The organism is Pseudomonas sp. GW822-FHT04H02, assembly GCF_058800645.1.
In genome coordinates, this window is sequence record NZ_JBXAMM010000003.1 from 401,791 (window position 1) to 456,649 (window position 54,859).

Consider the following 54,859-nt stretch of genomic DNA (forward strand, 5'->3'; position numbering starts at 1 on the left):
GCACTCGACAGGATTCGAACCTGTGACCGCTCGGTTCGTAGCCGAGTACTCTATCCAGCTGAGCTACGAGTGCATTTTGTGTTTTTAGACCAGACCACAACTGGTTGAAGCCAAGTTAACTACATAACTGTAACTAACTCTTAAATGGTGCACTCGACAGGATTCGAACCTGTGACCGCTCGGTTCGTAGCCGAGTACTCTATCCAGCTGAGCTACGAGTGCATTTGTTGCCGCGCATTATAGGCCGTTAAATCTTTTTGTAAAGCACTTTTTCTAGTAATTTCAACAACTTACAGAAGAAGCCAGATTACAACGTACTAAGCAAATAATGGCGGAGAACGGGGGATTCGAACCCCCGACACCCTTTTGAGGTGTACTCCCTTAGCAGGGGAGCGCCTTCGGCCACTCGGCCAGCTCTCCGCAACACGGGGCGTATATTAACCAGCTTTCTCCCCGTTTGCAAACAAAAAAAACGATAAAAATTAATGGCTTGGTTCTTCGTCCTTCTCTTTCTTAATCCGCAGGTAAATTTCCTCACGGTGAACCGCCACTTCTTTGGGGGCGTTGACACCAATACGCACTTGATTACCTTTGACGCCGAGCACGGTCACAGTGATCTCGCCATCACCAATGATCAGGCTTTCTGCGCACCGACGAGTCAGAATCAGCATACCTTTCTCCTCACGCATTACATTTTCAGGGACTACAGTCTGCAAAAAAAAGGGTGTTGGCCTACAACCGGGTCGGCTGCAGTCCTACACGCCTAAGTATTGACTAGCACGGGCAAAAGAACAGTTTTCTCCCGTGCCGATCAAAAACACAAAGGGCGCGGTCAGACCGCGCCCTTTCAAACACGCATCACTCGCCCTGTCGGGCCGGAGCGTCGAGCTCGAAAGCGGTGTGCAGCGCACGTACCGCCAACTCCAGGTACTTCTCCTCGATCACCACCGAAACCTTGATTTCAGAAGTGGAGATCATCTGGATGTTGATGCTCTCTTTAGCCAGGGCCTCGAACATGCGGCTGGCAACGCCCGCGTGGGAGCGCATGCCAACACCAACGATCGATACCTTGGCAATGTCTGTGTCGCCTACCACTTCGCGGGCACCGATTTCACGTGCGGTGTTTTCCAGCACGGTCTGGGCCGCCAGGTAGTCATTGCGGTGCACGGTGAAGGTGAAGTCGGTGGTGTTATCGTGCGAAACGTTCTGCACGATCATGTCGACTTCAATGTTCGCCGCGCTGATCGGGCCAAGGATCTTGAAGGCCACGCCAGGATTGTCTGGCACGCCACGGATAGTCAGCTTGGCTTCATCGCGGTTGAAAGCGATGCCGGAAATGATCGGCTGTTCCATGGATTCCTCTTCATCAATAGTAATGAGGGTGCCCGGACCCTCCTGAAAGCTGTGCAGAACGCGCAGCGGAACGTTGTACTTGCCAGCAAACTCGACCGCACGGATCTGCAGCACCTTGGAACCGAGACTGGCCATTTCCAGCATCTCTTCGAAGGTGATCTTGTCCAGGCGCTGAGCCTTGGGCACAACCCGCGGATCGGTGGTGTAGACGCCGTCGACATCGGTATAGATCTGGCACTCATCGGCCTTCAGAGCTGCCGCCAGCGCCACACCGGTGGTGTCGGAACCACCACGACCCAGGGTGGTGATGTTGCCGTGCTCGTCAACGCCCTGGAAACCAGCAACCACTACAACACGACCGGCTTTCAGATCGCCACGAATCTTCTGATCATCAATCTGCAGGATTCGCGCTTTATTGTGAGCGCTGTCGGTGAGGATTCGCACCTGGTTACCGGTATAGGACACCGCCGGAACACCGCGCTTGATCAACGCCATGGCCAGCAACGCGATAGTCACTTGCTCGCCGGTGGAGACGATCACATCCAGCTCACGGGGAACCGGTTTGGCTTCGCCACTGATCTGCTTGGCCAGATCGATCAGGCGGTTGGTTTCGCCACTCATCGCCGACAGCACGATCACCAGGTCATCGCCGGCTTCGCGGAACTTCTTCACCTTGTCGGCGACCTGCTCGATCCGCTCGACAGAGCCGACCGAAGTGCCTCCAAATTTCTGTACGATCAAAGCCATTTTCTAAGCCGCCTCAGCCCGTAAAGGGGCGCCCGTTAAACAATCAAACTGCACAGCGCAAGGACCCGCCACTAGACGACGGGCCCGGCTCGGCGCCTTAAATACCCTGCTCGACAAATGGCACGGTCAGGGCCAGCGCGGCATCCAGTGCAGCGGCATCAACACCGCCGCCCTGCGCCATGTCTGGACGACCACCGCCCTTCCCGCCCACTGCCGCAGCGGCTTGCTTCATCAAATCACCGGCTTTGAGTTGGCCAGTCAGGTCCTTGGTTACACCGGCAACCAGTACGACCTTTTCCTCATGGACACTGCCGAGCAGGATCACTGCGCGGCCGAGTTTGTTTTTCAACTGATCCACCAGCGCCAGCAGCGCCTTGCCGTCCTGGCCGTCAAGACGCGCAGCCAGCACTTTCACGCCCTTGACGTCTGCCGCCTGAGCGGACAGATCATCGCCCGCGGCGCTTGCAGCCTTGGCCTGCAACTGCTCGAGTTGCTTCTCCAGCAAGCGGTTGCGTTCCAGCACTGCCGACAGCTTGTCGATCAGGTTGTCGCGGCTGCCCTTGACCAGGGTCGCCGCTTCCTTGAGTTGTTCTTCCGCCGCATTCAGGTACGCCAGGGCCGCAGCACCAGTCACTGCCTCGATACGACGCACGCCGGAAGCCACACCGCCTTCGCTGGTGATTTTCAGCAAGCCGATATCGCCGGTACGGTTGGCGTGGATACCGCCACACAGTTCTACCGAGAAGTCGCCGCCCATGCTCAGTACGCGCACGCTGTCGCCGTACTTCTCGCCGAACAGCGCCATGGCGCCCTTCTTCTTGGCGGTATCGATATCAGTTTCTTCGGTTTCCACCGGGGTGTTCTTGCGAATCTCGGCGTTGACGATGTCCTCCAGCGCCTTGATCTGCTCGGGCTTGATCGCCTCGAAGTGGCTGAAGTCGAAACGCAGGCGCTGGCTGTCCACCAGCGAGCCCTTCTGCTGTACGTGTTCGCCCAATACCTGGCGCAGCGCAGCGTGCAGCAAGTGGGTGGCCGAGTGGTTCAGCGAGGTCGCGTGGCGCACTTGCGCGTCGACCTGGGTTTCAACCGGCGCACCAACAGTCAGGCTACCCTTGGCCAGCACGCCATGGTGCAGGAAGGCGCCGCCGGTCTTGGTGGTGTCGCGCACGTCGAAACGCGCGTTGCCAGCCTGAAGATAACCGCAGTCACCGATCTGGCCGCCGGATTCGGCATAGAACGGGGTCTGGTCAAGAACCACCACACCCTCTTCGCCTTCGCTCAGCACGTCGACCGATTGCCCTTCCTTATAAAGAGCAACCACTTTCGCCGAACCGCTGGTGGCGTGGTAACCGGTGAACTCGGTGGCCACGTCGACCTTGACCAGGCTGTTGTAGTCCATGCCGAAAGAACTGGCGGAGCGGGCACGCACACGCTGGGCTTCCATTTCGCGCTCGAAGCCTTCCTCGTCGAGAGTCAGGTTGCGCTCGCGGGCGATATCGCCAGTCAGGTCCATCGGGAAACCGTAGGTGTCGTACAGCTTGAACACCACGTCGCCCGGCACCACCGAGCCCTTGAGCTCGGCCAGGTCCTGCTCGAGGATCTTCAAGCCCTGCTCCAGGGTCTTGGCGAACTGCTCTTCTTCGGCTTTGAGCACACGCTCGATGTGCGCCTGCTGGGACTTCAGCTCCGGGAAGGCTTCGCCCATCTCGGCAACCAGGGCGGCAACGATCTGATAGAAGAAGCTGCCCTTGGCGCCCAGTTTGTTGCCGTGACGGCAAGCGCGGCGAATGATCCGGCGCAGCACATAGCCACGGCCTTCGTTGGACGGCAGTACGCCGTCGGCAATCAGGAAGCCGCAGGAACGAATATGGTCCGCCACCACTTTTAGCGAAGCCTGGGCATCGTTGGTGCAGCCGATGGCCTTGGCTGCCGCATCCAGCAAGCTCTGGAACAGGTCGATCTCATAGTTCGAGTGCACGTGCTGCAGCACCGCGCTGATCCGCTCCAGGCCCATGCCGGTGTCCACCGACGGCGCGGGCAGCGGGTGCAACACGCCATCGGCGGTGCGGTTGAACTGCATGAACACGTTGTTCCAGATTTCGATGTAACGGTCGCCGTCCTCTTCCGGCGAGCCGGGCGGGCCGCCCCAGATATCGGCGCCGTGATCGTAGAAAATCTCGGTGCAAGGGCCGCACGGGCCGGTATCGCCCATGGTCCAGAAGTTGTCGGACGCGTAAGGCGCACCCTTGTTGTCGCCGATACGCACCATGCGCTCGGCGGGTACGCCGACTTCCTTGGTCCAGATGTCGTAGGCCTCGTCGTCGGTGGCATACACCGTGACCCAGAGCTTTTCCTTGGGCAGGTTGAGCCACTTGTCGGAGGTCAGGAAGGTCCAGGCGAAGGTGATCGCATCACGCTTGAAGTAGTCACCGAAGCTGAAGTTGCCCAGCATTTCGAAGAAGGTGTGGTGACGAGCGGTGTAACCGACGTTTTCCAGGTCGTTGTGCTTGCCGCCGGCGCGGACGCACTTCTGGCTGCTGACAGCGCGGGTATAGGCGCGCTTTTCCTGCCCCAGGAAGCAATCCTTGAACTGGTTCATCCCCGCGTTGGTGAACAGCAGGGTGGGGTCGTTGCCTGGGATCAAGGAGCTGGAGGCTACACGGGTGTGGCCTTGCTCTTCGAAGAAGCGGAGGAAGGCTTCACGGATTTCTGCGCTTTTCATTAGGTTCTTCCACGGAGACTGCGGCCAAAGGCCTGTGCGCAACGTCAACAGACGAAACGACGGCAAAGGGCCGCATTATATCGGCGTTAATCACTAGGTACAGCGTGTTTGTACGATACAAACAGTCAATTGGACGGAGAACACTGTCAGTTACGGGAAAACTCGGCAAAAGTGCTCAGCACGTGCTCGATTTGCCCGGCGCTGACGTCCAGATGAGTGACCAGACGCAACCGTGATGCGGCGCTGAGCTTGATCCCGCGCTCGGCGGCGAACGCCTTGAGCGCCTCGGCCCGATCCCCCATCTCTACATACACCATGTTGGTCTGCACCGGCTCGACACTGTAGCCCACCCGCCGCAAGCCATCGGCCAGCAATTGTGCATGGGCGTGGTCGTCGGCCAGACGCTGTACCTGATGGTCCAGGGCATACAGCCCCGCTGCCGCCAAACCGCCTGCCTGGCGCATGCCGCCACCGACCATCTTGCGCAGGCGCCGGGCCTTGGCGATCAGTTCCACCGAGCCACACAGCACCGAGCCCACCGGCGCACCTAGACCTTTGGACAGGCACACCGACACCGAATCGAAATGCTCGGCAATCACCCGTGCATCCACCCCCAGCTTGACCGCTGCGTTGTACAGCCGCGCGCCATCCAGATGCAGGGCCAGCCCGTGTTCCCGGGTAAAGGCCCGCGCCTGGGCCAGGTAGGCCAAGGGCAGCACCTTGCCCTGCATGGTGTTTTCCAGGGCCAGCAGGCGGGTGCGGGCAAAATGAAAGTCATCGGGCTTGATGGCCGCAGCCACCTGGACAAGGTCCAGCGAACCGTCAGCCTGCAATTCCAGTGGCTGGGGCTGGATAGAGCCGAGTACCGCCGCGCCCCCGCCTTCATATTTATAGGTATGGGCCTGTTGCCCGACGATGTACTCGTCGCCCCGCTCACAGTGAGCCATCAAGGCCAGCAGGTTGCTCATGGTGCCCGAGGGCACGAACAGCGCCGCAGCAAAACCCAGGCGCCGCGCCAATTCACCTTCCAACCGATTGACTGTCGGATCTTCGCCGTACACATCATCCCCGGTGGGCGCACTGGCCATGGCATCGAGCATGCCAGGGGTCGGCTGGGTCACGGTGTCACTACGAAGATCGATCACGCTCATCACATCTGGCCTCGGCTGTGGGACCTGCAAGGTCCGCTCTTGAACAGGGGGAACTCCCTTTCGAAACGAAACTGCGGCCATGGCCGGCAATAATCAAGCAACAACTGTAGAAAAGCCTGAGTCTGGCGTTGAAAAATCCGATGAGAATTATCCAAAAGGTGCGATGCGTCTCGCGAGGATCTGTGTTAAAAACTCACCGCCCGCGAAAAATTGCGGGCAAACGTTCTCAGGGCGGGGTGCAATTCCCCACCGGCGGTAATTGCGTGCAATGCGCATAGCCCGCGAGCGCTTGGCGAGACTGGTGGCTTGGCCACAGGTGACGACAAGGTCAGCAGACCCGGTGTGATTCCGGGGCCGACGGTCATAGTCCGGATGAAGAGAGAACGGGATTGGCGCCAAAGGGCCGTTGCCGGGCAGTTCGTGGGAAATCCACGACCGTTCTGCGCGCACCCTTAAATCCCATTCGATTCATATATGCCCTGTTTTTCACACAAACAGGAGTCAGAACAGATGCAACCCACTGCAATCGATAGCAAAAGCAAACACCACCCCAACGAGCGCGTCGCCTTTATCCAGGCCTGCTGGCACAAGGAAATCGTCGATCAGAGCCGTCAGGGCTTCGTCACTGAAATGCTCGCCCAGGGCTATCAGGAATCCGATATCGACTTCTTCGAAGTCGGCGGCGCCTTCGAAATCCCGCTGCACGCCAAACTGCTGGCCAAATCCGGTCGTTATACCGGGATCGTTGCTGCCGGCCTGGTGGTGGACGGTGGCATCTACCGTCACGAGTTCGTCGCCCAGTCGGTCATCAGCGGCCTGATGCAGGTGCAACTGGAAACCGAAGTACCGGTCTTCTCGGTGGTGCTGACCCCGCATCATTTCCATGCGGGTGAAGAGCATCAGAAGTTCTTCTTCGAGCACTTCGTGCACAAAGGCCAGGAAGCGGCGAGAACCTGTGCCGACACCCTGCAGAAGGTCCGCGCCCTGCGCCGTAACGAGCAGCGTGCGGTAGCGGTTTAAGCGGTAGCGGTATCGCCGGCAAGCCGGCTCCTGCGGGGGCCCGGCTTGCCGGCGAACCTCAGGCCAGGCCGTCGGCCGTGGCCGGCACAATCAGAATCCCTGCGCGCAAGCCGTTCTTCACCTTGGGATTGGGAAAAATGATCCGTGCCCCCGTCTCCTCGATGACCCAGCGGGTCTGGGCGATATCCTCGGCCAGCAGGTAACCCACTTCCAGTTCGGAAAAGTTCTCGATGTCTGCCGGCAGATGCAGGTGGAAGCTGTCGCTGTGCTTGATGACTTCCCGAGCCACGCTGAACAACTGCAACCCGTCGAGGCTGTCCTGCTCCGCAGGTGGTTCGCTACCGTCGATGATCTGCTTGAGCCGGGTTTCCAGGCGTTCGACATTGACCCCCTGGTTCTGCCCGAATGGCCGTGCCTTGCCCAACTCCAGGGTGAAGGACTCGGCCCCCAGCTGATCGTAGGTGTAGGCACTGAAGACGATGGAGGGCTTGTTCTGCAACAGCACCGCTTCCATACCGGCAGCCCGCAGGCGGGCCAGCTCACGGCGTGAATGCTGACGCCCGTCCTTCCATGGGTACAGGGCAAACTGCTCGATCTTCGAGCCGCGGATTGCCGTGTGCAGGTCGTAGTGCAGGCGCTGGCGATCGGGCTGGCTGAAGAAGCTCGCCGCCAGTCGCTCCAGTTCACAAGCGCGCAGGGCTTCGAAACCACTGCTCGATTCATGCCGGCCATTGAACAGCCGGTTGACGTCCTGTTCGACAAAACGCTCGCCGCGGCGCATGGCCTCGGGGTTGCCGAACAGGAACAGGATACGTGCGCGGGGCTTCAGATCGCCCCGGGCGATGTCATGCAACAAGCGGTCGAGCAGCTCGATGGGAGCCGTCTCGTTGCCATGGATTCCCGCTGACAGCAGCAGGTCCAGGCCGTTATCGCGAGCCTCGGGCGGCCGCACTTCCAGAGCCCCCTCGCTCAGCCAGCGCATGCGCACGCCGTCGACAGTCAGTTGAGTCTTCTCCGCCGGTTCACGGCCGGCGAGGGTCAGTTCAAGCAGTTTGCCGAGGGCGAGCATAGAGCGGACTTCCTTAGTGAGCGTGGCCGCAGTCAGGGCCGTGCACGTGATCATCGTCACCGGCGTCGGCCGGCTCCATTTCCAGTTGCAGGCTGACCAGGTTGGTCGCCAGTGGGCGCAGCAGCAGGCTGGCGTATTCCGCATCGCCTTCTTCCACATCCACGCCGATCAGCAGCTGGCCGCGGCCGTCCTGCTGGATCCACACTTCCTTGCCCTGCCACAGCACGGCGAAACGGGTGCAGGACGTTTCCAGCTGAGTGCCGTCGGTGTCTTCAAGGATCAGCTGCAGGGTATCGCTCATGGGTCAGTTCTCATCTGGGGTAAAGCTGCGCGCCCGGGATCGCCGGGCGCTGGCTTTCAATTGATCTGGAAGGGATAAACCGCGCCCAGTTTAAGGATTTGCGTCAGTTCATCCAGTGCCGTCCGGCACTCAAGCAGCAGTTGCGGGTCCGCCAGGTCGCTTTCGCTCAGGCGGTCGCGATAGTGCTTGCCGACCCATTGGGTCAGGGTGTCGTACAACGGCGCGGTCATGATAACCCCAGGATTGACCGCCGCCAGCTCGGTTTCCTTGAGCGCTACGCGCAAGCGCAGGCACGCCGGGCCACCGCCGTTCTGCATGCTCTGCTTGAGGTCGAAGACCTTCACTTCACGAATCAGCCCGCCAGAGCTGGTGAGGCTTTGCAGGTACTGCCAGACTCGCTCGTTGCCGCGGCATTCCTCGGGCACGATCAGCAGCATCGAGCCGTCGGCGCGTGACAGCAACTGGCTGTTGAACAGGTAGGAGCGCACGGCATCTTCCACCGTCACCTGCGAACGCGGCACGCAGATCGACTGGAAGTTGCCGCCGCGCTTGCCCAGCTTGCCCTGCAACTCGGCGAGCATCTTATCGGTCTCGAGGAAGGCGTCCTCGTGATAGAACAACACCTCGCCATTGCCCACCGCGATCACGTCGTTGTGGAACACGCCCTGGTCGATCACCGAAGGGTTCTGCTGGGCATAGACCACCCCTTCCTCGCTCAGGCCATGCAACCTGGCGACGGCCTGGGAAGCTTCCAGGGTCTGGCGCGCCGGGTACTTCTGCGGTGCCGGGTAGCGAGTATCGAAAGCACTGCGACCGAAGACGAAGAACTCCACGCCGGCCTGCCCATAGTCACGGCAGAAGCGCGTGTGGTTGGCGGCGCCTTCGTCGCCGAACTGCGCTACCGCCGGCAGGGCCGCGTGATGGGCGAAGTGCTTCTGGTCGGCGAACATGGCCCCCAGCACGCGGCTGGTGGTGGGGTGCTCGATGCTGCGGTGGTATTTGCAGTTGAGGTTGGCGGCAGTGAAGTGCACACGGCCATCGGCGGTGTCGGCACTGGGGCTGACCGTGGCGGCGTTGGCCACCCACATGCTCGATGCCGAGCAACTGGCGACCAGCAATGGCATCGCCTGCTTGGCGGCCTGCTGGATGACTTGGGCGTCTGTTCCGGCAAAACCCAGGTTGCGCAGGGCGGCCACATCCGGGCGCTCTTGCGGGGCGAGCACGCCTTGCTGAAAGCCCATTTCCATCAGCGCTTTCATTTTCGCCAGGCCTTGCAGCGCCGCTTCCCTGGGATTGGAGCCCTGCTGGCTGTTGCTCTGGGAGGCAACGTTGCCGTAGGACAGGCCGCCGTAGTTATGGGTCGGCCCCACTAGCCCGTCAAAATTGACTTCATAGGATTTCATCAGCGAGGCTCCACGAATCTGTTTGTTATAGGCAATCGATATCTACACATGGCGAACGCGGTGCGCTCGTTCGCCGGCTCCTACACAGATCTGCAGGAGCCGGCTTGCCGGCGAAAAGGCCACGCCAATCAGGACAGGCGCACACCCGGCGTCAACGCGCTCGGCAGCACCAGGCTCGGGGTTTCCAGGGAAGCCACCGGGTACGCGCAGTAGTCCGCCGCGTAATAGGCACTGGCCCGATGGTTGCCCGAGGCCCCCACGCCACCGAATGGCGCGCTGCTGGCGGCGCCGGTCAACTGCTTGTTCCAGTTGACGATACCTGCTCGACTTTCCAGCCAGAACTGCTGGTAGCGCTCGGCGGAGTCCGACAACAGACCGGCCGCCAGGCCGTACTGAGTGTTGTTGGCCTCGGCGATCGCGTCATCGAAATCAGCGTAGCGGATCACTTGCAGCAACGGCCCGAACAGCTCCTCATCAGGGCGCTCGGCCACGGCGCTAACGTCCAGGATGCCCGGGGTCAGCAAGGCGGCCTGGGCCTGGGGCTGGGTCATTTCCAGCAAGGCTACGGCGCCGTTGGCCAACAGCTGCTGCTGCGCATCCATCAGTGCGCGGGCGGCGCCCAGGGAGATCACCGAGCCCATGAACGGCGCAGGCTGCTGGTCAAACGCGCCGACCTCGATGGTTGCGCTGACCGCCACCAGGCGCGCCAGCAACGTGTCACCCCAGGCGCCTTGCGGCACCAGCAAGCGCCGCGCGCAGGTGCAACGCTGGCCAGCCGAGATAAAGGCCGACTGGATGATGGTGTACACCGCAGCGTCCAGGTCGGCGACCTGCTCCACCACCAGGGGGTTGTTGCCGCCCATTTCCAGGGCCAGGATCTTGTCCGGGCGCCCGGCGAACTGCTGGTGCAGGTGATTGCCGGTACGGCTGGAACCGGTGAAGAACAACCCATCGATACCCGGATTGGCCGCCAGGGCGATGCCGGTTTCCCGAGCGCCTTGCAGCAGGTTCAGCACACCGGCCGGCAGGCCGGCTTCGATCCAGCACTGCACCGTCAGCTCGGCGACTTTCGGCGTCAGCTCGCTGGGTTTGAACAGCACGCTGTTACCGGCCAGCAAAGCGGGAACGATGTGCCCGTTAGGCAGGTGGCCAGGGAAGTTGTAGGGGCCGAACACCGCCACCACACCGTGGGGCTTGTGCCGCAGCACGGCGGTGGCGTCGCCCAGCGGGCCGCTCTTCTCGCCGGTACGTTCGCGGTAGCTCTGCACCGAGATGGCGATCTTGTTGACCATGCTGGTGACTTCGGTGGCAGCTTCCCACAGCGGCTTGCCGGTTTCCTCGCCAATGCAGCGGGCCAGTTCGTCGGCACGGCTCTTCAGGCTGGCGGCAAAGGCTTCGAGCACGCTGATGCGCTCTTCCAGGGAACGCTTGGCCCAGGCCGGAAACGCCTGGCGGGCAGCCTGCACGGCGCTCTCCACTTGTGCGGCAGTGGCACCGTTACCCGACCAGATGACCGCCTGGGTCACCGGATTGACCGAGGTGAAGGCCTCGCCCTGACCGGCCAGCCATTGGCCGGCAATGTACAGCGTGCTCATTATTTCGACTCCCGAGAAGCAGACAGCGGAACCGCGCGGACCTGGTCGCCGGCGTTGAGTTGCAGGCGCTTGGCGGTCAGGGGATCGACCACCAGGGTGCCGGCGGCAAAGCGCGCCGGTGCCGCGGTGATGCGGCAGTCCTCGCGCTTGCGGTTGTGGATCAGGAACGGCGTGGCGTCGTCGCCCGGGGTGCCGATGGCCAGCACCAGCGCCTGGCTGTCACGCACTGCGCGGATCTTGCTGGTCTCGCACTCCACCGCCGGGCCGGCGTCGAAGATGTCGACATAGCCCTGGTAGCTGAAGCCTTCGCTCTTGAGCATGGCCAGCGCCGGCTCGGTGTCGGTGTGGACCTTGGCGATGACGTTGCGCGCATCTTCGGACAGGAAACAGGTATAGAGCGGGAACTTGGGCATCAGCTCGGCGATGAAAGCCTTGTTGCCGACACCGGTCAGGTAGTCGGCCTGACTGAACTCCATCTTGAAGAAGTGCCGGCCCAGGCTTTCCCAGAACGGCGAGCGGCCATTCTCGTCGGACATGCCCCTCATCTCGGCAATGATCTTGTTGCCGAACAGCTGCGGGAACTCGGCGATGAACAGCATCCGCGCCTTGGCCAGCATGCGGCCGTTGAGGCCGGTGCGGTAATCGGCATGCAGGAACAGCGAGCACAGCTCGGAGTTGCCGGTCAGGTCATTGGCCAGGAACAGCGTGGGGATCTCGCGGTAGATGTTCAGCTCCTGGGAGGCGCTGACCGTCAGGCCGACCCGGAAGTTGTACCAGGGCTCGCGCAGGCCGACGGCGCCGGCGATGGCGGAAATGCCCACCACCCGGCCGTTGTCGTCTTCCAGCACGAACAGGTAGTCCGCATCGCCGCGCTCGGCTTCACCGCGAAAGGTCTTTTCCGCCCAGCCGACCCGGTGGGTCAGGCGCTCTTCGTTGGCCGGCAAAGTGGTGAGGCCAGTGCCGGTGCTGCGGGCCAGGTCGATCAGCGCGGGTAAATCGCTGCTGCGTACGGGACGAACGATCATGCTATCTCCTCAGACGCAGGCCGCTGGCGGCCTGCGCGAAACTCGCTGCTTCTAGGCTTGCTTTCCAGGTAGTGAAAGCAGGCGTTAAACCGCCACCAGGCGCACGCTGGCGCCTTCGCCGACGCCCAGGGCTTCGGCGGCTTGCAGGTCCAGGGTCACCGGTTTGCCCGGGGCGTAATCCAGCTCCAGCAACACCGCCCGGTAATCCTGCAACTGGCCGTTGGAGACCAGGTACTGACGGCCGCCGCCCTTGGTTGCTTCACCGATCTTCACCGGCACCACGCGGCTCTGGGCAATCGAGCGGATACCCGAGACCCGCGCATGCAAGGTCGGGCCACCGTCGAAGATGTCGATGTAGTGATCGGTTTCAAAACCTTCGCGCATCAGGATGTCGAAGGTGATCTGTGCCCGCGGGTGCACCTGGCCCATGGCTTCCTGGGCCGCATCCGGCAGCAGCGGCACGTAGATCGGGTAATGGGGCATCAGCTCGGCGAGGAAGGTCCGGCTTTTCAGGCCGCACAGGCGCTCGGCCTCGGCGTAGTTGAGGTCGAAGAAGTTGCGCCCGATGGCATCCCAGAACGGCGAGTCGCCATGCTCATCGCTGTAGCCGACGATCTCGGTCACCACCGAATCGGCGAAGCGCTCCGGGTGGCTGGCGACGAACAACAGGCGGCCGCGGGAGTTGAGCTCCGACCAGGCCGAGCCCACCAGCTCCGGGACCACGTAGAAACTGGTCAGCAGGCTGTTGCCGGTGAGGTCGTGGCACTGGGACAGGACGTGGATCTTGTTGTGGATCTTCAGCTCGCGGGAAGCGTGGACGAAGGTTTCGTTGCGAAAGCTGTAGAACGGCTCGGAGTAGCCGGCCGAGGCGACAATCGCCGAGCAGCCCACCAGCTTGCCGCTGTCGGTGTCTTCCAGGACGAAAAAGTAGCTCTCTTCACCGTTGAAGCTCACTTCAGCGGCGAACGAAGCCTCGCTTGCGGCGATCTTGTCGCTCAGGCGATCCACATCATCCGGCAAGGAGGTGACACCAATCGGGCTGTCTGCAGCCAGACGCTGTACCTCGCCCAGATCAGCCATTTGCGCGGGGCGCATCACCAGCATGGTGTCACTCCTTACTCTAAAACAGGTCGGAAACCGTCCGACTCAGGGAAAAAAATGCCGGGATAGCCCGGCACAGGAATTAGGCTCGACGCCGGCCGCAAAGGCCGGCGCCGAGAAGCACCGCCGCCCTGAATCAGGCTTGAGTCAATTTCGCCACGGCGCGCTCGAAGCGGTCCAGGCCCTGGTCGATATCGGCATCCTCGACCACTAGGCTCGGCGCGAAGCGCACCACGTCAGGGCCGGCTTGCAGGATCATCAGGCCTTCTTTCTCGGCCGCGTTGAACACGTCCTTGGCCTTGCCCTTCCAGGCATCGCTGAGCACGCAGCCGAGCAACAGGCCCAGGCCGCGGACTTCAGTGAACAGGCCGTACTTCTCACCGATCTGCAACAGACGGGTCTTGAAGCGGTCGTGCTTGGCTTTCACACCATTGAGCACCTGTGGGGTGTTGATCACGTCGATCACCGCCTCGGCCACCGCACATGCCAGCGGATTGCCGCCGTAGGTGGTGCCGTGGGTGCCGACTACCAGGTGCTTGGCCAGCGCTTCGGTGGTCAGCATCGCCGCGATCGGGAAACCGCCACCCAGGCTCTTGGCGCTGGTGAGGATGTCCGGGGTCACGCCGTAATGCTGATAGGCGAACAGCTCGCCGCTGCGGCCCATGCCGGTCTGCACTTCGTCGAACACCAGCAGCGCGTTGTGCTGGTCGCACAGCTCGCGGGCGCCTTGCAGGTAGGCCAGCTCGGCCGGCAGCACGCCGCCCTCGCCCTGGATCGGCTCCAGCACCACGGCGCAGGTCTTGTCGGAAACCGCGGCTTTCAGGGCGGCCAGATCGTTGTACGGCACATGGGTGATGCCGGTGATCTTCGGACCGAAGCCATCGGAGTACTTGGACTGGCCACCCACGTTCACGGTGAACAGGGTACGGCCGTGGAAGCTGTTCAGGGCCGCGATGATTTCGTACTTCTCGGCGCCGAAACGATCGTGAGCCACGCGACGGGCCAGCTTGAAGGCGGCCTCGTTGGCTTCTGCGCCGGAGTTGCAGAAGAACACGCGCTCGGCGAAGGTGGCGTCGATCAGCTTGTGGGCCAGGCGCAGGGCCGGCTCGTTGGTGAAGACGTTGGACACATGCCACAGCTTGCCCGCTTGCTCGGTCAGTGCGCCTACCAGGGCCGGATGGGCGTGGCCCAGTACGTTGACCGCGATGCCGCCGGCGAAGTCGATCAGTTCCCGACCCGACTGATCCCATACTCGGGACCCCGCGCCACGCACAGGAATGAAGGCCGCAGGTGCGTAGTTGGGAACCATCACCTGGTCGAAATCGGCGCGTTGCACCGGAGCTTGCTCAACGGACATCGGAGTCTCCTGAAGAGGAACACCCGCCTGAAACTGGCGAGCGATGGAGGGATTGTAAGGACAGTTTTGTGCCCGGCCTTGTCGCCAAGCGACAACTTCTTATAGCGCCAACCCAGGTTTTAAGCGGGTTTATGGCAATGCGACAAATAGCGTCGCAAAGGCGCAGTTTAAACTGCGCACAGCCTCAGCGGCAGATTTGCCGGGCAATTTGCCCAAGGTAATTACCCAGGTAGTTATGTGGCGGGCAGCCCCAAATCTCGAAAAGGTTATCGACGTTACGACAAGAGGACGTCGAACGGGATTTTGCGGGCGAGCGGGTTGCCTGTGGGATTCGCCGGCAAGCCGGCTCCTACAATACGGGGTCAGCCACGCTCGGAAGGCACGGAGGAGAGTTCGAACGGGCTGCTGCTGCGCCGCTGATTGCGATCTTCACGCGGGGTGGCGCCAAAGAAGTTGCGGTAAGCGCTGGAGAAGTGCGGGCCGGAAGAGAAACCACAGGACAGGCCGATCTGAATGATCGACTTGCTGGTCTGCATCAGCATCTGCCGGGCCTTGTTCAGGCGCAGCTCCAGGTAATACTGGCTGGGCACGCGGTTCAGGTACTGCTTGAAGATCCGCTCCAACTGACGACGGGAAACACAGACGTGCTGGGCAATCTCGTCGGTGGTCAGCGGCTCCTCGATATTGGCCTCCATCAGCAGCACTGCCTGGGTCAGCTTCGGGTGGCTGGAGCCCAGGCGATTTTGCAGCGGGATACGCTGGCGCTCGCCGCCTTCACGAATGCGCTCCACCACCAGTTCCTCGGACACCGCACCGGCCAGCTCGGCGCCATGATCCCGGGCCAGCACCGCCAGCAGCAGGTCCAGCACCGACATGCCACCGCACGCGGTCAGGCGATCACGGTCCCAGTCGAACAGATGGCTGGTGGCGATGACCTTGGGAAAACGCTCGGCGAAATCATCCTGCCAGCGCCAGTGCACCGCTGCCCGATAACCATCGAGCAACCCCAGTTGTGCCAAGGGGTAAACCCCGGCTGACAGCCCACCAATCACACAGCCGGCACGCACCAGCTGCTTGAGGGCACTGCTCAAGCCGGAACTCATCGGCGCCGGCGGCTCGTCCGCCAGCAGGAACAGTTTCTGACAACCTTCCAGCTTGCCCGCCCAAGGCTCGCCCGGCAGCTGCCAGGCGCCTTCGGCCGGAGCTTCAGCCTGCAGGAAAGCCAGCTCATAGACCACTTCCGGGTGCACCCGCTGGGCAACACGCAAGGCCTCCTCAGCCAGCGCCAGCGTCAAGGCTTTAGTGCTGGGCCAAATCAGGAAACCAATTCGATGGGCAGTCATGGCGGGCAATCCGAAACGAAAACAAGGTGAGAAGCCAAGGGCGGCAGCACCAAGTTAGACCATCTGGCGCGCGGTGCGCAGCATGACCTAATTTGGTGCACAACGGCAGCTATTACTTGAGGCTGCCCGAGAGGAATTGTTGCAAACGTTCTGATTGCGGGTTCACCAGCACTTCACGCGGGTTGCCGCTCTCTTCCACCACACCCTTGTGCAGGAACACCAGCTGGTTGGACACCTCACGGGCAAAGCCCATTTCGTGGGTCACCACCACCATAGTCCGGCCTTCCTGGGCCAGGGCCTGCATGACCTTCAGGACGTCGCCCACCAGTTCCGGGTCCAGGGCCGAGGTCGGCTCGTCGAACAGCATGACTTCCGGTTCCATCGCCAGGGCCCGGGCAATTGCCACCCGTTGCTGCTCGCCACCGGACATGTGCCCCGGATAGGCATCCTTGCGGTGCGCCACACCGACCTTGGCCAGGTAGTGCTCGGCCTTCTCGCGAGCCTCGGCCTTGGACACACCCAGCACATGCACCGGCGCTTCCATGATGTTTTCAATCGCGGTCATGTGCGACCACAGGTTGAAATGCTGGAACACCATCGACAGGCGCGAGCGCATGCGCTGCAGCTGCTTGGGATCGGCGGCCTTCAAGGCGCCGTCCTTGTTGGCTACCAACTTCAGCTCTTCGTTGTTCAGCAGGATCTTGCCCGCATGGGGCTGCTCCAGCAGGTTGATGCAGCGCAGGAATGTACTCTTGCCCGAGCCACTGGAGCCGATGATGCTGATTACATCGCCAGCTGCGGCCTTCAGGGACACGCCCTTGAGCACTTCGTGACTGCCATAGCGCTTATGCAGGTCTTGGACTTCAAGTTTGTACATGCGGTCGGTTCTCACAAAAACAGTCAGTCGTTGAGCAAGCGCCCGTGACGCAGCGCTTCGCGCCCCGCCACCTTGGCCAGCCAGAAACCGGGTTGGGCATAACGCAGCCGCTCAACGGCGAACAGCACGCCGCTGGTGCCAGCACACACCGTGCTGACCCGATCGGATAGGGGATCAATCACTTCAAAAACCGGCTCGCCCGCCTCCACCCAGCTACCGGCCGGACGCAGAAAGCTCACCACGCCGGGGTGCGGCGCATACAGCAGCTGGGTGCCTTCGAAAGGCATGGCCTCGCAGGCTTCGCGCCCGGGGGCCGGCCAGTCACCGGCAATCAACCCCTGCTCGGCAAGAAACGCCAGGATGCCTTCGGCGTGCGCTTGGGCCTGAGGCCGCCCGGTGTCGGCCTGGCCGCCCAGCTCAAGGGTGGTTGCCAGGCAAGCCAAGGGGATCTGCGCTTCAGGGAACTGCCGCGACAGGCGCAACCAGGGCAACGAACAGGCTTCGTCGAACGAACTGCCACCGGAATCTTCCGCCAGCAGGCCGACCTTCACATCCAGGTGCGCGGCCAGGGAGCGCCACTGCGGCCAATGCTGCGGCAATGCATACATGTGCAGCGCCGCCTCGGCATCGCAATGCAGGTCCAGCACCACATCAGCGCTGCAGGCATGGCTCAGGAGCACCCGCTGCATGCCCTGCAACTGGCTGGACGCCGGCGGTAGCTCAGCCAGCACCCCGGCCATGGCCTGGCGAATCAGGCGCACATTGGCGTGCGGATCATCCCCCAGGCGCCCTTGCAGGCGCTGGCCGACCGGCTCGCTCAACTCGACGAAATCACGGTTGAAGTTCTTGCCGCTGCCGGCCTCGAAACGCCCCTGGTGATTGCCTTGCAGCAACTGGCCCAGGCCCAGTGGGTTGGCCACCGGCACCAGCTCGATGACGCCGTTGAGAGCCCCCTGGGCTTCCAGTTCGCCGAGGCGCTTCTTCAGCTCCCAGGCAGTACGCATGCCCGGCAACTCGTCAGCATGCAGGCTGGCCTGGATATAGGCCTTGCGCTCGCCGCTGCCGAAACGGAACACCGAGATATGCCGCTCGCTACCCAGGTGATTCCAGGGCAATGGATGATCGATGCGTTCCATATCAGTGCTTCCGCGGCGCCAGGTAGCGCAGCCAGCGGCCTTCGGCCAGCTTGAACAGGCGCACCAGGATAAAGGTCAGGCACAGGTAGAACACGCCGGCGGTGATGTAGGCCTCGAACGGCAGGTAGTACTGCGCGTTGACCGTCCGCGCCGCGCCGGTGATGTCGATCAGGGTCACGATGGACGCCAGACTGGTGGTCTGCAGCATCATGATCACTTCGTTGCTGTACTGCGGCAGCGCGCGGCGCAGAGCCGATGGCAAGAGAATGCGGCGATACATCTTGTAGCGCGACATGCCCATCGCCTTGGCCGCCTCGATCTCGCCATTGGGCGTGGCCTTGAGGCTGCCGGCGATGATTTCCGCGGTGTAGGCGCTGGTGTTGATGGCAAAGGCCAGGCAGGCGCAGAAGGTCGCGCTGGACAGCCAGGGCCAGAGGAAACTCTCGCGCACCGCTTCGAACTGAGCCAGGCCGTAGTAGATCAGGAACAGCTGCACCAGCATCGGCGTGCCGCGGATCACATAGGTGTAGAGCCAGGCTGTCATGTTCACCAGCGGCTGCTTGGACACCCGCATCAGCCCCAGGGGCAGCGCCACCAGCAAACCGAAGAACAGCGACAGCGCCAGCAGTTTCAGGGTGGTCAGCAGGCCGCCGAAGTACAGCGGCAGGGCCTCATAGATGACGTTGTAGTCGAAGATCATAGATCAGCCGCCCTTACGCCTACCGAGTAGCGCTTCTCAAGGTAACGCAGTGCCAGCAACGAGACACTGGTGATCACCAGGTACATCGCCGCCACTGCAAGGAAGAAGGTGAATGGCTCGCGAGTGGCATCCGCCGCCTGCTTGGCCTTGAACATCATGTCTTGCAGGCCCACCACGGAAATCAGCGCGGTCGCCTTGGTCAGTACCAGCCAGTTGTTGGTGAAGCCGGGAATCGCCAGGCGAATCATCTGCGGCACCATCACCCGGAAGAACACCTGGAAGCTGCTCATGCCGTAGGCCATGCCGGCTTCCGCCTGCCCCTTGGGGATCGCCATGAAGGCGCCACGGAAGGTTTCGGAGAGGTAGGCACCGAAGATGAAGCCCAGGGTGCCGATACCGGCCGCCAGCGGATTGAGGTCGATGTAATCGTCATAACCCAGCAGCGGCGCCACCCGGTTGAGCAGATCCTGGCCGCCGTAGAAGATCAGCAGGATCAGCACCAGGTCGGGAATACCGCGGATTACCGTGGAGTACAGGTCGCCCAGCCAGGCCAGCCAGCGCACCGGCGAGAGGCGCAGCGCAACCCCGATCAGACCCAGAACAATGGCCAGGGCCATGGACGACAAGGCGAGCTGAAGCGTCAGCCAAGCGCCATCGAGGATGACAGCCCCGTAGCCTTTCAACATGATTCAGGTCCTCGAAAATTGGGATGAAAAAATGGCGCAAACTTCAGAGATTCTGCTGCTTGCGCCATCTCGGACTGACTGATTCGACGGTCTTACTTGCCGTAGATGTCGAAGTCGAAGTACTTGTCCTGGATTTGCTTGTACTTGCCGTTCTCACGAATGGCAGCGATGGCGGCGTTGATCTTGTCCAGATCGGCCTTGTCGCCCTTGCGCACGGCGATCCCTACGCCGTCGCCGAAGTATTTGACGTCGGTGAAGGCCGGACCGACGAAGGCGAAGCCCTTGCCAGCGTCGGTCTTCAGGAAGCCGTCATTCAACAGGGTAGCGTCCGCCACGGTACCGTCGAGGCGACCGGCGGCCACATCCAGGTAGATTTCGTTCTGCGAGCCGTAAGGCTTGATCTGCGCACCCAGGGGAGCCAGCACTTCACGGGCGAAACGCTCGTGGATCGAACCGCGCTGCACGCCGATGTTCTTGCCCTTGAGCTCGGCCAGGCCGTCGCTGATCTGGGTACCGGCCTTCATCACCAGACGCGCCGGGGTGTTGTAGTACTTGTTGGTGAAGTCCACGGATTTCTTGCGATCGTCAGTGATCGACATGGACGAGAGGATGGCGTCGATCTTGCGAACCTTCAGTGCCGGGATCAGGCCGTCGAACTCTTGCTCGACCCAGACACACTTGACCTTCATCTCTTCGCACAGGGCGTTGCCGATGTCGTAGTCGAAACCGACGATGCTGCCGTCCGGCGCCTTGGAGGCAAACGGAGGGTAAGCCGCTTCGATACCAATTTTCAGGGGCTTTTCATCGGCAAAAGTCGGCAGGGAGAGCACGGACAGTGCCAGGGCGCCAAGAAGCACGAGTTTCTTCATCTTAGAACTCCATCGGTAAAGGGCGAAAACGGCAGAGTGAGCGACAGCCCAATATGCGAATGGGTGAAACAGCAAATAGCGGCGCTGCGGCCCGGGCAGCCCGCAAGGGGCTCACACACAGGCAACGACGAGCGAGTGACCGGCATTCTAACGACAGGCTGGAAGCCGATATTTCCTCAATGCGACAACAAATTACAGAAGCATCGAGAATGCCTGGCCAGCGCATTGACAGCTCTTCAATTCTATGCAAGAGCGAAAGACGGGGAACCGATCTATGCTGCAAATTGCGGGCCTATTATTGGCAAAGCCTTCTATTCCGGCAAGCGCAGCGTGATGACTTATTTTTTATAAGGGTATAAAAGGCCCCGAAATGGGGCCCGGCGTTTCCCATTGCCCCGAAAGTAGGCGCGAGGTTACATCTTCGGCCGTACCGGTAACATTCGGATACACCGAAGGGATAAATCCGATATTTATTCGCCCCTTCCTCGCGGGCAAGCCGGCACCTGCAACAGCCACGCAGAGGGCTTTGCGGCCCATCGCCACCGCACAAAAAAGCCCCGCCCGGCACAGGGCCGGGCGGGGCTGGGTGACTCGAAAACCGCCTCAGGCGACGTTCATGGTCTTGTGGGTATCGATCAGGTGCTGCACCACACTCGGGTCAGCCAGGGTCGAGATATCGCCCAGACCGTCGTACTCCGCCGTGGCGATCTTGCGCAGAATCCGCCGCATGATCTTCCCAGAACGAGTTTTCGGCAGGCCCGGCGCCCATTGGATGACGTCCGGCGAGGCGATCGGCCCGATTTCCTTGCGCACCCAGTTCTTCAATTCCAGGCGCAGGGCTTCGTTCGGCTCTTCGCCACCATTGAGGGTCACATAGACGTAGATGCCCTGTCCCTTGATGTCGTGAGGCACACCCACCACCGCCGCTTCGGCGACCTTCGGGTGCGCAACCATGGCACTTTCGATTTCAGCGGTACCCATGCGGTGCCCGGAGACGTTGAGCACATCGTCCACCCGACCGGTGATCCAGTAGTAGCCATCTTCGTCGCGACGGGCGCCGTCACCGGTGAAGTACATGCCACGGAACGTCTTGAAGTAGGTATCGACGAAACGATCGTGGTCGCGGTACAGGGTCCGTGCCTGGCCTGGCCACGAATCGAGAATCACCAGGTTGCCCTCGGCCGCGCCCTCGATGATGTTGCCCAGGTTATCCACCAGGGCCGGCACCACGCCGAAGAACGGACGCGCTGCGGAACCCGGCTTCAAGGCATGCGCCCCCGGCAGCGGGCTCATGAGGGTGGCGCCGGTTTCGGTCTGCCACCAGGTGTCGACGATCGGGCAGCGGGACTGACCGACGTTCTTGTAGTACCAGTCCCAGGCTTCCGGGTTGATCGGCTCGCCCACCGAGCCCAGCAGGCGCAGGCTGCTGCCATCGGCCCCTTCGCAGGCAGCGGTGCCCGAAGCCATCATGGCGCGGATTGCGGTCGGTGCCGTGTAGAGGATGTTGACCTTGTGCTTGTCGACGATCTTCGCCACCCGAGTGACATCCGGGTAGTTCGGCACACCCTCGAACAGCACGGTGGTGGCGCCGTTGGCCAGCGGGCCGTAGACAATATAGGTGTGGCCGGTGACCCAGCCGACGTCGGCGGTGCACCAGTAGACTTCGCCCGGGCGGTAGTCGAACACCCGCTCATGGGTCAGCGACGCATACAGCAGGTAGCCGCCGGTGGTGTGCTGCACGCCCTTGGGCTTGCCGGTGGAACCGGAGGTATAGAGGATGAACAGCGCTTCTTCGGCGCCCATCTCTTTCGGCGCGCAGACGCTGCCGGCGACTTTCATCAAGTCTTCGTACCAGATGTCGCGGTGCTGGTTCCACTTGATGTTGCCACCGGTGCGCTTGCACACGATGACCTTCTGAATGCTGCTGGTTTCCGGATTGGTCAGGGCATCGTCGACATTGGCCTTGAGCGGCACTTTCTTGCCGGCACGGATACCTTCGTCGGCAGTGATCACCACCTTGGAGCGGCAGTCGATGATGCGCCCGGCCAAGGCTTCAGGGGAGAAGCCGCCGAACACCACCGAGTGGATCGCGCCAATGCGGGTACAGGCCAGCATGGCCACCACCGCCTCGGGAATCATCGGCATATAGATAGTCACCACGTCGCCGCGGTGCACGTCCTGGCCACGCAGGGCGTTGGCGAACTTGCAGACTTCCTCATGCAGTTCGCGGTAGGTGATGTTGCGGCTTTCGGAAGGATCGTCGCCTTCCCAGATGATCGCGATCTGATCACCGCGCTCGGCGAGATGGCGATCCAGGCAGTTGTAGGAGACGTTCAGGGTGCCGTCGGCGAACCACTTGATATCGACATGGTGATCGTCGAAGGAGGTCTGCTTCACCGTGGTAAAAGGCTTGATCCAGTCGAGACGCTTGGCCTGTTCGCGCCAGAAACCGTCCGGGTTCACGACCGACTGCTGGTACATGGCCTTGTAGGTCGCTTCGTCAGTCAGCGTATTGGCCAAAACCTCGGGACGAACGGGATACAGAGAAGCCGCACTCATCTTTCTTACCTCGGTGACATAGTTGTTTTTGTATGACCCCGTTGTAGCCGGGGGACGTCTATAGAACCATTCGACGATGGTAGTAACAACCCCCTGCGAAATACCCCTTCATTTGCCAAACCCCTTCAAGAATGCGCCTTACAGCGATATCCACCCTACCCAAAAAAGTTCCAGCCAGCTGCCAAACAGCCCTTTTTCGGCGATTGTTACAAAAACTGTCAAAGGTGTTTATCAAAAGTACGCCTATATGACTGCGGCCCCCGCGCCTAAAATCTGCCTCGCCCAACAGGCAATCTGATTAACCAAGTTGCAGCCCCCACGAAGGCAGTTAATCAAACTTCTACTCAAGTTCCACACGCAGCCCCATAAAGGCTGCGTGACCTCACACGACCTTAGAAAGGTAAAACGCAAATGAAAGCTTTATTAGTTCTGGCCCTCAGCAGTCTGTGCGTAACCGCGATGGCTGATGAGATCCCGACTGATGTCGCCAACCAGCAAGTACCGGTAGAGGAATACACTTACTCGACTGATCTGGATATCGCCAAAGTTATCTCCATGAGCGAAGTTCCAGAAGTATGCGAAGTTGTACCAGCGCGCATGGAATATGAAGACTCCCACGGCCAGCGGCATATTCTTCAATATCGCGTAATGGGCAACGGTTGCTCTAACGGCTAATAGCAAAGTTCATTGCACATACCTTGATGACTGCCGGCCGCAAGAAATCCCTCTTGCGGCACAGATGCCTGGTGACTACCCACCCATGGGCAGTAAAAGGCCTCAGCCTGACGACGTGCGAGCCCGGCAATCGCACGCACCTTTCCTCCTGAGGTTGATGGCCTCCTCATGGCACCGCCCACGACCTTGCGAGCAACTCCAGCGACGGCTTCGACGGAGGAAATCCGGCCACCCCCTGAAGACCTGCTCCAGGAGATTTCCCAAGGCAAGAACGAGCGATTCGAGTTGTGTTCAAAACCTCAAAAAGTCTTGCAAAAACACAACATCTAGTAAAATTGGCTATTTTTTGGCCATTTCCAGCTATTTTTTTCAAGCGTGAAAAAAAATCTTCAACCGCCAAAGCCTTGTAAACCCGCGCTCTGCTCCAAGTCCCCCCCCTTCTCGGGCTCGCCTGCGCCCATCGGTCGCCCCACGCCCCCGAAAATATCCTTATAATGCGTCCTCAAAACGGGCCTGCAACATTCCCTTACCGGATGAAAACGACCTGCTGAATCCTGCGCAGGAGCTGGCACACCAAGCTCCGCCCGACAGCGGTCACCAGGCACCCGGACACGTATTTCTGTTTATTGCCTGCGTTCACTGCTGCAACAAACGATTTCCAATGATTTAACGCGGCCAGCGTGCCGTGTGAAAAACCACCCCTTTTGTTTTCACACGGGCATCTGGCCCTCGAGCAGGAGACGACACGTCATGCTGAGCTGGGACGAATTCGACAAAGAAGAAGGTGAAGTTGCGGTCAAAGGCGCCAACGCCGGCCACGCTACTGAAGCCAACATGGACCGCCTCGACAGCGCCGGTGGCGCCGCCGCTCTCGAAGCCCGTGCCGTGACCGCCAGCGACTCCGCTGCCGTAGCCCGCGCCAAGGCGTCTCTGGATCAGCTCGACATCGCCGAAGGCCTGGCTGAACTGGAAGGTTCTTCCGCCCGTGTCGCGGTTGACGAGAAGCGCATGATCAACTGCCGCGCCGACCTCAACCAGCTGGTGCCGTTCAAGTATGACTGGGCCTGGCAGAAGTACCTCGACGGCTGCGCCAACCACTGGATGCCGCAAGAGGTCAACATGACCGCCGACATCGCCCTGTGGAAAAACCCGGAAGGCCTGACCGACGACGAGCGTCGCATCGTCATGCGCAACCTGGGCTTCTTCTCCACCGCCGACTCCCTGGTTGCCAACAACCTGGTACTGGCCGTGTACCGCCTGATCACCAACCCGGAATGCCGCCAGTACATCCTGCGCCAGGCGTTCGAAGAGGCGATCCACACCCACGCCTACCAGTACTGCATCGAATCGCTGGCCATGGATGAAGGCGAGATCTTCAACATGTACCACGAGATTCCATCGGTTGCGAAGAAAGCCGCCTGGGGCCTGAAGTACACCCGTTCGATCTCCGATCCGAAGTTCGAAACCGGCACCGTCGACACCGACAAGGAACTGCTGCGCAACCTGATCGCCTACTACTGCGTTCTGGAAGGCATCTTCTTCTACTGCGGCTTCACCCAGATCCTGTCCATGGGCCGTCGCAACAAAATGACCGGTGTCGCCGAGCAGTTCCAGTACATCCTGCGCGACGAATCCATGCACCTGAACTTCGGCATCGACGTGATCAACCAGATCAAGATCGAAAACCCGCACCTGTGGGATGCCGAGATGAAGGAAGAAGCGACCCAGATGATCCTCCAGGGCACCCAACTGGAGATCGAATACGCTCGCGATACCATGCCGCGCGGTGTACTGGGCATGAACGCCGCGATGATGGAGGACTACCTCAAGTTCATCGCCAACCGTCGCCTGTCGCAGATCGGCCTGAAGGAAGAGTACCCAGGTACCACCAACCCGTTCCCATGGATGAGCGAGATCATGGACTTGAAGAAAGAGAAGAACTTCTTCGAGACCCGCGTGATCGAGTATCAGACTGGCGGCGCCTTGAGCTGGGATTGATTCCCGGATCAATGACACAAACAAGAAGCCCTGACCTGGTCAGGGCTTTTTTATTGGCCGCATCAATCTACACAGGGACTGGCTCATCAAAGTACGTGCAGGCTGCATGACCTGCCGCTATAAAGAACCCTCTTCCGCTTAAGGATCAAAGCGCCCATGAAATTCGATACCGCGTACTGCATCAGCCTCGACGACAAGTTGTCGATCTATGACGTGCGTGATCTGAATTTCGATGAAACCCTGGTCTTCGATTCGGCCAGGGAAAGTTTCCAGTGCCCCAACGATGAATGCCGCGCAGCGTTCGATAGCACTAATCAACTGGGCACTTTCAACGCCAAGAACGTCAACTACATCCGCACGCCGCATTTCAAGAACCTGCCCGCCACGCTTCATATGGAAGGATGCCCTTATGGGGTCAGCAAAAGCGCCGGTAGCGTGGAAGGCACCGCGACCGAAGAGGAACGCGAGGAGCATTTCCCCTCGGAGCTGCTCTTAAGCCGCCGTGAATACGTGCGCAAGCCGGCCAGCCCCCAAGCGGCAGTGGATGCCCCACGGGACACTCCGCCAGCCGCTACGGCCAGTTCGCACAAGCCCCACCCCGGGCGCGACACTACCCCGGACAAGACCAGCGTCTTCGCCCACCCGGTGGAGTGCTTTGTGTCGAACATCGACGACAAGGAACTGCTCAAGCGCATGCCGCTGAAGGTCGGCGAACACACGGCCAGCTACGCCTCGTTCTTCAAGAAGATCGAGTACCTGCTGGACAACAAGGGGCTTATCTACTGGGGCAAGATCAAGGAGATCAAGGACTACACCCAAAGCTTTCGCATCGATTTCGAGCAGAAAGTCTGGTTCAAGGCAGAGGGCGAAACCAAGAAGAAGCCCTACTCGGTCAATGTCTACCTGAGCAAGAAGCTGATCGACAGCTACCGCAAGCGCAAAGCCTTCCTCGAGGAGATCAAGGGCGCCGCCGACAGCCAGCGGGAGCTGTACTGTTTCTTCTATGGCGTGACGCCGGCGCTCAAGCAAGTGCCGAGCAAGAAAGACCCCGAGTCGACCTTCGGGGTCTTCAGCGCCAATATCGAGAACCTGGATCACTTCGTGATCCGTGAGGCGCCGGGGCTGGAAGCAAAATAACCTCCTTCGGTTTCAATGCTTGGGCAGCTCCAGAGCGACGGCCCCGGGGTGCTTCCTGACCAACGCATACGGCAGCACCGACCACTCAGGCCCGTCACAGGCCCGCGCTACCCGAGGAAAGTAGGCCTTGAGGAACAGCCCCTTGGGAGTGAAGTACCAACTGTTATCGCCCCAGACGCTCTCGTCGCTGTAGTTGCAGCCCTCGTCGGGGTCGGTCGGCTCGCGCATCTTGTCGGGGTACAAGGCGCGAAACTGCTGGACCAGCCAGGGTGCCAGTTTTTCCTGGGTGTATTCGTAGAGGCCTGTGCGCTCAGCTTCGGTGAGACGAGTGTCCCCTTTGCCATTGCGGTCGCTGTGCAATAGCGGTTTGCCTTGCCCCACCCAGAGCACATCGGACAGTGACAACGGGTGGCCACTGTTCACGTCGATATTCATGGGGGAGTCGCCAAAGTCCGGGTGAGCACCGCCGCAGGAATAGCTGGTGGAGATATTCACGCTCAGTACCGCCGGTGAGAAGAACTGTGGTTTTACCGTCTGCATGAATTCGCCCTCCTGGGAGCCGGCTCCCAGCAGGCACTCGTGGTAGGCGCTCACCTCGCGCCACAGACGCTCCATCAACAACTGATTGAGACGCTGTTGCTGAGCTTCCGGGTAACCGCCGACCACCTTGAACATCGACAGCTTCGACCCTGGCTCGCTCCACCATTGCAGGGTGTAACCCATGAAGCTCTGCTGCTTGCCCTGCTTGAGGGCCAGGCCCTGCAGGCGCAGGTATTCGTACAGATCATTCGGATAAAGCTGCGCCAGATAGGGCAACGCATCCGGCTTGGGCGCCTCAGCCTTGGCCGTGGACAACTGCACATCGAGAGTCTTGCCCTTGGAGTCCTGCCACTGTCCCTGCCAGCCATCGGCAGTTTGCTGCAACTTGAAGGTGGGCAGGGCCGCCTGCTCATCGTCAGGGCGGCCTCCTCCCTCCCGCAGCTCCAGCGCCTGCCCGACAAGCGTGCCGTTGAGTGCCAGATCATGGTGATACTTCTGATAGAAATATCGCCCTGTGACGTCCTTGGGATCGCCGGTATTGATTTCCAGCACAATCGGCATCTTGCCCAGAGTGCCGCTGAGAACCTGTCGAGAGGGCGAGGCCTGCAGACCCTGAAGGTAGATACACAGCAACAGGGCACCGAGGATCTGGCGCATCAATCCGTTGAACATGGAAACTCCCTTGCATGAAAAGGCCGCCAGCGTCGTCAGCAGCGCCTGGGCCTGTGGTAAGCGACGAGCAATTATGGACCGGCGCCCCAGGACAATCGAGCGGCCAAGCGTGACGCTTCTATCACTTCAGGCACATGCTCAGCAGCACCAGAAACAACAGACCGATGTAAACCCTCGCATGTACCCGGTCAGGGATCCTGCCGATCCAGGGCGCGGCCAGACGAATACCCAGCAACGAACCCAGGGTGAGGACAAAAAACGCCAGCAGGTCGACATAACCGACAAACCAGGGGCCCAGATCGAAACGGCTATAGCCTGCCAGCGCCATATAGGTCGCAGTACCCGCCAGCGCCACGGGGACACTCAGCGGATTGGCCATGGAGGTGGCCTGGGTCATGCTCAGGCCGCAGCGACGTAGCAGGGGAACAGTCATGACACTGCCGCCCACTCCGAGGAAGGTAGCAATGACGCCTATTCCTACACCGCCAAAGAGCGTTTCGCCTGATCCCAGGTCACGGGTTTTCTGCCCTACCGACTGTTCAAGAAACCCCCGGCGCAGCAGGCAGTCGGCAATGGTCAGGCCCAGGTAGGCAATAAAGGCATAGCGGATCACCTCGCCACTCACCCACATGGCCCCCGCCGCGCCAACTATCGCCCCCAGCCCGATATAGCCACCCAGGGGCCACAGATAGCGGCGGACAAGATTGCCTGCGCGCTGGTGCCTGCCGGTGGCAACCAGGGCGTTGACGATCATCACACAGGTCGAAGTGGCTACCGCGACATGCATCGCCGCCTGCCCCACCGCCGAATCGGCGCCCTGGCTGCCGAGCAACATCCAGTACAGCAGCGGTACCACCACAAACCCGCCACCAAAGCCGAACAGCACGGCGCTGATGCCCGTCATGCAACCAAAAAGTGCCAACAGTAGATAGAACATCAAGGCGTTTCCATTCAGGTAGACGCCCTGGAAGATAGAACCCCAGCGCTTGGCCGGCTTCAGCAAATTGGCCAATAATGTTTGCGTTTACGCCAAATACAGGACTGTGTCGGCATGCGCAATATCTCCATCGACCAACTGGATCAGACCCCGCGTCCCGTGCTCGCCATTGGCACCGACTACCCAGACGGGCAACACCTGCCGCGCCATCGGCATCGGCGGGCGCAACTGCTCTATGGCGCCACCGGAGTGATGCAGGTCAGTACCGATCAGGGCAACTGGGTGGTGCCACCGCAGCGGGCGGTGTGGATTCCACCGGGGGTGGAACATGAGGTGCTGATGCTTGGGGTCAGCACTCGCAGCCTGTATATCGAGCCGGCCGCGGCGCCACTGGACAGCAGCGGCTGCCGGGTCATCGGCATCTCGCCACTGCTGCGCCAGCTACTGCTGGAAGCAGTGGACATGCCCCTGGAATACGACCTGGACGGGCGCGACGGGCTGCTGATCAACCTGCTGCTGCACGAAATCCAGCGTTGCCCTGGCCTGCCGCTGCACATTCCCTTGCCGGCCGGCGGCCCACTGCTGGAGCTGTGCCGGGCTTTTCTCGCCCGGCCCGATGTCCATCAATCCCCCCTGCACTGGGCAGACCGACTGCATGTCAGCCTGCGTACCTTCAATCGCTGGTTTCGCCAGGAGACCGATATGAGCTTCGTGCAGTGGCGGCAACGGGCCTGCGTGATCCAGGCCCTGGCCCGGCTGGCGGCCGCGGAGCCGGTAACCCGAATCGCCCTGGACCTGGGTTATGACAGCCCTGGCGCGTTCTCCACCATGTTCCGTCGGGTGCTGGGGCAATCCCCCAGCACCTACCTGAATCAAGAGCATCCAGCCCCTGGAAAAGCCTTGTGACCAAAGGCTGGCGCAGTGGCAGAAATTGAGTTTGATCCGGACGCAAAACAACTGTACAAATATCCAGTACAACGCCAACGCACTGCCTAACCTCCCGGAGAAAACCATGGCCTCTCTCGCGATGAAAATCACCCTGGAACGTATCGCTCTCTATCAATTCACTCCACAACACTGCGCCCAGGCCCGGGACATGCTGGGCTGGGACATGGATCAGCTGTCCCGCGAGTCCGCGGTCTCGGTGCAAGCCATCCAGCGCTTCGAAGCGGGCTACGAGGTCCGTGACGTAACCCGCCTGGCCCTGGCGTTCTGCCTTGAGGCCCAGGGCCTGGTGTTCTTCCCGGGCTTCACCCCTGGCCGCGGCATGAACATCAAGGGAGCCACTCCCAACCCGATGGAGCGGCCCGACTACGCCCTGATCGAATGATCCAGCCGCCTGGGCAAGTGCTCGTACAAGGCCGGTACTGGCAGAGGGGTCGAGCCCGGACGAACCGGCGGGCAGGCCAGGTTTTTTTTCCGGGCCTCATGGCGCCGCAAACGGCGGATGCCATGGTCACCATCCTCATAACCCGCCGCGCGGGCGAAGAAGGCCTGGGTCAGGCGGATTCGACGCCCGCCTGCTCCAGTGCACCTTCCACCTCCAGCCACCAGGCGGCTCCCCGCTGCGGCTGCGCCAGGTTGAAGGCTTCGCCCATTTGCGGCGTGGTGATGTTGGTACTGCGCTCCCAGGCCAGGGCCAGGATGCGGTCGAAGGGTTCGTGCCAGGCGTGCATCGCCAGGTCGAAGGTGCCGTTGTGGATCGGTAGCAGCCAACGACCTTGCAGGTCGATGTGGGCCTGCAGAGTCTGCTCGGGCTGCATGTGCACATGGGGCCATTCGACGTTGTAGGCCCCGGTTTCCATCAGTGTCAGGTCGAATGGGCCGTACTGCTGGCCAATACGCTTGAAACCGTCGAAATAACCGGTATCGCCGCTGAAGAAGATCCGCGTGGGGCCATCGATCATCACCCAGGAGGCCCACAAGGTCCGGTTGCCATCGAACAGACCACGTCCGGAAAAGTGCTGCGATGGGGTGGCAACGAAACGGACGCCAGCGACCTCACAGCCCTGCCACCAATCCAGTTGCCGGACCTTGGCCGCCGGCACGCCCCACTTGATCAGGGTATCGCCCACCCCCAGCGGGGTGAGGAAATGCCGAGTCTTGTCCGCCAGGACCAGCACGGTCTTGTGATCAAGGTGATCGTAATGATCATGAGACAGGATCACCGCCTCGATATCGGGCAATTGCTCCAGGCTGATCGGCGGCTGGTGAAAGCGCTTCGGCCCGGCCCATTGCACGGGTGACGCGCGCTCGGCAAACACCGGATCGGTGATCCAGAACTTGCCGCGCATCTTCAGCAGCACGGTGGAATGCCCCAGGCGGTACACGCTGTGATCGGGCGCCGCCAGCAACTGCTCGCGGGTCAGCGGCTGCACCGGAATGGCTCCGGCCGGGCGGGTATTGCGCGGCTTGTGGAACAACATGTTCCAGAAGATCTGCAGGGTCTTGCCAAAGCCGGCACGACGCACCGGCGCATGGTTGCGAAAAGCCCCCTGCTCCTGGCGTGAGGTTTCCTCGCGGGGAGCACGGGTGATGCTTGACGAGACAGTGGCCATGATTGAAATGACTCCATGGAACGCAGCAAGGTTGCGACGTGGTATTGCGGGACGATCTACTGGCCAAGGCACGCAAGCATCAGCCGCCAATCATCGTTTCAAAGATGAACTACACTACACAGTGTAGTTTCTACATTGCAACAGGAAACAGACGAAGTAGACTGCCGAGTGTTTTTACCGACCATCCTGACCGAACCCAACTTATGACAGCCCCGAAGCGCCTCACCGACCTCAAACGCAGTGCCATCGTCCAGGCGGCGATCAGTGAATTTCGCACCAGCGGTTTCGAGATCACCAGCATGGACAAGATTGCCGCTACGGCTGGGGTGTCCAAGCGCACGGTGTACAACCACTTCCCCAGCAAGGAGGAACTGTTCGCCGAGATCCTGCACCAGCTCTGGGCCAGCATCAGCGCGCAATCGGAAATCATCTACCGCAGCGACCTGCCCCTGCGCGAGCAGTTGGAAAAGGTCGTGCGGGCCAAGCTGCAACTGCTGGCGGACGACAACTTTCTCGATCTGGCCCGGGTGGCCATCGCCGCAGCCATTCACTCGCCGGAACGGGCGCAGAACATGGTGGCGCGGCTTGGCGAACGGGAAGAAGGCCTGACCCTGTGGATTCGCGGCGCTCTGGCCGACGGTCGCCTCAAGCCGGTAGACCCGGAATTCGCCGCGACCCAGATGCACGGCCTGCTCAAGAGCTTCGCCTTCTGGCCGCAGATCACCATGGGCCAGGCGCCACTGGCAACAGGCATGCAAAATCAGGTCGTCGAGTCGGCGCTGGACATGTTCCTGGGCCGCTACCAGGCCTGAGTTCCCGGGGCACCTGTGCGCGCCGAACCGCAGCCGGCGGTCGCCACCACTGTGAAATGGCTTGGAAGGACACTGATTATTCTCACTGGAATAAATGACAATATTCACCAGACTGATCCGATAAACGGCTAAGCCGAAAAAACACCACAAGGTGTTTCAGTACAGAACCTGGTGCAGGAATTTATGGAAAACCAACGCGGCAAGGGGCTGTCATTTGCCCGGCGCATCTATCGGCCAAGGATCATCGGCCTGGGTATCGGCGGTATCAGTGTATTCGCCACCCTCTACCCCCTTGCACTGCCCAGTTGGATCTGGGCCCTGCTCCTGTTCCACGGCCTGCTCTGGCCTCACCTGGCCTATCAACTCTCCACCCGTTCTGCCTTTCCCTACCAGGCAGAACGTCGCAACCTGCTGTACGACTCGATGCTGGGCGGTTTCTGGGCTGCCACCATGCAGTTCAATCCCCTGCCCGCCGTCACCATCCTGTCGATGATGGCCATGAACAATGTGGCCGCCGGGGGGGTGCGTCTGTTCATCCGTGGCGCTCTGGCCCAGGGCATCGGGGTCCTGTTGTCCTGGTCGCTGTTCGGCGCCAGCTTCAATACCCGGATCAGCCCGCTGCAGATCTATGCCTGCCTGCCGATGCTCACGCTCTATCCGCTGGCCGTGGGCATGGTCTGCTACCGGCTGGCGATCAAGCTGTCCGAGCACAAGCGCGCCCTGAGCGCCCTGAGCCGCACCGACAGCCTCACCGGTCTGCTCAACCACGGCTCCTGGAAAGACCTGCTGCATATCAAGTTCCACAAATGCCAGCAGCAACAGATCGATGCCAGCATCGCCCTGATCGACATCGACCACTTCAAGGCGATCAACGACACCTACGGACACATCATCGGCGATACGGTGCTGCGCCATCTGAGCAACGAACTGCGGCGCAACCTGCGTCACGACGACCTCGCCGGCCGCTACGGCGGTGACGAGTTCTGCGTGATCCTGCCGCGCATGGACCGCCAGCAGGCACTGGAGGTCATGGAACGCCTGCGCCAGGTCTTCAGCCAGTACCGGCATCCGCAAGTGGCTGAACTGAAAGTCAGCCTGAGCATCGGCCTGGCCGCCTTCGACCGCGAATTCCAGGACCCTTCAAGTTGGCTCAACGCCGCCGACAAGGCCCTGTACCTGGCGAAAAACAGTGGCCGCAATCGAATTGCCAGCAATGACGACGAGGCTCATTCCCGGCAAACACAAATGGCATAAAAACCCAAAAAACTTATACAAAAAGGAAGTAAAAAACATTTTTGTACAACTTTATTTGGATTTATCCCGGCAATTGCCATCATAATGCCGCCACTTCGCTACCGCACAGGACCTCCATTCGGGGACAAATGCCGTAGCCCATCAATCCAACTAAATCGATTCGCAGCCACTACGTCTCCTCTTGATGCGGCCAACGATGCACGCCAGCAACGTCGCCCGCGTCATCGCTGCGAATTTATCTGTCAGTCATGGAACGCTGGCATTGAGCAGATAATGCCGAACGCTGGGGAGCATTCGGCATACCGGCGAACTCAATAGGGATCGACGCGACGTTTCTCCCACAGAGCACCAGCTACCATGCTATTCAACCGCCACAACAAGACCATCGATTCCCTGCAGCAAACCATTGCCGAACAATCCCGATTGCTGGAAGCCATTGATCGCTCCATGGCGGTGATCGAATTCGACCTGCAGGGCAACGTCCTGCGAGCCAACGCCAACTTCCTCCAGACCCTGGGCTATCGCGAAGACCAGGTGACAGGCCAGCCGCACCGCCTGTTCTGCACCCCGGAGTACGTTCGCAGCAGCGACTACCAGCAATTGTGGAACCGCCTCAGAAGCGGCCAGTTCGAATCCGGAACCTTCGAACGGGTGGCCAGCAACGGCCAGAGCCTGTGGCTGGAAGCCAGCTACAACCCCATCCGCGACGCATCCGGCGCAGTGTACAAAGTGGTCAAGTACGCCCTGGATGTCACCGCCCGAGTGCAGGAAGAGGTGGAGGCGCGAAACAAGCTGGACGCCATCGACCGGGCCATGGCGGTGATCGAGTTCAACCTCGACGGCAGCATCATCGGTGCCAACAGCAATTTCCTCAGCCGCATGGGCTACAGCCTGGCCGAGATCAAGGGCAAGCATCACCGCATGTTCTGCAAACCCGAGCTGATCAACAGCAGCGCCTACCAGGACTTCTGGAACCGCCTGAACCGGGGTGAGTTCTTCAACGGTCAGTTCGAGCGGATCGACAGGCACGGACGTACGCTGTGGCTGGAAGCCAACTACAACCCGGTCTACGACGCCAGCGGGCGCCTGTGCAAAGTGGTCAAGTACGCCGCCGACGTCACCCAGCAGGTGGAAAAACACGAACAGGATGCCCAGAGCGCGAGCCAGGCTTATCACATCTCGGTGCAGACCCGAAAAGTCGCCGAACAAGGCACCGGAGTGATCCAGCAAGCCGCCAGCGAAATGCGCCAGATCGCCGAGAACATCGAGGGATCTTCATCGCTGATCGCGCGCCTGGGCGAACGCTCCGAGCAGATCACCGCCATCGTCAACACCATCCGCGCCATTGCCGACCAGACCAACCTGCTGGCTCTGAACGCCGCCATCGAAGCGGCCAGGGCCGGGGACCAGGGCCGTGGTTTTGCCGTGGTGGCCGATGAAGTCCGGCAATTGGCGGCGCGCACCAGCGGCTCGACGGCGGAAATCTCCAGCATGATCGACATGATCCAGAACGAAACGCAGCAAGCCATCAAGAGCATGGACGGTACCCGGGAGCGGGCGGCCAAGGGCGTGCAACTGGCGGATCAGGCGGGCACGGTGATCCTGCAGATTCGCGACGGTGCCAGCGAGGCGGTAGAGGCCGTGAGCATGTTCGCCAACGAACGCGGCGCCCCCTGAGGGCAGGCTTTCCTGGCGTCGAGAGCGACGTCGGGCCTGGCCCGGGAGGCTATAGTGGCCTGACGTCCCAGTGCCTGGCGGAGGCCATCATGAGTTCCAGCGACACCCCGAAGAAACCCACTCCGGTCATCGACCACCTGCGCTTTCATCGCGCCCATGCCCACCTGGCGCCGACCTTCGGCACCGATAACTTCGCCTTGAAGGCCGAAGCCTTCGCCCGGTTCTTCGGCACCCCGACCTTCCTCGGCGCACAAACCCTGGTGGTGCTGGTCTGGGTGGCCCTGAACCTGACCGGCGTCACCCATTTCGACGTCTATCCCTTCATCCTGCTGAACCTGGCCTTCAGCCTGCAATCGGCCTATGCCGCCCCGCTGATTCTCCTCGCACAGACCCGCCAGGCCGCGCGGGACAAGGCCCAGGCGGATGCCGATGCGCAGCACCGCGAAGCCCTGGCCGTTGCCAACAGCGAACGCCAGGCCCAGGCCGCACAGACCACCACGCAACTGATGGAGCTGCTGGAACAGAACACCCGGCTGACCGAAATGACCAAGCAACTGACCGAGCGCATCGAGAATCTCACCAGCGAGATGCATGAGCATTTCGTGCGCAAGGATCAACCCAAGGCCTGAAGGCCTCAGGGCCAGCGCAAGTGCCGCGCCAACTCGTCGAACAGTGTCACCACCGAACGCAAGGCCCGACAGTCCGGGCGGGTCAGCAGCCACAGGGCGGTTTCCTGGCCCAGGGGTTCACTCAACGCTTCCAGCCCGGCGCTGCCCACCAGGAAATCCGGCAGCGCGGCCACGCCCAGGCCAGCGCGCACCAGCTCGGTAACCGAAAGCATGCTGTTGCAGCGGTAACTGGGCTGTACGCCGGGCCATTGCTGGCGACGCCAGACCACCGTGGGGTGATCGGGCAGGAAATCGTCCGGGGCGATCCAGGCCAGCCGCGACAGATCAGTGCAGTCGACCCGTTGCCGATAGGCCGGGCTGGCGCATACCCGGTAGGACACCGCCCCCAGGCAGCGCCCCACCAGGTGCTCTGGAGGCCTGGCGGTCAGGCGCACGGCAATATCCGCATCACGCCGGTTGAGATTGGCGAAATCATTGGACGTGCACAGCTCGATGACCAGTGCCGGGTAGTTCGCCATGAACTGCGCCAGGGCCGGCAGCAACAGGCCTTGCAACACCGAATCGGTACAAGTCAGGCGTACCGTGCCGCTGACCACTTCGCCGCCCCGGGCCACGCCGATACGCGCCGCTTCCAGGGCCTGTTCCGCGTGTTCGGCCTGCTGCGCCAGGGCCTGGGCCAGGCTGGTGGGCAAGTAGCCGGCGCGGCTCTTGTCGAACAACTGCTGGCCCAGCCCGGCCTCCAGCCGGCGCACGGCGCGAAACACCGTCGAGACATCGACCTTGAGCAGGGCCGCAGCACGCGCCAGGGAGCCGCCGCGAACCAGGGCCAGGATCAATGAGAGATCGGGATAGTTCAACTGATAGTGCGCTGGTGCAATGATCATTTGGGTAAACGCCAATATTGATTGCGTAGGCGCCAATTTATAGTGGGCCCAGGCCATCGACAAGTCAGGGTCACAACCGGAGAGTTCCATGCATCCACAGGTACCAGCACCGACCATTCGTATCGCCCTGGTGGGGGATTACGACCCACAGATCACCGCGCACCAGGCCATCCCCCTGGCCCTGGAGCGGGCAGCGCAGGAGGGTGCCGGCCCAGTGGAATACCAGTGTCTGGCAACCGCCGATCTGCACCAGGAGAAAGACCTGGAGGGCTTCCACGGTATCTGGTGTGTCCCCGGCAGCCCCTACCGCAACATCGAGGGTGCCCTGCTGGCGATCCGCGTGGCGCGTGAACAGCAGCGGCCATTTCTCGGTACCTGTGGCGGCTTTCAGCACGCGGTCCTGGAATACGCCCGCAATGTGCTGGGCTGGGCCGATGCTGAACACGGCGAAACCGCGCCCGACGCCGAGCGCGTGCTGCTCACGCCCTTGAGTTGCGCCCTGGTGGAAGCCCGGGACTCAATTCAGTTGCGCGCCAACAGCCGCATCGCCAGGGCCTACGGCACAACCTGCATCGAGGAAGGTTATCGCTGCCGCTATGGCGTCAATCCGGACTTCGCTGGCGCCCTGCTCAGCGGCACCTTGCTCCCCACTGGCCATGACAGCGCCGGCGACCTGCGCAGCCTGGAACTGGACGAGCATCCGTTCTTCGTCGCCACCCTGTTCCAACCCGAGCGCGCGGCCCTCCAGGACCGCACACCGCCTCTGGTCAGGGCCTTGCTCACGGCCTGCCGGGAGTGCCAAGCATGACTGACCGGACTCCCGCACCGCCCTACTACGCCGTGATTTTCAGTTCCCAGCGCGGTGAGGCCGACCCCGCCTATGAACAGGCAGCCGAACGCATGCTCGAACTGGCGCGCCAGCAGCCGGGGTTTCTCGGGGTCGAATCGGCACGAGGTGAGGACGGCTTCGGCATCACCGTGTCGTACTGGAGCAGCGAAGCGGCGATCCTGGCCTGGAAGCAGCACCCCGAACACAGCGCGATCCGCGAGCGCGGTCGGGCACAGTGGTATCGCCAGTTCAGCACCCGGGTGAGCAAGGTCCAACGGGCTTACGGCTTTCCAGGCTGAGCCCGCTTCAGGCACGGATTCCCGAGCCGCCCGGGTGACGGCTCGGGGGCACGCATCAGCCCTGCGTGGTCGACAGCAGGCTGCGCACCGCCTGGATTTCCGGCAAGTCGCTGCGGCGCATGTATACCCGCAGCGGCTCGCTGATATTGATCCGGTCGTCGATGTTCTGATCCAGCAGCAGCTGGATCTGCTCGCGCTTGAGGCTCATGGCCTGGTCCGACACCGGCGCCCAGACAAACTCGTGGGCCGGCACTATGGCGTCGTCGGCCACGTCCATGCCAAAGGAGTCTTCGCTGAAGCGCACGATATAGCGACCGGTCTTGCGATTGAAGCCGACAAAGCCCTTGAGCTGGTCGGCAGCCTGACAGATGAGTTCGGAGGTGATGCTCATGGTAAACCTCACTAGAGTCCCGCAGGACAGGTGATCAATGGTCTACACGCGAGGCAAGGGACAGCGGAGTTTTCAGGGCCTCCCTCTGATGGGGAAACTGCAGCGCCCAAGAGTACTGCAAAGCGCCGGAAAAAAGCGCTGAAAAATGCAAATGAGAGGGATTTATGTCGCTCTGGAGATAGCACAAGCGTCATCGAGTTGTTAAAAGATATCCCCTTGAACACGCCCCCACGAAAGGATTTCGAGCATGCCCGCGACCTTCACCCCTTGTGCCCTGATGCTGGGCCTGATGCTCGCTTGCGGACTGGCCCAGGCCTCTGAACAGCCTGGCCCGGACGCCCTGGCCGCTCGCCAGGGGATTCCACAACCAGCGGTGATCGCCCACCGCGGCGCCTCTTTCGATGCCCCCGAATCCACCGCGGCTTCCTACACGCTGGCCCGGGACCTGGGCGCCGACTACCTGGAAATGGACCTGCAACGCAGCAAGGATGGCGTGCTCTTCGCCCTGCACGACAACAACCTGCAACGCACCACCGACGTGGCGCAGAAATTCCCCGAACGCAAGGACAGCCCGGCCAACGCCTTCACCATGGCGGAACTGAAAACCCTCGACGCCGGCAGCTGGTTCAACCAGGCCCACCCGGAGCGGGCGCGGCCGGGCTTTGCCGGGCTGAAGATCCTCACCCTGGATGAAATCATCGACATCGCCCAGGGCAATGCGCAGCACAAGCCCGGGCTGTATATCGAGACCAAGGAACCCCAGCTGTTCCCCGGTATCGAGCACGACCTCAAGGAAAAACTCCAGGACCGTGGCTGGCTGAGCCCGGCCGGTTCCAAGCTGGCGAAAAGCGAACTGGCGGTGGGCCAGGGCAAGGGCAAGGTGGTGCTGCAGACCTTCGACAAGCACAGCCTGGAACTGCTGCACCAGGCAATGCCCAACGTGCCGAAAGTACTGTTGCTGTGGGTCGCGCCCGGCAGTATCGAACCCGCGTCCGGCCAGAGCTTCGCCAGCAGCGGCGAAACCGACAAGGCCGCGTTCTATGCCCGGCAGCAGCCCAAGGACCAGGCCGAGTTCAAGCGCTGGGTGGATTTCGCCAAGGCCCAGGGTGCCATCGGCACCGGCCCTTCCGCGGCCCTGACCGGCGGTGGCGAGCAGAGCTACTCGGACCTGGTGCAACCCTGGATGAACCAGTACACCCACGACCAGGGCCTGCTGGTGCACGTCTACACCATCGACGAGCCGGTGGACTTCAAGAAGGTCATGGATGCCGGGGTCGATGGCATCTTCACCAACCGCAGTGCCGAACTGCTCAAGTACTTCAAGCGGCCGGCCAGTGCCAGCGTGGCGCAATTGCTGGACGCCAGCGGTTACTGAATGGCGGTTTCGCACTGGCACGGCGAGCTCTGGCTGGGCCGGGATTTCGGCCTGATCCACGGGGCGATGGGGCCAACCGAGCCCCATGCCCACTATGCCCATCAGCTGATCATCGCCCCCGGGCAACCGGTCACGGTGGCGCTCGCGGGCGGGCTGCAGAGCGCTCATTACCTGTTGATCCCGGCCTTGCAGCGCCACGCCATCGTTCAGGCTCCCGAGCAGGCCTTCACGGTGTACGCCGAGCCGCTGCTGATCGCCGTCGAAGACCTGCAAGCATGCGTCAGTGGCGCCGCCCCCTCACTGCCCGGCCTGGAAGCGGCGCTGCGCCGTTGCCCGCGCCAGCCCGTTGCCGACCCACGTGTAGCGCGGGCACTGCACGCCGTGGATGCCGCCTTGGAGGGCAAGGTGGCCGCCGCGCAACTGGCGGCCCGGGCCCATGTATCCCTGAGCCAGCTGGAGCGTCTGTTCGCCCGTGACGTCGGCCTGCCGGTAAGGCGCCTGGTGCTCTGGCGCCGCCTGCGCCTGGCCATGGCCCTGGTGCTGGAGGGCCAGACCCACACTGGCGCGGCACACGGCGCCGGGTTCGCCGACAGCGCGCACTTCTCCCGAACCCTGAAGAGCCTGTTCGGCGTCACCGCCAGCCAGGCCCTCAAGCACCTCAAGCCTCGCTTGCTGGTCTGACGCGCCGGCGCAACTGCTCGGGCACCACGGGTTCTGCCCCATAGCGCTGGGCCTTGAACGGCTCCAGCAACTGCGGCCAGTAATCCACCGGGTAGTCGGCACGGCTGCCAATCCCCAGGTCGCCCTGGCGCATGCAATAGTCATCGCGATAAAACGCGGTGCCCAGCAGCCAGTCCCAGAGATTGAAGAACAGCCCGAAGTTCACATCCCCGGCGCGTCCGTACTTCATGTGGTGAAAGCGATGCACCGGCGCCCAGGCGAAGATCCAGCGCAAAGGCCCCAGGCGCATGTCGACATTGGAATGCTGCAACAGCAGCTGGACGGCAATGGCCAGGGCCAGCAACTGCGCCACCGGCAGCGGGATGCCCAGCAACACCAGCGGCAGCAGCCCGGCCGAAGCTTCGATCAACTGGTGCAGGGGATGCTTGAGCAAGCCATTGAAACCGTACATGCGCTGCACACTGTGATGCACCGCATGCAAGCGCCAGAGCCAGGCCAGGCGGTGACTGGCGTAGTGGGCCAGGGTAATGCCGCAATCAGCGATCACGATGGCCAGCAGCAACTGCCCCCAGAGCGGCCAGCCCCGGGGCCAGAGCCCATCATGGGCCAGCAGCGCCACCAGCCCGGGCAACGCCAGCAGTCCCAGCGCATTGAGGCTTTCATTGACCAGGGCATGCAGGCTGTCGCGCAGCCGGTCGCCTTGGGAACGGTTCCAGCCAGGCTCATAGGGCAAGCACCATTCCGCCAGGAACGACACCCCCAGCGCAGCCCCGAACACCCCCAACAACCCGCTGGCAGACGCCGGCCCAGCACTCATCCACCACACCCCGGCGCCGATGAACCCGGCAAACACCAAGGGTGCGTACAACCATGCAAGCATTCGTTTCATTTGCTGCAGCTCCTGTAGGGAAAACCGCAGCTTGCGACCCGATGCCGGGGCGCGGCTTGAACAAACGACGCAAAGAGTGACCTGAATTAAGGGTGAATTAAGTTGCGTTGGCTAACCTGTGCCCATCGAAACCCATCACCCCAAGGAATCAACCCATGACCAAGTTCTCCGCCCTGTTCGCAGCCGCCGCCCTGACCCTGACCGCTGGCCTGGCCCAGGCCGATGTGCGCCCGGACCTGATCCCCGGCCTGCTCAAGTCCGGCGCCATCATGGACCTGGAAAAACTCAACCAGGCCGCCCTCGCCCAGCACCCGGGCACCACCGCCGCCAGCATCACCGACACCGAGCTCGAGCAGACCGCCACTGGCGCCTACGTCTACCAGGTGGAACTGCGCGACAGCAAAGGCATCGAGTGGGACGTGGACCTGGATGCCAAGACCGGCAAGGTCCTGAGCAACAAGCAAGACAAGTAACCCCCCCGCCCCTACAAGGCCGCGCCCCGCTTCGGGAGCGCGGCCTTGTGCGTTGGGGCGTGCGAATCAGTCAGGCACTGGTGCTGACCAGGGAGCCTGAAGTACTGCTCTGGGATTGCTGCAGGGCCTGGAACAAGGCCGCGGTGGCGGTCTGCAACGAAGCGCTGGTGCTGGCCACCTGAGCCTGGGCTGCCGCTACTTGCGCGGCCTTGGCATCGGCACTTTCCTGCTTGCTCTGCGCGGCCTGCAACTGCTGCTGTTGCTCCTGCAATTGCTTTTGCAGTTCAGCGATCTGCTTGCGCAACTGCTTGACCGAGTCGCTGCTGGAATCATCGCTGCTGGAACTGCCGCCGGCCGCGCCAGCACCCGTGGCCGGCGCCTTGGTCGCGTCGCTGGCAGCAGTGGTACTGGCGGTGGAGGTCGCTGAAGTGTCGCTGTCCGAACTGCCGGCGATGCGGGTCTTGCTCGGGCTGACCTGGGTCTGGTTGATCGCGATGGAAGTGATGCTGACCATGGTGTGAGTCCTGTCGGGTGTGAAGATACCCGGTCATCGACACCCGCCCCGGCCACTTGAGAGTGATCGTGTATCGGCCTGGTAAGCAGGCCGATACACCCCGGCCGGCCTCAGGCGCTCAAGCGCGCCGTGACCTCGCTCAACTGCCCCGACAGGCCGTGCAGATTGCGGCTCGCCGCCTCGGTGCGCTGCACGTTGTCCAGATTGGTACTGGCGATGGACGTGATCTCGGTGAGGTTGCGGGAAATGTCCTCGGCCACCGACGTCTGCTCCTCGGCGGCGGTCGCGATCTGCCGGTTCATGTCGCGAATCGCTTCCACCGCTTCGGTGATGCGCTCGAGCATGGCCCCGGCTTCGGTCACCTGCTGCACGCTCTGCTCGCTGCGGGACTGGCCGCTCTCGATGGCCTGGGCCGCATCCACGGCCCCAGTCTGCACGCTCTGGATGATCTGGTTGATCTCGGTGATCGAGGCCGCGGTGCGCTGCGCCAGGCTGCGCACTTCATCGGCGACCACGGCAAAACCGCGCCCGGCCTCACCGGCACGGGCCGCTTCGATGGCCGCGTTGAGGGCCAGCAGGTTGGTCTGTTCGGCAATGCCCTGGATCACTTCCAGGACCTTGCCGATGCGCCCGCTGTCGGCCTCCAGCCGGCGGATCACGGTGGCGGTGTTGGCAATCTCGCCACGCATCTGGGTGATGCTGTGGATGGTCTGCTGCATCACCTGTTCGCCCTGCTGCGCCGACTGGTCGGCATCGTCTGCGGCACGAGCGGCGTCGGCGGCGTGGCGCGCCACTTCCTGGGCGGTGGCGGACATCTCGTTCATCGCCGTGGCCACCTGGTCCGTGCGGTTGAACTGCTCGTTGGTGCCCTGGGACATCAGGGTGGCGATGGAGTTGAGCTCGCCGCTGGAACTGTCCAGGTCCGAGGCACTGCGCTGCAAGCTGGCGAAGGTCTGGGCCAGGAAATCCCGCAGGGTGTTGGCGGCCATCGCCAGCTTGCCCAGTTCATCCTGACGCTCGCTGGCCACCCGCTGGGCCAGTTGGCCGCGGCTGAGCTGGGCGACATAGTCGATCAACTGACGGATCGGCTGCACCAGGCTGCGATTGACCAGCCACAGGCTGAGCAGGCCGATCAGCAAACCGGAAGCCAGCATCACCAGAATACCCAGCCACACCGTGCGGTCGGCCGCTGCACTGATCTCGGCGGACTGCCGGTCGCCGTGCTGGCGCAGCTCGGTCACCAGTTCGCTCATCTGCTCGCTGGTGGCCCGGTCCACGCCCTTGACCGCGGCATCGCCGGCACTCGGATCGGCACCGCCGGCCACATAGGCATCGCGGCCCTTCTGGTAGGCCGAACCCAACTGCCGGTGCTCATCCGCCAGGCGCTGCACCCGGCTCTTGAGGGAGGCGTCCAGCCCGGGGGTCTGCACCAGCTGGCCGAGGATGCTCTGCACATCGCGCTGGCGGTCTTCGAACTGCTGCCAGTACTTGTTCAACTCCTGGGGCTGCTTGCCCCGCAACAATACGTTCTTCCACTCCTGTACCTGGCTCTTGAACTGCAGGTTGGCCTCGTCGATCAACTGCGAACTGCGCAGCGGACCTTCAATCAGCTCGCGGTAGCTCTGCACGCCACCGGACAGCAAATGAAAACTCGCCAGGGCGATCAACAACATCGCCAGCAGGCTACCGCTCAGCAGGGCAAGGATTTGCGCTCTCAGGGATTTTTGCAAAAACATCGAGGAGATCTCATGGCAGGGATAGAGCAGGCCCGATGAAGGCATGCGTAGTGCCGAACATCCCTGTAAGGCGCATTCGAGAGGGGTCGAATGAGTGCAGCGTAGGAGTGTGATCGGCCTGCGCAAGACAATCTTGAGTGCCGCCGACCATCGGTATGACGGGCTCCATCATGCACTTCAAAACGTCACAAAAATGTCAAAAAGCCTTGCCATGATGGGGCTCAAGTGAACCTGAGAAACCCGCGCCAGGCACTGTCCCTCCTGCGAGACTCCATGAACCACAGCATCGACCAGAGTCACCGTGATTCCGATCTGTTCGGCCTGCTCTACGGTTTCAGCTTTCGCCCCGGCGAACGGGGCCGCGAACTGGACTCGGCCAAAGCCCTGCAAGCCCTGCAACACCCCGAGGACAGCGAGGAGTTCCTCTGGCTGCACCTGAACCTGGCTCACGCCGCGTGCGAGCGCTGGATGAAGTCCCACCTGCAATTGCCCGACGAATTCTTCGAGGCCCTGCACGAAGGCTCGCGCTCGACCCGCATCGAACAGGTGGATTCGGCCCTGCTGGCGGTGGTCAACGACGTGGTGTTCAACTTCGGCAGCATGGTTTCCTCGGACATCTCCACCCTCTGGGTCTGCGCCCGCAGCCGCCTGATCGTCAGCGCCCGCCTGCAGCCGCTGCACTCGGTGGATAAGCTGCGCTCCTCGGTCAAGGCCGGAGAACGCTTTCGCTCGCCCCTGGAACTGCTGGTGCACCTGCTAAGGGACCAGGGCGAAGTGCTGACCCAGATCGTGCGCCGGACCAGCCTCAGCGTGGATCAGATCGAGGACCAGTTGCTGGCAGCCCGGGTCTCCACCAACCGTGCCGAACTGGGGGCCATGCGCCGGGTGCTGGTGCGCCTGCAACGGCTGCTGGCCCTGGAGCCGGGCTCGCTGCTGCGCCTGCTCAACCGCCCGCCGCAATGGTTGCAAAAGGAAGACGTCAAGGAGCTGCGCAAGTCCACCGAAGAGTTCGCCCTGATCATCAACGACCTCACCGCCCTGGGGGAGCGGATCAAGCTGCTGCAGGAAGAGATCGCCGCCAACCTCAACGAACAGACCAACCGCACCCTGTTCACCCTGACGGTGGTCACGGTGCTGGCGTTGCCGATCAACATCATCGCCGGTTTCTTTGGCATGAACGTCGGTGGCATTCCGTTCTCCGGCGACCCGGAGGGCTTCTGGATCCTGGTCGCCCTGGTGGCCACCTTCACCGTGATCGCCGGGCGCTGGGCCTTTCGCAAACGCCAGGACTACTGACCCCACCTTGTAGGAGCCGGCTTGCCGGAGAAGGCGTCCGCCAAGGCAGGTGCTTGGCTTGAGGGCCTCTTCGCCGGCAAGCCGGCTCCTACGGGATGAGCGGGATGGAGGGATGGTCGTGCGTGATCGATCTGATCAACGCAAGGGCTCAATTGCGTAAACCATGACCTGAGGCAGCCTCCCTGTAACATTCAGCAACGATCATGGGCAGCACTCCTTCTCGCCACAGGATTGTCCAGCAATGGCCACCCCGTCCCTGACTGCCGCTTCGTCCAACCTCGACAGCAAACCGCAACTGGATAAAAAGCCCGGCCCCTTCACCCTCGTCGCCTTCTTCGCGGTGCTGGCCATGGGCTTGTTGTTCACCGCCTACAGCCTGGTGCACGACATGCACGAGCTGGGCACCACGGTCACCACCTGGACCCCGTTCCTGCTCCTGGGCGTGGCGTTGCTGATCGCCCTGGGCTTCGAGTTCGTCAACGGTTTCCATGACACCGCCAACGCCGTGGCCACGGTGATCTACACCCACTCGCTGCCGCCGCAGTTCGCGGTGGTCTGGTCCGGCCTGTTCAACTTCCTCGGCGTACTGCTGTCCAGCGGCGCGGTGGCTTTCGGCATCATCGCCCTGCTGCCGGTGGAACTGATCCTGCAGGTGGGTTCCTCCGCCGGTTTCGCGATGATCTTCGCCCTGCTGATCGCCGCCATCCTATGGAACCTCGGCACCTGGTGGCTGGGCCTGCCGGCTTCGTCTTCCCACACCCTGATCGGCTCGATCATCGGTGTCGGCGTGGCCAATGCCCTGATGCATGGCCGCGACGGCACCAGCGGCGTGGACTGGGGCCAGGCCACCAAGGTCGGCTACGCCCTGCTGTTCTCGCCCCTGATCGGCTTCGTGTTCGCCGCCCTGCTGCTGTTGGCCCTGCGCCTGTTCGTCAAGAACCGTGCCCTGTACAAGGCACCCAAGGGCGACGCACCGCCGCCCTGGTGGATTCGCGGGCTGCTGATCCTGACCTGCACCGGCGTGTCCTTCGCCCACGGTTCCAACGACGGCCAGAAAGGCATGGGCCTGATCATGCTGATCCTGGTGGGCACCCTGCCCATGGCCTACGCCTTGAACCGCACCATGCCCGCCGACCAGTCGCTGCAATTCGCCGCGGTGGCCGAAGTCACCCAGCAGGCCCTGGTGAAGAGTGCCCCGCAACCGGCGCCGGCCGATTCCCGCGCGGTGCTCTCGGAGTACATGCGCAGCAAGGAAGCGACACCGGAACTGATCCCCGCGCTGGCCGCCCTGACCGGCGCCATCGGCACTGAAGTGAAGGGCTACGGTTCGCTGGCCAAGGTGCCCGCCGAAGCCATGGGCAACGTGCGCAACGACATGTACCTGACCAGCGAGGCGATCCGCCTGATGGACAAGAATCAGGTAGGCCACTTCGACCAGGACACCCGGGACAAACTGCAACTGTTCAAGCAACAGATCGACAACGCCACGCGCTTCATTCCGCTGTGGGTGAAGATCGCCGTGGCCATCGCCCTTGGCCTGGGCACCATGGTGGGCTGGAAGCGCATCGTGGTCACCGTTGGCGAAAAGATCGGCAAGACCCACCTGACCTACGCCCAGGGTGCCTCGGCGGAAACCGTGGCGATGCTGACCATCGGCGCGGCGGACATGTTCGGCCTGCCGGTGTCCACCACCCATGTGCTGTCCTCGGGGGTGGCCGGGACCATGGTGGCCAATGGCGGCGGCTTACAGATGCGCACCATCCGCAACCTGGCCATGGCCTGGGTGCTGACCCTGCCGGCGGCGATCCTGCTGTCCGGCAGCCTGTACTGGTTGTTCACTCAGCTCTTCTGAGGGGCGTGCCTCCCCCTCTGTAGCCGCTGCCGAGCCTGCGAGGCTGCGAAAAGGCCCGCGGGGCCTTGCCTGGCGATCCCTCGCCAAACCTGCAGCAACCTCAGGCTCCCAGCGGCTACACGAGCAAGAGGGTCAGGAAGGGAACAACTTGCTCAGGCAACTGAGCTTTTTCTTGTAGGAACGCCGGGCCTCCAGCGCTTCTTCCAGGGTCACCGCGACAAAACGGGCCTTCTGGTTGGGCTGCATCTGGCCGATCAGGTCGAGGTCGGCGCTGATCACCGTGCCGATCATCGCGTAGCCACCACCGGACACCGCGTCCCGGTGCAGGACGATGGGTTCGAGCCCCGCCGGCACCTGGATCGAACCGATGGGATAGCAACTGTCGACGATGTTCGACGGATCGGAACCGGCACCGAACGGCTGCTCCCTGGGCTGGAAGCTCAAGGCGCTGCCGCCCTTGAAGCGATAGCCGATGCGGTCCGCCTCCGAACCCACGGTCCAGGGTTCGGCGAAGAAGCTGGCCTTGGCCGCCTCGCTCAAACGTTCGTAGTACAGGCCCGGCACCACCCGCAGGGTGATTTCGCCGCCCAGGGACTGGCGCAGCGCCATGGGCAGACTGGCGCCCGGGCGGCTCTTGCCGCTGTCCACGCCCACCGGCAGCTCATCACCCGCCACCAGGCGCCGGCCCTGGAAACCACCCAGGGTACCCAAGGCGTAAGTCGAGCGGCTGCCCAACACCAGCGGCACATCGATGCCACCGGCCACCGCCAGATACGCCCGGGCCCCGGCCTTGGGAAAGTCGAAGCGCAGCACTTGCCCGGCCTTGACCGCAAAGGCGGTGTCCAGGTGCATGTCCACGCCATCGAGCTTGGGGGTCATGTGGGCACCGCAGACCGCCACCAGGGCATCGGTGCTGAATGCAAGCTCAGGGCCGAGCAAGGTGCACTCCAGCCCCGCTGCCCCCGCCGGGTTGCCCACCAGCTGGTTGGCGGCGCTCAGGGCGTACTGGTCCAGGGCCCCGGACGGCGGAATCCCCAGGTGATAGAAACCTTCGCGCCCCAGGTCCTGTACCGATGTGGCCAGGCCCGGTTTGATGACCTTGATCATGCCAGCACCTCCTGCAGCGACGTGGGATAGCCGACCGGGTCGGCGAGAAAGGCATCCAGGGAAAACTCCACCTCGCGGATGCGCAAGTCGAAACGCCCGGCCTCGACCTCGGCCACGGCAAGGTCATAGGCCTGGCGGTCAATGGGCTTGAACTGCACGATGTCCCCCGGACGGAAGAACACCATGTGCTGCTTGAGGTAGGCCAACTGTTGCTGCGGGTCGTAGATCGGCGCCGGGGTGACGCCGAACATCTGGTAGCCGCCGGCACCGCGCACCGAGTAGATGCAGCCGAAACAGCCGCCGTGGCCCAGGGTCAGTTTGGGCGTATCGGTGCGCGGCCGCAGGTACTTGGGCACCTGCAGTTGCCGTTCACGTTCGACCATCTGGAACATGAACGGCAGGCCCGCCACAAAGCCCACCATGGAGACGAACCAGGGCGCGCCGCTGTGGGCGGCGATAAAGGCTTCGACATCCGCCAGGCCGTTGATCCGCGCCGCGTACTCAAGATCGGTGGCGCTGGGGTCCTGGTGCCGGTCGCGAAAGCGCATCAGGGTTTCATGGGTCCAGGGGTCGTTGTAGAGCACCGGGATCTCGATGATCCGGGTATGCAGGCTGCGCTCGGCCACCGCGCAGGCCTCGGCCTGTTGCACCGCCTCCAGCAGATCCTGCGGGGCGATGCGGTCCGGGTCGAAGCGGATCTGGAACGAAGCATTGGCCAGGCACACATCCAGCACGCCATCCAATTCCAGGCGCTCCACCGCGCGGGTCACCGCCATGCCCTTGAAGAAGGCTTCCAGGGACATGCTGTCGCTGACTTCGGCGAACAGGTGCTCGTCGGCACCAAAGCTGTAGCGGATCGGCTGGCTCATGCGACACCTCCGGCGCGGCGCTCGGCCAGCCAGGTTTCCAGGGTTCCGGTGTGAAAGTCGGCCTGCTCCAGCCAGGGTTCGGCCAGCAGTTCACGGTGCAGCGACAAGGTGCTGGCCATGCCGGTCAGGGTGGTGTGCTCCACGGCAATCCGCGCCCGGGCCAGGGCTTGGCCACGGTCACGGCCATGGACGATCAGCTTGGCCAGCAGCGAGTCGTAGTAAGGCGGCACAGCATAGCCCGGGTACAGGTGGCTATCGACTCGCACCCCGGCGCCTTGCGGCCAGATCAACTGCTCGACCTTGCCCGGGCTGGGGAAGAAATCCCGCGCCGGATCTTCGGCGTTCAGGCGCATCTGCAAGGCCGCGCCGTTAAGCCGGATATCACTCTGGCGCAACCCCAGGGGCTCGCCCCCGGCGATGCGCAACATGGCCTGGACCAGATCGATGCCGGTGATCAGCTCGCTGATGGGGTGCTCCACCTGGATCCGCGTGTTCATCTCGATAAAGAAGAACTCGCCGGTGCTGTCGTCGTAGAGGTATTCCAGGGTGCCCGCGCCCTGGTAGCCCAAGGCTTGGGTGAGGCGCACGGCGCTGCTGCACAACTGCTCACGCTGCTCGGCACTGAGTACCGGCGACGGCGCTTCCTCGAAGATCTTCTGCCGCCGCCGTTGCAGCGAACACTCGCGTTCGAACAGGTGCACCGCGTGTTTGCCATCGCCCAACACCTGGACTTCGATGTGCCGCGCACGGCCAATGAAACGCTCCAGGTACACTGCGCCGTTGCCGAAAGCCGTCTGGGCTTCGCGTTGCGCCCGAGGGAATTCCTCGGCCAATTGCGCCGCGTCCCGGGCCAGGCGGATCCCGCGCCCGCCACCGCCGGCACTGGCCTTGATCAACAGCGGAAAGCCCACGACTTCAGCGGCCGCCAGCGCACTGTCCAGGTCGAAGAGTTCTCCTGGGGAGCCCGGTACCACCGGCACTCCCGCCGCCTGCGCAGTGCGCCGGGCTTCGGCCTTGTCACCCATGCGGCGGATGGTTTCGGCACTGGGACCGACGAAGATCGCCCCGGCCTCGACCACCGCCTCGGCGAAGTCGGCATTCTCGGAAAGAAAGCCATAGCCCGGATGTACCGCGTTGGCACCGCTGGCCTGCAAGGCACCGAGTAGGGCCTGGACATTCAGGTAGCTCTTGTCGGCCCGCGCCGGGCCGATGATCTGTACTTCATCGGCCATACGTGCGGCCATGGAATCGGCATCCGCCTCACTGCAGGCGGCAACGGTGGGAATCCCCAGGGCCTTGGCCGCGCGAATGATGCGCACGGCAATCTCGCCACGGTTGGCCACCAGCAATTTGTTGATTGATCCAGTCATACCCCGGCCCTCACTGTTCGAGCGTCGCGACGACCTGACCCGGTTCCACCGGATCACCGTCTTCCACCAGAAAGGCGCTGACTTGACCCGCGCTCCCGGCGGTCAGTTCGGAAAACTGCTTCATGACTTCGATCAGGCCGATCACGGTATCGGCGCTGACGCTGTCGCCGACCTCGACGAAAGGCGCCGACTCCGGGGTGGCCTTGCGATAAAAGGTGCCCGGCAAGGGGGTGATAACACTGTATTCGGCCATGTCTGTTCCTTTTGGAATAGTTGTAGAAAGGCAGGCAAAAAAAACAAAACCAGATGAACCCCGCGTCTGTGCGCGGTGCTTCGTGTCGATGCGCCTCAACGCGGTGCGCGGACCTCGATGCCGGCCTGATCCAGCGCCGTTCGGGTGGCCTGCACCAGATCCAGGGCGCCGGGGGTGTCGCTGTGCAGGCAGATGGAATCGAATTCGAGAAACAGCTCCTCGCCTTCGACGGTGCGTACCAGGCCGGTCTGGCAGGCGCGCAGCACCTTGGCCGCCACGGCTGCCGGGTCCAGGGCGCGGACGTTGCGGGTAAACACGATGGAGCCGCTGAGGTCGTAGTCGCGGTCGGCGTAGAACTCGCGGATCACCGGCTGCCCCAGCTCTTGGGCCACACGCCAGATCACCGAATTGGGCATGCAATACAGCAGCAACTCGGGCTCCAGCCGGCGCAGGTTTTGCACCAGCAGCCGCGCCGCTTCCTCGTCCCGGGCCAGGTGCATGTAGAGCGCACCATGAGGCTTGATGTGCTGCAGCTTCACGCCTTGTACCCGGGCCATTTCCCGCAGGGCGCCAAGCTGATAGAGCATGTCGTCCACCAGCTCCTGGGCCGGGGCATTGATGTGCCGGCGGCCGAAACCCACCAGGTCGCGAAACCCCGGATGGGCGCCGATGGCCACCCCCAGGCGCTTGGCCTGTTCGATGGTGCGGCGCATGGTGCCGGGGTCGCCGGCGTGAAAGCCGGTGGCGATATTGGCCGAGCTAATAAAGCCCATCAGCTCGTTGTCGACGCCATCGCCGATGGTCCAGGGGCCGAAGCTCTCGCCCATGTCCGAATTGAAATCCACTGCCTGCATCACTGTTGCTCCAACTCTCGTGACTTCGTGCGACGAAAATTAGAGCGCCCTTGACCCCTTGGGAAGATCTATTATCAGATAGAGCTTGTTCTGAAAAACAGATAAAGCTAGCAGGCAGCGTGATGCGTGACGGCGCAGGCGCTTGCACGATCGCTTTCGCCGGCAAGCCGGCTCCTGCAGCGTTAGAGGGGAATGGGCCGTGTCGTTGACCTTGCGCCAGGTGCGCTATTTCGTTGCTACCGCCGAGATCGGGCAGATTTCCCAGGCGGCGCTGCACTTGAATATTTCCCAGTCGGCGGTGACCACGGCGATCAAGGAGCTGGAGGCGATGCTCGCCGTGCAGCTGTTCGTGCGCTCGGCCCAGGGCATGAACCTGACCGATGCCGGGCGGCATTTTCTCAACCGCGCCTACGTGATCCTGCGCAGCGTCGAAGATGCCCTGAACAGCCCGTTGCCGGACTATCGGGCCAGCGGCGTATTGCACCTGGCGGCCAGCTACACGGTGATCGGCTACTTCCTGCCGCACCACCTGCAGCGCCTGCAGCACTGGCACCCGGACGTCACCATCGAGCTCCATGAACAGGAACGCCAGGCCATCGAGCAAGGCTTGCTGGAAGGCCGCTTCGACATGGCAGTGGTACTCACCGCCAACCTGACGCACCCGGACATCGTCTCGCAGACCCTGTTCAACTCCGAGCGCCGGCTGTGGCTGCCGGCCCATCATCCGCTGTGCGAGCGCAGCAGCATCAGCCTGGCGGACGTGGCCGAGGAGCCGTTCATCCTGCTCACCGTCGACGAAGCCGAGCAAAGCGCCATGCGTTATTGGGAACAGGCCGGCCAGCAGCCCCGGGTGCGCGTGCGCACCAGCTCGGTGGAAGCGGTGCGCAGCATGGTGGCCAACGGCAGCGGCGTGGCGATCCTCTCGGATCTGGTGCACCGGCCCTGGTCACTGGAAGGCAAGCGTATCGAGACCCTGAGCCTGAGCGATGCGGTCACGCCCATGAGCGTGGGGCTGGCCTGGCACCGCGAGCGTACCTTCACCCCGGCCATGCAGGCCCTGCGCGATTATTTCCACGATGCCTTCCTGGCGCCCCAGCAACTCAGCGCCCGGCGCTGAACACCTTGCTTGGCGATCTCTTGCCGAACCTCCAGCGGCCTCAAGATCCACGCGTCTCCTACGGAGACGTTCGCAGCCTGCGGCAGCGGCTACACAAACCTAGTCAGGGGCAGGTCCAGCGTTGCGCGGCGGCGGCGATCTGCCCGGCCAACTGGGCGATGGCCTGTTGATGGGCCTGGACCAGGCTGTTCAGTTCCACACCCGCCGGCTGGCGGATCTGGCTGCTGCAGGTCAGGCTGCGGGCCGGGCCGCCCTCACCCCGCTGGCGCAGGCTCCAGACCACATCGATCAGCGCATAGCGCCCGGGCAGGGACTCGAAGCGCCGCACATCGGTCTGCAACGACAGCACCGGGCGCCCGGGCTGCTTGGGCAGGCCTTCAAGGTTGCGGGTACCTAGCTTCTGCTCCATCTGGCTAGCCAGGGCGTCGTGGAACTCATCCACCAGCGGCGCGCTCCAGCGCTGGGTTTCGAGGATCGCCAGGGTGCCGCTGTCCTGGCGCACCACCAGTTGCGGCTGGTCCACCTGGACCGGAATCCGCACCGTGGACATTTCGAACTGCGGGCCCCCGGTGCGGGCCGCGCTGCTGCCTTCGGCCACCGGTGGCAGCAGGGTGTAGTAATGGGTGGGCGCGGAGCTGCAGGCGGCAAGTCCCAGGGTCAGGCAGAGCAACAGGGCACGGGTTTTCATGGCTGGGCTTCCGGTACGGATTCGCGAACAGAGGAGGATGGCGACTGGTAGGCATCCGGTTGATTGTCTTTGAGGCGCCCGCGGATCAGCGCCTCAGGATGACGCCCGAGGAAATCGCTGAGCACCCGCACCGAACGCGCGGTGCGCTGCACTTCCTCCATGGCCTGGCCGAGTTTCTGCCGCTGCGGCGAGTCTTCGGAGAAACTCTCGTTGGCGCTGGCCAGGGTCTTCTTGGATTGCTCCAGGGTGTCGCGCATCTGTGGCAGCACTTCGCCGTTGACCTGTTTGAGGGTCTTCTGCATCTCCGCCAGGCTGCCATTGAGGTTGGCGGCAATGGAGTCGATCGGCAGCTTGCTGATCTTGTCCACCACGGCCTGCAACTGCTCCTGCAACTTGTCCATGCTGCCAGGCACAGTGGGAATCTCCAGGGGCCGTGCGGTAGCGTCATAGGCCACCGGCTTGGCGTTGGTGACAAAGTCCAGGGAGATGTACAGCTGGCCGGTCAGCAGGTTGCCGCTGCGGGGCTGGGCGCGCAGGCCGTTCTTGACGAAGGCGCCGATCAGTTTCGCCGAGCGGGCGTCGTCTTCGCCGCCAGTCTGCTTCACCAGCTTTTCGTGGGCCTTGCCCAGCCGCTCGGGGTAGATCACCGCGCCGACCAGGGTCGGGAAATACTTGCGCTGCTCGTCGTAGTCCAGGTCCATGGACACCACCTTGCCGATGTTCACCCCGAGGAACTCCACCGGGGCATTCACCGACAGGCCGCGCAAGGCCTGGTCGAAGCGCATGCGAATGTAATAAGGCGCGCCGTCGGGCGGCGCCAGGGCGGTGTCCTGGTCGCCGAACAGGGTGTACTCGGCGTTCTCGTCAGCCGGCTTGGCGTTGGGGCTGTACTTGGGTTCGACGAAGGCAATGCCGCCGGCGAGGATCGACGACACCGACTCGGTGTTGACCTTCAAACCGTTGGCGCCGAGGGTCACGTCGACGCCGCTGGCGTTCCAGAAACGGGTGTCGGTGGTGACGTACTTATCGTTGGGCGAATTGACGAAGATCTTCACGTCCACGCCCTTGCCGCTGTTGGCCAACTGGTAGGACACCACCTGCCCCACCTCGATGCGCCGGTAATAGACCGGCGAGCCGATGTCCAGCGAGCCCAGGTCGTCGGTGTGCAGGGTAAAGCGCTTGCCCTTCTGCCCATAGGTGATGGGCGGCGGGGTTTCCAGGCCCTTGAAGCTGTCCTTGCGTTTTTCCGACTTGCCGGCATCGGCGCCGATAAAGGCCCCGGAAAGCAGGGTGTCGACCCCGGAAATGCCATTGGCGCCGATTCGCGGGCGCACCACCCAGAACAGCGAATCGTCGGCGGTGAAGGGTTCGGCGGACTGGTCCAGCTCGACCTTGGCCACCACCTTCTTGCGGTCGTCGCTCAGGGCGATGGAGGTCACCTTGCCGATCACCACGTTCTTGTACTTAACCTGGGTCTTG

50 protein-coding genes, 3 tRNA genes, 3 pseudogenes and 1 riboswitch (1 of these 57 cut by a window edge) are annotated in these 54,859 nt (G+C 62.4%); of the genes and pseudogenes, 19 read left to right on the forward strand and 37 right to left on the reverse strand.

Translation table 11 applies throughout. The features are described 5' to 3' along the window. From AC1RMG_RS14110 to ltaE, 7 genes are all read right to left on the reverse strand, one after another. A tRNA-Arg gene (locus AC1RMG_RS14110) sits at nucleotides 1-73 on the reverse strand. A 72-nt stretch (nucleotides 74-145) separates the two neighbouring features. Beyond that, nucleotides 146-222: transfer RNA gene (locus AC1RMG_RS14115), tRNA-Arg, on the reverse strand. Nucleotides 223-329: 107 nt separating this feature from the next. Next, nucleotides 330-420, reverse strand: a tRNA-Ser gene (locus tag AC1RMG_RS14120). A gap of 62 nt (nucleotides 421-482) precedes the next feature. Then, the gene (gene csrA, locus AC1RMG_RS14125) at nucleotides 483-671 is read right to left on the reverse strand and encodes a carbon storage regulator CsrA (RefSeq protein WP_002554426.1); all 189 of its coding nucleotides are present in this window, start codon (nucleotides 669-671) and stop codon (nucleotides 483-485) included. 187 nt (nucleotides 672-858) lie between these two features. Next, nucleotides 859-2,100 carry an aspartate kinase gene (locus AC1RMG_RS14130; RefSeq protein WP_011062761.1) on the reverse strand — a complete coding sequence of 414 codons (1,242 nt, stop codon included), beginning with the start codon at nucleotides 2,098-2,100 and terminating at the stop codon, nucleotides 859-861. A 97-nt stretch (nucleotides 2,101-2,197) separates the two neighbouring features. Further along, entirely contained in the window at nucleotides 2,198-4,822 is a 2,625-nt protein-coding gene (gene alaS / locus AC1RMG_RS14135) for an alanine--tRNA ligase (protein WP_019093136.1), read from the reverse strand. A gap of 146 nt (nucleotides 4,823-4,968) precedes the next feature. Further along, on the reverse strand, nucleotides 4,969-5,973 hold the full coding sequence (gene ltaE, locus AC1RMG_RS14140; protein ID WP_011062763.1) for a low-specificity L-threonine aldolase: 1,005 nt from the start codon (nucleotides 5,971-5,973) through the stop codon (nucleotides 4,969-4,971). Nucleotides 5,974-6,191: 218 nt separating this feature from the next. Then, a riboswitch (FMN riboswitch) is annotated at nucleotides 6,192-6,362 on the forward strand. Between the two features lie 121 nt (nucleotides 6,363-6,483). Here ltaE and AC1RMG_RS14145 point away from each other — a divergent pair. Further along, on the forward strand, nucleotides 6,484-6,993 hold the full coding sequence (locus tag AC1RMG_RS14145) for a 6,7-dimethyl-8-ribityllumazine synthase (protein WP_011062764.1): 510 nt from the start codon (nucleotides 6,484-6,486) through the stop codon (nucleotides 6,991-6,993). A gap of 58 nt (nucleotides 6,994-7,051) precedes the next feature. On the opposite strand, the gene astE is transcribed toward AC1RMG_RS14145, so the two are convergent. The 14 genes from astE to acs form a co-directional block, all read right to left on the reverse strand. Next, nucleotides 7,052-8,062 carry a succinylglutamate desuccinylase gene (gene astE, locus AC1RMG_RS14150; RefSeq protein WP_011062765.1) on the reverse strand — a complete coding sequence of 337 codons (1,011 nt, stop codon included), beginning with the start codon at nucleotides 8,060-8,062 and terminating at the stop codon, nucleotides 7,052-7,054. Nucleotides 8,063-8,075: 13 nt separating this feature from the next. Continuing rightward, nucleotides 8,076-8,363, reverse strand: a complete 288-nt coding sequence (locus tag AC1RMG_RS14155; RefSeq protein ID WP_011062766.1) for a hypothetical protein — start codon at nucleotides 8,361-8,363, stop codon at nucleotides 8,076-8,078. Nucleotides 8,364-8,419: 56 nt separating this feature from the next. Continuing rightward, a complete protein-coding gene (astB, locus tag AC1RMG_RS14160) occupies nucleotides 8,420-9,766 on the reverse strand; it encodes an N-succinylarginine dihydrolase (protein WP_011062767.1) in 1,347 nt (448 codons plus the stop codon). 128 nt (nucleotides 9,767-9,894) lie between these two features. Beyond that, entirely contained in the window at nucleotides 9,895-11,364 is a 1,470-nt protein-coding gene (gene astD, locus AC1RMG_RS14165) for a succinylglutamate-semialdehyde dehydrogenase (RefSeq protein ID WP_172621772.1), read from the reverse strand. Beyond that, nucleotides 11,361-12,386 carry an arginine N-succinyltransferase gene (gene astA / locus AC1RMG_RS14170; RefSeq protein WP_015636679.1) on the reverse strand — a complete coding sequence of 342 codons (1,026 nt, stop codon included), beginning with the start codon at nucleotides 12,384-12,386 and terminating at the stop codon, nucleotides 11,361-11,363. The genes astD and astA overlap by 4 nt, the downstream gene beginning before the upstream one ends. Nucleotides 12,387-12,470: 84 nt before the next feature. Next, nucleotides 12,471-13,490 (reverse strand): arginine/ornithine succinyltransferase subunit alpha, encoded by a 1,020-nt coding sequence (gene aruF / locus AC1RMG_RS14175; protein ID WP_047337576.1) that lies wholly within the window; start codon nucleotides 13,488-13,490, stop codon nucleotides 12,471-12,473. A 133-nt stretch (nucleotides 13,491-13,623) separates the two neighbouring features. Beyond that, entirely contained in the window at nucleotides 13,624-14,844 is a 1,221-nt protein-coding gene (locus AC1RMG_RS14180; RefSeq protein ID WP_410036600.1) for an aspartate aminotransferase family protein, read from the reverse strand. Between the two features lie 362 nt (nucleotides 14,845-15,206). Next, a complete protein-coding gene (gene argR / locus AC1RMG_RS14185) occupies nucleotides 15,207-16,187 on the reverse strand; it encodes a transcriptional regulator ArgR (RefSeq protein ID WP_011062772.1) in 981 nt (326 codons plus the stop codon). Between the two features lie 112 nt (nucleotides 16,188-16,299). Further along, on the reverse strand, nucleotides 16,300-17,064 hold the full coding sequence (locus AC1RMG_RS14190; RefSeq protein WP_011062773.1) for an ABC transporter ATP-binding protein: 765 nt from the start codon (nucleotides 17,062-17,064) through the stop codon (nucleotides 16,300-16,302). 23 nt (nucleotides 17,065-17,087) lie between these two features. Continuing rightward, a complete protein-coding gene (locus AC1RMG_RS14195) occupies nucleotides 17,088-18,200 on the reverse strand; it encodes a succinylglutamate desuccinylase/aspartoacylase family protein (protein WP_493169445.1) in 1,113 nt (370 codons plus the stop codon). Nucleotide 18,201: 1 nt separating this feature from the next. Continuing rightward, nucleotides 18,202-18,900 (reverse strand): ABC transporter permease, encoded by a 699-nt coding sequence (locus AC1RMG_RS14200; RefSeq protein WP_011062775.1) that lies wholly within the window; start codon nucleotides 18,898-18,900, stop codon nucleotides 18,202-18,204. Next, the gene (locus tag AC1RMG_RS14205) at nucleotides 18,897-19,586 is read right to left on the reverse strand and encodes an ABC transporter permease (protein ID WP_011062776.1); all 690 of its coding nucleotides are present in this window, start codon (nucleotides 19,584-19,586) and stop codon (nucleotides 18,897-18,899) included. Before AC1RMG_RS14205 ends, AC1RMG_RS14200 begins: the two co-directional genes overlap by 4 nt. Nucleotides 19,587-19,678: 92 nt before the next feature. Further along, nucleotides 19,679-20,455: an ABC transporter substrate-binding protein gene (locus tag AC1RMG_RS14210; protein WP_011062777.1), complete on the reverse strand. Its 777-nt coding sequence runs from the start codon at nucleotides 20,453-20,455 to the stop codon at nucleotides 19,679-19,681. Between the two features lie 603 nt (nucleotides 20,456-21,058). Then, on the reverse strand, nucleotides 21,059-23,014 hold the full coding sequence (acs, locus tag AC1RMG_RS14215) for an acetate--CoA ligase (RefSeq protein WP_011062778.1): 1,956 nt from the start codon (nucleotides 23,012-23,014) through the stop codon (nucleotides 21,059-21,061). A gap of 411 nt (nucleotides 23,015-23,425) precedes the next feature. On the opposite strand from acs, the gene AC1RMG_RS14220 reads away from it, so the two are divergent. The 3 genes from AC1RMG_RS14220 (at nucleotide 23,426) to AC1RMG_RS14230 (ending at nucleotide 26,824) form a co-directional block, all read left to right on the forward strand. Next, nucleotides 23,426-23,689 carry a DUF2790 domain-containing protein gene (locus AC1RMG_RS14220; RefSeq protein ID WP_011062779.1) on the forward strand — a complete coding sequence of 88 codons (264 nt, stop codon included), beginning with the start codon at nucleotides 23,426-23,428 and terminating at the stop codon, nucleotides 23,687-23,689. 750 nt (nucleotides 23,690-24,439) lie between these two features. Beyond that, nucleotides 24,440-25,687, forward strand: a complete 1,248-nt coding sequence (locus AC1RMG_RS14225) for a ribonucleotide-diphosphate reductase subunit beta (protein ID WP_011062780.1) — start codon at nucleotides 24,440-24,442, stop codon at nucleotides 25,685-25,687. A 156-nt stretch (nucleotides 25,688-25,843) separates the two neighbouring features. After that, a complete protein-coding gene (locus AC1RMG_RS14230; RefSeq protein ID WP_493169447.1) occupies nucleotides 25,844-26,824 on the forward strand; it encodes a hypothetical protein in 981 nt (326 codons plus the stop codon). Between the two features lie 12 nt (nucleotides 26,825-26,836). Here AC1RMG_RS14230 and AC1RMG_RS14235 read toward each other — a convergent pair whose 3' ends face one another. Next, nucleotides 26,837-28,036, reverse strand: a complete 1,200-nt coding sequence (locus tag AC1RMG_RS14235) for a hypothetical protein (protein WP_493169449.1) — start codon at nucleotides 28,034-28,036, stop codon at nucleotides 26,837-26,839. 121 nt (nucleotides 28,037-28,157) lie between these two features. Continuing rightward, a complete protein-coding gene (locus tag AC1RMG_RS14240) occupies nucleotides 28,158-28,973 on the reverse strand; it encodes a sulfite exporter TauE/SafE family protein (RefSeq protein ID WP_011062783.1) in 816 nt (271 codons plus the stop codon). A 114-nt stretch (nucleotides 28,974-29,087) separates the two neighbouring features. Between AC1RMG_RS14240 and AC1RMG_RS14245 the strand changes: the two genes are divergently transcribed. Next, entirely contained in the window at nucleotides 29,088-29,879 is a 792-nt protein-coding gene (locus AC1RMG_RS14245) for an AraC family transcriptional regulator (protein ID WP_493169451.1), read from the forward strand. Nucleotides 29,880-29,985: 106 nt separating this feature from the next. Further along, nucleotides 29,986-30,303, forward strand: coding sequence for an XRE family transcriptional regulator (locus AC1RMG_RS14250; protein WP_026020019.1), 318 nt, complete (start codon nucleotides 29,986-29,988; stop codon nucleotides 30,301-30,303). Between the two features lie 169 nt (nucleotides 30,304-30,472). On the opposite strand, the gene AC1RMG_RS14255 is transcribed toward AC1RMG_RS14250, so the two are convergent. Then, entirely contained in the window at nucleotides 30,473-31,531 is a 1,059-nt protein-coding gene (locus AC1RMG_RS14255; protein ID WP_015636688.1) for an MBL fold metallo-hydrolase, read from the reverse strand. Nucleotides 31,532-31,734: 203 nt separating this feature from the next. Between AC1RMG_RS14255 and AC1RMG_RS14260 the strand changes: the two genes are divergently transcribed. The 5 genes and pseudogenes from AC1RMG_RS14260 (at nucleotide 31,735) to AC1RMG_RS14280 (ending at nucleotide 35,903) form a co-directional block, all read left to right on the forward strand. Continuing rightward, on the forward strand, nucleotides 31,735-32,343 hold the full coding sequence (locus AC1RMG_RS14260; protein ID WP_041752496.1) for a TetR/AcrR family transcriptional regulator: 609 nt from the start codon (nucleotides 31,735-31,737) through the stop codon (nucleotides 32,341-32,343). Nucleotides 32,344-32,526: 183 nt separating this feature from the next. Further along, nucleotides 32,527-33,597: a diguanylate cyclase gene (locus AC1RMG_RS14265; protein ID WP_015636690.1), complete on the forward strand. Its 1,071-nt coding sequence runs from the start codon at nucleotides 32,527-32,529 to the stop codon at nucleotides 33,595-33,597. Between the two features lie 357 nt (nucleotides 33,598-33,954). Beyond that, a pseudogene (locus tag AC1RMG_RS14270) lies at nucleotides 33,955-34,728 on the forward strand (PAS domain-containing protein); the annotation flags it as partial. A gap of 105 nt (nucleotides 34,729-34,833) precedes the next feature. Continuing rightward, a pseudogene (locus tag AC1RMG_RS14275) lies at nucleotides 34,834-35,274 on the forward strand (methyl-accepting chemotaxis protein); the annotation flags it as partial. Nucleotides 35,275-35,363: 89 nt separating this feature from the next. Beyond that, a complete protein-coding gene (locus AC1RMG_RS14280) occupies nucleotides 35,364-35,903 on the forward strand; it encodes a DUF1003 domain-containing protein (protein ID WP_041119556.1) in 540 nt (179 codons plus the stop codon). 5 nt (nucleotides 35,904-35,908) lie between these two features. Here AC1RMG_RS14280 and AC1RMG_RS14285 read toward each other — a convergent pair whose 3' ends face one another. Continuing rightward, a complete protein-coding gene (locus tag AC1RMG_RS14285) occupies nucleotides 35,909-36,787 on the reverse strand; it encodes a LysR family transcriptional regulator (protein ID WP_493169455.1) in 879 nt (292 codons plus the stop codon). Between the two features lie 88 nt (nucleotides 36,788-36,875). Between AC1RMG_RS14285 and AC1RMG_RS14290 the strand changes: the two genes are divergently transcribed. After that, nucleotides 36,876-37,595 carry a CTP synthase C-terminal region-related (seleno)protein gene (locus tag AC1RMG_RS14290; protein WP_493169457.1) on the forward strand — a complete coding sequence of 240 codons (720 nt, stop codon included), beginning with the start codon at nucleotides 36,876-36,878 and terminating at the stop codon, nucleotides 37,593-37,595. Further along, nucleotides 37,592-37,915: an antibiotic biosynthesis monooxygenase family protein gene (locus tag AC1RMG_RS14295; protein WP_011062793.1), complete on the forward strand. Its 324-nt coding sequence runs from the start codon at nucleotides 37,592-37,594 to the stop codon at nucleotides 37,913-37,915. Before AC1RMG_RS14290 ends, AC1RMG_RS14295 begins: the two co-directional genes overlap by 4 nt. Before the next feature lie 55 nt (nucleotides 37,916-37,970). Here AC1RMG_RS14295 and AC1RMG_RS14300 read toward each other — a convergent pair whose 3' ends face one another. After that, complete coding sequence (locus AC1RMG_RS14300) at nucleotides 37,971-38,306, reverse strand: DUF2025 family protein (protein ID WP_011062794.1); 336 nt, start codon at nucleotides 38,304-38,306, stop codon at nucleotides 37,971-37,973. 247 nt (nucleotides 38,307-38,553) lie between these two features. Between AC1RMG_RS14300 and AC1RMG_RS14305 the strand changes: the two genes are divergently transcribed. Together AC1RMG_RS14305 and AC1RMG_RS14310 are read left to right on the forward strand one after the other, a co-directional pair. Continuing rightward, nucleotides 38,554-39,681: a glycerophosphodiester phosphodiesterase gene (locus AC1RMG_RS14305; RefSeq protein WP_019093601.1), complete on the forward strand. Its 1,128-nt coding sequence runs from the start codon at nucleotides 38,554-38,556 to the stop codon at nucleotides 39,679-39,681. Continuing rightward, on the forward strand, nucleotides 39,682-40,362 hold the full coding sequence (locus AC1RMG_RS14310) for a helix-turn-helix domain-containing protein (RefSeq protein ID WP_072442743.1): 681 nt from the start codon (nucleotides 39,682-39,684) through the stop codon (nucleotides 40,360-40,362). On the opposite strand, the gene AC1RMG_RS14315 is transcribed toward AC1RMG_RS14310, so the two are convergent. Continuing rightward, on the reverse strand, nucleotides 40,340-41,251 hold the full coding sequence (locus AC1RMG_RS14315; RefSeq protein WP_401026492.1) for a sterol desaturase family protein: 912 nt from the start codon (nucleotides 41,249-41,251) through the stop codon (nucleotides 40,340-40,342). The two genes, AC1RMG_RS14310 and AC1RMG_RS14315, sit on opposite strands and share 23 nt — an antisense overlap. A gap of 155 nt (nucleotides 41,252-41,406) precedes the next feature. On the opposite strand from AC1RMG_RS14315, the gene AC1RMG_RS14320 reads away from it, so the two are divergent. Then, nucleotides 41,407-41,724 (forward strand): PepSY domain-containing protein, encoded by a 318-nt coding sequence (locus tag AC1RMG_RS14320; RefSeq protein WP_011062798.1) that lies wholly within the window; start codon nucleotides 41,407-41,409, stop codon nucleotides 41,722-41,724. Between the two features lie 70 nt (nucleotides 41,725-41,794). Here AC1RMG_RS14320 and AC1RMG_RS14325 read toward each other — a convergent pair whose 3' ends face one another. From AC1RMG_RS14325 to AC1RMG_RS14335, 3 genes and pseudogenes are all read right to left on the reverse strand, one after another. Further along, entirely contained in the window at nucleotides 41,795-42,238 is a 444-nt protein-coding gene (locus tag AC1RMG_RS14325; RefSeq protein WP_053159831.1) for a hypothetical protein, read from the reverse strand. A 110-nt stretch (nucleotides 42,239-42,348) separates the two neighbouring features. Next, on the reverse strand, nucleotides 42,349-43,227 hold the full coding sequence (locus tag AC1RMG_RS14330) for a methyl-accepting chemotaxis protein (protein ID WP_370059444.1): 879 nt from the start codon (nucleotides 43,225-43,227) through the stop codon (nucleotides 42,349-42,351). Nucleotides 43,228-43,281: 54 nt separating this feature from the next. After that, nucleotides 43,282-44,019: pseudogene (locus AC1RMG_RS14335) on the reverse strand (methyl-accepting chemotaxis protein); the annotation flags it as partial. A 228-nt stretch (nucleotides 44,020-44,247) separates the two neighbouring features. Between AC1RMG_RS14335 and AC1RMG_RS14340 the strand changes: the two are divergent. Together AC1RMG_RS14340 and AC1RMG_RS14345 are read left to right on the forward strand one after the other, a co-directional pair. Next, the gene (locus AC1RMG_RS14340) at nucleotides 44,248-45,270 is read left to right on the forward strand and encodes a transporter (RefSeq protein ID WP_011062801.1); all 1,023 of its coding nucleotides are present in this window, start codon (nucleotides 44,248-44,250) and stop codon (nucleotides 45,268-45,270) included. Nucleotides 45,271-45,511: 241 nt separating this feature from the next. Further along, nucleotides 45,512-47,122: an inorganic phosphate transporter gene (locus AC1RMG_RS14345; RefSeq protein ID WP_015636700.1), complete on the forward strand. Its 1,611-nt coding sequence runs from the start codon at nucleotides 45,512-45,514 to the stop codon at nucleotides 47,120-47,122. A gap of 132 nt (nucleotides 47,123-47,254) precedes the next feature. Here AC1RMG_RS14345 and AC1RMG_RS14350 read toward each other — a convergent pair whose 3' ends face one another. The 5 genes from AC1RMG_RS14350 to AC1RMG_RS14370 form a co-directional block, all read right to left on the reverse strand. Beyond that, nucleotides 47,255-48,229, reverse strand: a complete 975-nt coding sequence (locus AC1RMG_RS14350; RefSeq protein ID WP_041119561.1) for a 5-oxoprolinase subunit C family protein — start codon at nucleotides 48,227-48,229, stop codon at nucleotides 47,255-47,257. Then, nucleotides 48,226-49,098, reverse strand: a complete 873-nt coding sequence (locus tag AC1RMG_RS14355) for a 5-oxoprolinase subunit B family protein (RefSeq protein WP_125063091.1) — start codon at nucleotides 49,096-49,098, stop codon at nucleotides 48,226-48,228. The genes AC1RMG_RS14350 and AC1RMG_RS14355 overlap by 4 nt, the downstream gene beginning before the upstream one ends. Beyond that, complete coding sequence (locus tag AC1RMG_RS14360) at nucleotides 49,095-50,468, reverse strand: acetyl-CoA carboxylase biotin carboxylase subunit (RefSeq protein ID WP_125063092.1); 1,374 nt, start codon at nucleotides 50,466-50,468, stop codon at nucleotides 49,095-49,097. Before AC1RMG_RS14360 ends, AC1RMG_RS14355 begins: the two co-directional genes overlap by 4 nt. Nucleotides 50,469-50,478: 10 nt before the next feature. After that, entirely contained in the window at nucleotides 50,479-50,721 is a 243-nt protein-coding gene (locus tag AC1RMG_RS14365) for an acetyl-CoA carboxylase (protein ID WP_011062806.1), read from the reverse strand. Nucleotides 50,722-50,816: 95 nt separating this feature from the next. After that, the gene (locus tag AC1RMG_RS14370) at nucleotides 50,817-51,575 is read right to left on the reverse strand and encodes a 5-oxoprolinase subunit PxpA (protein ID WP_015636704.1); all 759 of its coding nucleotides are present in this window, start codon (nucleotides 51,573-51,575) and stop codon (nucleotides 50,817-50,819) included. 199 nt (nucleotides 51,576-51,774) lie between these two features. Between AC1RMG_RS14370 and AC1RMG_RS14375 the strand changes: the two genes are divergently transcribed. Further along, nucleotides 51,775-52,692 carry a LysR family transcriptional regulator gene (locus tag AC1RMG_RS14375; RefSeq protein WP_011062808.1) on the forward strand — a complete coding sequence of 306 codons (918 nt, stop codon included), beginning with the start codon at nucleotides 51,775-51,777 and terminating at the stop codon, nucleotides 52,690-52,692. A gap of 103 nt (nucleotides 52,693-52,795) precedes the next feature. Here the strand turns inward: AC1RMG_RS14375 and AC1RMG_RS14380 are convergent, their stop codons facing one another. Together AC1RMG_RS14380 and AC1RMG_RS14385 are read right to left on the reverse strand one after the other, a co-directional pair. After that, the gene (locus AC1RMG_RS14380) at nucleotides 52,796-53,380 is read right to left on the reverse strand and encodes a PqiC family protein (RefSeq protein WP_019093594.1); all 585 of its coding nucleotides are present in this window, start codon (nucleotides 53,378-53,380) and stop codon (nucleotides 52,796-52,798) included. Then, on the reverse strand, nucleotides 53,377-54,859 hold the 3' portion of the coding sequence (locus tag AC1RMG_RS14385) for a PqiB family protein (protein ID WP_015636705.1). 209 nt of this gene lie beyond the right edge of the window; the window shows 1,483 of its 1,692 coding nt (coding positions 210-1,692); the start codon falls outside the window, past its right edge — the gene reads right to left on this strand; it ends in the stop codon at nucleotides 53,377-53,379. Before AC1RMG_RS14385 ends, AC1RMG_RS14380 begins: the two co-directional genes overlap by 4 nt.

Excerpts from the sequence above, each read along its gene's own strand:
- csrA (WP_002554426.1), bottom strand. The coding sequence starts at position 671 with ATGCTGATTCTGACTCGTCGGTGCGCAGAAAGCCTGATCATTGGTGAT.
- AC1RMG_RS14130 (WP_011062761.1), bottom strand. The coding sequence starts at position 2,100 with ATGGCTTTGATCGTACAGAAATTTGGAGGCACTTCGGTCGGCTCTGTC.
- alaS (WP_019093136.1), bottom strand. The coding sequence starts at position 4,822 with ATGAAAAGCGCAGAAATCCGTGAAGCCTTCCTCCGCTTCTTCGAAGAG.
- ltaE (WP_011062763.1), bottom strand. The coding sequence starts at position 5,973 with ATGAGCGTGATCGATCTTCGTAGTGACACCGTGACCCAGCCGACCCCT.
- AC1RMG_RS14145 (WP_011062764.1), top strand. The coding sequence starts at position 6,484 with ATGCAACCCACTGCAATCGATAGCAAAAGCAAACACCACCCCAACGAG.
- astE (WP_011062765.1), bottom strand. The coding sequence starts at position 8,062 with ATGCTCGCCCTCGGCAAACTGCTTGAACTGACCCTCGCCGGCCGTGAA.
- AC1RMG_RS14155 (WP_011062766.1), bottom strand. The coding sequence starts at position 8,363 with ATGAGCGATACCCTGCAGCTGATCCTTGAAGACACCGACGGCACTCAG.
- astB (WP_011062767.1), bottom strand. The coding sequence starts at position 9,766 with ATGAAATCCTATGAAGTCAATTTTGACGGGCTAGTGGGGCCGACCCAT.
- astA (WP_015636679.1), bottom strand. The coding sequence starts at position 12,386 with ATGATCGTTCGTCCCGTACGCAGCAGCGATTTACCCGCGCTGATCGAC.
- aruF (WP_047337576.1), bottom strand. The coding sequence starts at position 13,490 with ATGCTGGTGATGCGCCCCGCGCAAATGGCTGATCTGGGCGAGGTACAG.
- AC1RMG_RS14180 (WP_410036600.1), bottom strand. The coding sequence starts at position 14,844 with ATGTCCGTTGAGCAAGCTCCGGTGCAACGCGCCGATTTCGACCAGGTG.
- argR (WP_011062772.1), bottom strand. The coding sequence starts at position 16,187 with ATGACTGCCCATCGAATTGGTTTCCTGATTTGGCCCAGCACTAAAGCC.
- AC1RMG_RS14190 (WP_011062773.1), bottom strand. The coding sequence starts at position 17,064 with ATGTACAAACTTGAAGTCCAAGACCTGCATAAGCGCTATGGCAGTCAC.
- AC1RMG_RS14195 (WP_493169445.1), bottom strand. The coding sequence starts at position 18,200 with ATGGAACGCATCGATCATCCATTGCCCTGGAATCACCTGGGTAGCGAG.
- AC1RMG_RS14200 (WP_011062775.1), bottom strand. The coding sequence starts at position 18,900 with ATGATCTTCGACTACAACGTCATCTATGAGGCCCTGCCGCTGTACTTC.
- AC1RMG_RS14205 (WP_011062776.1), bottom strand. The coding sequence starts at position 19,586 with ATGTTGAAAGGCTACGGGGCTGTCATCCTCGATGGCGCTTGGCTGACG.
- AC1RMG_RS14210 (WP_011062777.1), bottom strand. The coding sequence starts at position 20,455 with ATGAAGAAACTCGTGCTTCTTGGCGCCCTGGCACTGTCCGTGCTCTCC.
- acs (WP_011062778.1), bottom strand. The coding sequence starts at position 23,014 with ATGAGTGCGGCTTCTCTGTATCCCGTTCGTCCCGAGGTTTTGGCCAAT.
- AC1RMG_RS14220 (WP_011062779.1), top strand. The coding sequence starts at position 23,426 with ATGAAAGCTTTATTAGTTCTGGCCCTCAGCAGTCTGTGCGTAACCGCG.
- AC1RMG_RS14225 (WP_011062780.1), top strand. The coding sequence starts at position 24,440 with ATGCTGAGCTGGGACGAATTCGACAAAGAAGAAGGTGAAGTTGCGGTC.
- AC1RMG_RS14230 (WP_493169447.1), top strand. The coding sequence starts at position 25,844 with ATGAAATTCGATACCGCGTACTGCATCAGCCTCGACGACAAGTTGTCG.
- AC1RMG_RS14235 (WP_493169449.1), bottom strand. The coding sequence starts at position 28,036 with ATGTTCAACGGATTGATGCGCCAGATCCTCGGTGCCCTGTTGCTGTGT.
- AC1RMG_RS14240 (WP_011062783.1), bottom strand. The coding sequence starts at position 28,973 with ATGTTCTATCTACTGTTGGCACTTTTTGGTTGCATGACGGGCATCAGC.
- AC1RMG_RS14245 (WP_493169451.1), top strand. The coding sequence starts at position 29,088 with ATGCGCAATATCTCCATCGACCAACTGGATCAGACCCCGCGTCCCGTG.
- AC1RMG_RS14250 (WP_026020019.1), top strand. The coding sequence starts at position 29,986 with ATGGCCTCTCTCGCGATGAAAATCACCCTGGAACGTATCGCTCTCTAT.
- AC1RMG_RS14255 (WP_015636688.1), bottom strand. The coding sequence starts at position 31,531 with ATGGCCACTGTCTCGTCAAGCATCACCCGTGCTCCCCGCGAGGAAACC.
- AC1RMG_RS14260 (WP_041752496.1), top strand. The coding sequence starts at position 31,735 with ATGACAGCCCCGAAGCGCCTCACCGACCTCAAACGCAGTGCCATCGTC.
- AC1RMG_RS14265 (WP_015636690.1), top strand. The coding sequence starts at position 32,527 with ATGGAAAACCAACGCGGCAAGGGGCTGTCATTTGCCCGGCGCATCTAT.
- AC1RMG_RS14280 (WP_041119556.1), top strand. The coding sequence starts at position 35,364 with ATGAGTTCCAGCGACACCCCGAAGAAACCCACTCCGGTCATCGACCAC.
- AC1RMG_RS14285 (WP_493169455.1), bottom strand. The coding sequence starts at position 36,787 with ATGATCATTGCACCAGCGCACTATCAGTTGAACTATCCCGATCTCTCA.
- AC1RMG_RS14290 (WP_493169457.1), top strand. The coding sequence starts at position 36,876 with ATGCATCCACAGGTACCAGCACCGACCATTCGTATCGCCCTGGTGGGG.
- AC1RMG_RS14295 (WP_011062793.1), top strand. The coding sequence starts at position 37,592 with ATGACTGACCGGACTCCCGCACCGCCCTACTACGCCGTGATTTTCAGT.
- AC1RMG_RS14300 (WP_011062794.1), bottom strand. The coding sequence starts at position 38,306 with ATGAGCATCACCTCCGAACTCATCTGTCAGGCTGCCGACCAGCTCAAG.
- AC1RMG_RS14305 (WP_019093601.1), top strand. The coding sequence starts at position 38,554 with ATGCCCGCGACCTTCACCCCTTGTGCCCTGATGCTGGGCCTGATGCTC.
- AC1RMG_RS14310 (WP_072442743.1), top strand. The coding sequence starts at position 39,682 with ATGGCGGTTTCGCACTGGCACGGCGAGCTCTGGCTGGGCCGGGATTTC.
- AC1RMG_RS14315 (WP_401026492.1), bottom strand. The coding sequence starts at position 41,251 with ATGAAACGAATGCTTGCATGGTTGTACGCACCCTTGGTGTTTGCCGGG.
- AC1RMG_RS14320 (WP_011062798.1), top strand. The coding sequence starts at position 41,407 with ATGACCAAGTTCTCCGCCCTGTTCGCAGCCGCCGCCCTGACCCTGACC.
- AC1RMG_RS14325 (WP_053159831.1), bottom strand. The coding sequence starts at position 42,238 with ATGGTCAGCATCACTTCCATCGCGATCAACCAGACCCAGGTCAGCCCG.
- AC1RMG_RS14330 (WP_370059444.1), bottom strand. The coding sequence starts at position 43,227 with ATGGCCGCCAACACCCTGCGGGATTTCCTGGCCCAGACCTTCGCCAGC.
- AC1RMG_RS14340 (WP_011062801.1), top strand. The coding sequence starts at position 44,248 with ATGAACCACAGCATCGACCAGAGTCACCGTGATTCCGATCTGTTCGGC.
- AC1RMG_RS14345 (WP_015636700.1), top strand. The coding sequence starts at position 45,512 with ATGGCCACCCCGTCCCTGACTGCCGCTTCGTCCAACCTCGACAGCAAA.
- AC1RMG_RS14350 (WP_041119561.1), bottom strand. The coding sequence starts at position 48,229 with ATGATCAAGGTCATCAAACCGGGCCTGGCCACATCGGTACAGGACCTG.
- AC1RMG_RS14355 (WP_125063091.1), bottom strand. The coding sequence starts at position 49,098 with ATGAGCCAGCCGATCCGCTACAGCTTTGGTGCCGACGAGCACCTGTTC.
- AC1RMG_RS14360 (WP_125063092.1), bottom strand. The coding sequence starts at position 50,468 with ATGACTGGATCAATCAACAAATTGCTGGTGGCCAACCGTGGCGAGATT.
- AC1RMG_RS14365 (WP_011062806.1), bottom strand. The coding sequence starts at position 50,721 with ATGGCCGAATACAGTGTTATCACCCCCTTGCCGGGCACCTTTTATCGC.
- AC1RMG_RS14370 (WP_015636704.1), bottom strand. The coding sequence starts at position 51,575 with ATGCAGGCAGTGGATTTCAATTCGGACATGGGCGAGAGCTTCGGCCCC.
- AC1RMG_RS14380 (WP_019093594.1), bottom strand. The coding sequence starts at position 53,380 with ATGAAAACCCGTGCCCTGTTGCTCTGCCTGACCCTGGGACTTGCCGCC.